This is a genomic window from Curtobacterium sp. MCBA15_009 (assembly GCF_001864895.1).
Taxonomy (GTDB): domain Bacteria; phylum Actinomycetota; class Actinomycetes; order Actinomycetales; family Microbacteriaceae; genus Curtobacterium.
In genome coordinates this window covers 31,880-89,550 of the sequence record NZ_MJGO01000037.1, presented here as the reverse complement: position 1 = coordinate 89,550, position 57,671 = coordinate 31,880, and the positions used below count along the sequence as shown (strand labels likewise).

Here is a 57,671-nt window from a genome sequence, read left to right as displayed (position 1 = left end):
AGACCATCGGGCTGCCGGCGATCCCGGTCTACATGGTGGTGGGACTCATCGCGAGCCCGCACACCCCGTGGATCGGGCTGAACGTCGAGTCCCACACCATCGAGCTCATCGCGACCTTCGGGCTCATCCTGCTGCTGTTCAACCTCGGGTTGGAGTTCGACCAAGAGGAGTTCTACGGCAACGCCGGCAAGCTCCTGGTGTCCGGTGGCACGTACGTCGCCATCAACATGGGCGTCGGGTTCGCCTTCGGGTTCTCGCTCGGCTGGGGCACCCGTGAGGCCCTGATCATCGCGGGCATGACGGCGACGTCGTCGAGCGCGATCGTGACGAAGCTCCTCATCGAGCTGCGACGCCTGGCGAACGACGAGACCCCGATGATCCTCGGCGTCACGGTCATCGAGGACGTCTTCATCGCCATCTACCTGGCGATCGTCTCCGTCGTGCTGTCCGGCGACACGAACGCCTGGGCCGTGGTCGGCAAGCTCGCGCTCGCGTTCGGGTTCCTCATCGTGATGTTCACGCTCGCGCGCTTCGCGGGCAAGTGGGTCTCGAAGATCTTCGCCACGCGCGACGACGAGCTGTTCACGGTCCTGTTCTTCGGGCTCGCGGTGATGTTCGGCGGCATCGGGGACCTGCTCGGCGTGACCGACGCCATCGGTGCCTTCGTCATCGGCCTGCTCTGCGGTGCCACCCGGTACCGCGACCGCATCGAGCAGCTCGCCCTGCCGATGCGCGACGTGTTCGCCGCATTCTTCTTCGTCAACTTCGGCCTCGGCCTCGACCTGTCGACCTTCGGCGAGGTGCTCTGGCCGGTCCTCGGCGCCATCGGCATGACGGTCGTCCTGAACGCCGTCGCCGGCCAGCTGGTCGCGCGGATGAACGGCTTCGACGTGCAGCAGGGCATCAACACCGCGGTCATCCTGGTGAACCGCGGCGAGTTCGCGCTCATCCTCGCGACGCTGTCGGCGGCCGCCGGACTGGAGGCGCGGATCACCGCGTTCGCCGGCCTCTACGTCCTCGTCATGGCGATCCTCGGGCCGCTGCTCGCGGTGAACTCGGACCGGATCGGCCGGCTCGTCGTGCGACCGGCGCGCGTCGCGCGGCTCCGTTCGCGGCTGCGCGACCGCCTCGGCCGCCGCACGAGTCCCGCGCTCGACGACGCCGTCGACGCCGCAGCGGCCGCCGGGGTCGCCGACCAGGACGCCGCCGCGGCCGCCCGCCGGGCCGAACGCGACCGCCAGTTCGCCGAGGAGTTCGCCCTCGTGGAGGCCGCTGGCAGGGACGAGCGCGAGAATGAGTCGCCCGACGCGACGTCCGACCCCGTGACGTCGCCGGTCGAGATCCCCGCCGAGCGCCCCGAACGCCCGGTCCGCCAGCGCGATCCGGAGTACTGATACAGATGTGGGCCGTTGCCCGACGACCGAAGTGGATCGCGCTGCTGCTGCTGGCGCTCGTGCTGGCGGCGGTCTTCGCCGGACTCGGCAAGTGGCAGCTCGAACGGAGCATCGCCAACGGCAAGCCCCTGCCGGCGACCACCGAGACGCGCACGACCCTCGACGCCGTCACCACCCCGGAGAAGCCGGTCAGCGAGACCCTCGCCGGGCAGAAGGTGACGGTCTCCGGCACGTTCGTCGCCGGGGACACGACCGTCCTGACGGGCCGCACCGGGGGTGGGACGTACCAGACCGTCGGACACCTGGTGGACTCGGACGGTGGGGCGAGCCTCCCGGTCGTCATCGGGTGGTCCGACCGACGGGCGGACGCCGTCGCCGGGGGTGACCGCCTGGCGGACGGGCAGACGCTGACGATCCAGGGCCGGTACTACCCGGCCGAGTCGCCCGACCAGGACACCTACAAGCGCGCCGAGTACTCGGCGGTCGCCCCGGCACGGTTCGTCAACACCTGGCAGGCTTTCGACGACCGGATGTACCTCGGGTACGTCGTCGCCGACGGCGCGACCGCGCAGGCCGCCGACCTCGGCACCATCGCGGACCGCGCCCCGTCGCGCGAGGTCCAGTTCGACTGGCTCAACCTGTTCTACGCGATCGAGTGGGTCGTCTTCGCCGGGTTCGCGGTGTTCCTCTGGTACCGGTTCGTGAAGGACGCGTGGGAGCGCGAGCAGGAGGACGAGCGCGACGAGGCCCTGGCCGCCGAAGCCGCCGCGCTCCGACGGTAGGATTGCCGACATGGCACTGACCGTCCGGACCCGCGACGTCCCGAAGATCCCGGGTGCGGTGAAGTGGTACCGCGTCTCCGCCTACATCACCGGTGTGCTGCTCCTGGCCCTCGTGATCGAGGTCGTCATCAAGTACACGCCGCTGCAGCTCGAGATGCAGCTCGGCAACGGGCCGTTCTTCGTGCCCAACGGCACCGCCGGCGAAGCACCCGGCACGTTCAACCTGTCGATCGCGATCCTCATCGCGCACGGCTGGCTGTACGTCCTCTACCTCTTCACCGACTTCCGTCTGTGGAGCATCATGCGCTGGAGGCCGTCGCGCTTCCTGCTCATCGCCCTCGGGGGCATCATCCCGTTCATGTCCTTCGTGGTCGAACACCGCATGCAGCAGAAGGCCATGGACACCTACCACGACCTGATCGCTGCCCAGCAGCGTGAGAAGGAGGCCGCTCGGTGAGCGAGACCGAACAGCGTCCCGTCCTCGTCGTCGACTTCGGGGCCCAGTACGCGCAGCTCATCGCGCGTCGGGTCCGTGAAGCGAACGTCTACAGCGAGATCGTCCCGCACTCGATGACCGCGGAGGAGATCCGCGCGAAGGACCCGGCGGCCATCGTGCTGTCCGGCGGCCCGTCGTCCGTGTACGAGGACGGCGCCCCGTCCCTCGACGGCGAGATCCTCGAGCTCGGGGTCCCCGTGCTCGGCATCTGCTACGGCTTCCAGGCCATGGCGACCGCCCTCGGCGGCGAGGTCGCGAACACCGGCCTGCGCGAGTACGGCGCCACCGACGTCGACGTCACCGGCACGGACAGCGTGCTGCTCGGCGACCAGCCGGCGTCGCAGGTCACCTGGATGTCGCACGGCGACTCCGTGGCCAAGGCGCCGGAGGGCTTCGAGGTCCTGGCGTCGAGCGCCTCGACGCCCGTCGCGGCCTTCGCGTCCGACGAGCGCAAGCTCTACGGCGTGCAGTGGCACCCCGAGGTGAAGCACTCCGCGCACGGCCAGGCCGTCCTCGAGAACTTCCTGCACCGTGCCGCCGGGCTGCCCGGCGACTGGAACTCGAGCAACGTCATCGAGGAGCAGGTCGCGCGCATCCGCGAGCAGGTCGGTTCCGCACGGGTCATCGCCGGGCTCTCCGGCGGTGTCGACTCCGCCGTCGCCGCGGCCCTGGTGCACAAGGCCGTCGGCGACCAGCTGACCTGCGTCTTCGTCGACCACGGGCTCCTGCGCGCCGACGAGCGCAAGCAGGTAGAAGAGGACTACGTCGCCTCCACCGGTGTCCGGCTCGTCACGGTGGACGCCGAGCAGCAGTTCCTCGACGCCCTCACCGGTGTGAGCGACCCGGAGCAGAAGCGCAAGATCATCGGGCGCGAGTTCATCCGCACCTTCGAGGGTGCCGCCGAGGCGCTCGTGCTCGAGGCCAAGGCCTCGGACACCGACGCCGAGGTCAAGTTCCTCGTGCAGGGCACGCTCTACCCCGACGTCGTCGAGTCCGGCGGCGGAGCGGGCACGGCGAACATCAAGTCGCACCACAACGTGGGCGGCCTGCCCGAGGACATGACGTTCGAGCTCGTCGAGCCGCTGCGCACCCTGTTCAAGGACGAGGTCCGTGCCGTCGGCCGCGAGCTCGGCCTGCCCGAGGTCATCGTCGGCCGCCAGCCGTTCCCCGGCCCGGGTCTCGGCATCCGCATCGTCGGCGAGGTCACGAAGGACCGCCTCGAGCTGCTCCGCGCGGCCGACAAGATCGCCCGCGAGGAACTCACCGCGGCCGGCCTCGACGAGGAGATCTGGCAGTGCCCGGTCGTGCTGCTCGCCGACGTCCGCTCCGTGGGCGTGCAGGGCGACGGTCGGACCTACGGGCACCCGATCGTGCTCCGTCCGGTCTCCTCCGAGGACGCCATGACCGCCGACTGGACGCGTCTGCCGTACGACACCCTCGCGAAGATCTCGAACCGGATCACGAACGAGGTCCCCGACGTCAACCGCGTCGTGCTCGACGTCACGTCGAAGCCGCCGGGAACGATCGAGTGGGAGTAGTCCTCCCCTGACCGTCCGGAGGCCCGGCACGCGCTGCGTGCCGGGCCTCCGTGCGTCCGGGGCCCGTGCGTCCGGGGCCCGTGCGTCCGGGGCCCGTGCGTCCGGGCCCCGGGCGCCCGGGGCCCGGGGCGCCGGCCGGGCGGCAGGCGGCAGGCGGGCGGGCGTCGAGGTCGCACGAACTGCCGCCTGCCGGGTCGTCGGGCGGCGGTTCGTGCGACCTCGACGGCGCACGTGCGGCACGTCGCGCGACCTCGGCGGACCCCAGACCTCGGAGGACCCACACCTCGGCGGACCTCACGGGAACGACGGAGGGCCCCGGCGTGTGCCGGGGCCCTCCGTGTGGTGCGGGGTGGATCAGTTGCGCGAGCTGCTCGCCACGATCGCGAGGATGCGCAGGATCTCGAGGTACAGCCAGACGAGCGTCACGATGAGGCCGAACGCCGCCGTCCAGGCGTAGACGCGAGGGGCACCGCGCTCGACGCCGGTCTTGATCTGGTCGAAGTCGAGGATGAGCGAGTACGCCGCCATGACGACGACGAAGATGCCGATGAGCACACCGAGCGGGATGCCGAACAGGGTCACGCCGAGCAGGCCGAAGGCGCTCTGCGTGACGCCGGTGAGCATCAGGACGACGTTGACGAGCGAGAACGCCATGTAGCCGACGATCGCGATGAGGAAGAAGCGCGTGGCCTTCGGCGTCGCGCGGACCTTGCCGGACCGGAAGAGCAGCAGCGTCACGAAGAACACACCGAGCGTGCCGAACACGGCCTGCGGCACGATGCCGTCGAACGCGGTGTCGTAGTACCCGGAGATCCCGCCGACGAACAGCCCCTCGAAGAACGCGTACGCCAGGACGAGGCCCGCCGACGGCTTCTTCTTGAAGGTGTTGACCAGCGCGAGCACGAAGCCCACGATCGCGCCGACGATCCAGACCGCGGGCGGCAGGTTCCAGCCGGCGACCGCACCGACGATGAGCACGCCGAAGGCGAGCAGCGTCTTGACGATGGTGTCCTCGTACGACATGCGGTCCGTGTCGACCGTGGAGGCCGCCGGGCGGTCGTACATGTACTGCAGCTGGTCGGGGGTCATCCCGCCCTTCGCCTGCTGCGGGGTCTGTCCCCAGCCGGCCTGCTGCTGACCGGTCGCGCCGCCCCAGGCGTTGCGTCCCTGGTCGTTGAAGGCGGGGGACTGGTCGAAACCGGGCTTGAAGGCCATGGTGTCCTCTTCCTTGGAGATTCGAGTCCTCTCAGCCTAGGTGCGCTCGGCCGCGGAAGGCTGAGGATTCGCGGCGAGCGGACGCGGCCCCGTGGGGCCCTGACGCGAGCAGCCTATGGGGATGCGCTGCACGCGTGCCGCGAACTGCTCGGGAGTCTGCTGCGGGGGTGGAGCCAGCGGGGTGGAGCCAGGTGACGAGGGCGATCGAGATCGTCATGAGCAGGAACCACGCGACGATCTTCGTCGGCGACACCGGCTGCCACGCCGCCGCCTGCGCCGGGTAGCTCCAGGCGCCCGCCCAGGTCGCGACGTCCTCGGCGGCCCAGACGACGACGGCGACGAGGCCCATCGCGACGAGCACGGGTATCCGCAGCGTCGAGCGGTGCACTCGCACGTGCATGGTCGTGCGGGCGAAGAGCAGCAGCACGAGCACGAGCAGGACGTACCGGGCGTCGGCCACGAAGTGGTGGCCGAAGAAGTTCAGGTAGACCGCCCCGGCGACGACCGCGAGCACCCACTGCCGGGGGTACCGGTCGAAGCGCAGGTCGAACAGGCGGTGCACGCGCACCAGGTACGACCCGACCGCGCCGTACATGAAGCCGGAGAACAGCGGTACCCCGGCGACGACGAGCAGGCCGCCGGAGCCGTACGACCACGACCCCATGTGGGTCTTGAAGACCTCCATGACGGTGCCGACGACGTGGAAGAGCAGCACCACGCGGAGCTCCCGCACGGTCTCGAGCCCGAACACGAGCATGCCGACCTGCAGCAGCACGGCGGCGACGGTCAGCACGTCGTTCCGCACCGCCGCCGGCACGGTGAGGTGCACGACGGCCATCGTCGCGAGCAGGAGGGCACCGAAGGTGCACGCCCAGGCCTGCTTCGCGCCGAACACCAGGAACTCGGTGACGAACCGGCGGGCGGGTCGGCGCGGCTGGTGCCCGGCGTCGAGCAGGCGGCGGGCGGCGCGGTCGATCCGGGCCTCGACGGCGGTGGACAGCGATCGGACGGTCATGCGGCGATGCTCGGTCGGCGGGCTGGGAACGGCGGCCCCCGGCGGCTCGCGTGTGTCCCGTGACCCACGCCGTCCCCACGGTCACCCGCGGCCAGTAGGGTCGCGCCATGACCCTCGTCATCGCCCACCGCGGCGCGTCCGGCTACCGCCCCGAGCACTCGCGGAGCGCCTACGAGCTCGCGATCGAGCTCGGCGCCGACGCGATCGAGCCGGACCTCGTGCCGACGAGGGACGGCGTGCTCGTGCTCCGCCACGAGAACGAGGTGTCCGGCACCACCGACGTCGCCGACCGACCGGAGTTCCGGCACCTGCGCACGACGAAGACCGTCGACGGGCAGACGCTGTCGGGGTGGTTCACCGAGGACTTCACGTGGGCGGAGCTGCAGACGCTCCGCACACGGGAGCGACTGCCCGCGCTGCGACCCGGGTCGGCCGAGCACGACGGCGAGGAACCGGTCCTGCGCCTCGAGGACCTCCTCGCGATCCTCGACGCCGCGCCCCGTCCGGTCGGCCTCGTCGCCGAGGTGAAGCACGCGGCCTTCTTCGACCGCGCGGGCTTCCCGATGGACGAGCTCGTCGACCGCGCGCTCGGTGACGCCGGGTGGCGCCACGACGAGCGGCTCACGGTCGAGAGCTTCGAGAAGGGCGTGCTCCGCGACCTGCGCGAGCGGCACACGGGTGGTCGGCTGGTGTACCTGCAGGAGGCCCGTGGCAGCGCCGCCGACGAGGTCGCGTCCCACGGGTCGCTGGCTCCCACCTACGCCGCGGAGCGTTCCGAGGACGCCCTCGCGTCCTTCGCGACGGAGTTCCACGGCATCAGCGTCGACCTCGGCACGCTCATGGCCGGGGTGGACAGCGTCGCGCTCGACGACCCGACGCCGGTGCGGAGCGCGATCGTCGACCGTGCCCACGCCGCCGGGCTCGCCGTCTACACGTGGACGCTCCGGCCGGAGAACCGGTTCCTGCCCGGGCCGTTGCGCCGGGGCGGGGACGTCGCGGCCTTCGGGGACTGGGAGCGCTGGTACACCTCGGTGGTCCGGACCGGTCTCGACGGGGTGTTCGCCGACCACACCGACCTGGCCGTCCTGGCACGGTCGGCTGTCGGGGGTCCCGCCTAGACTGTCCCGGACATGACGATCGTGCTCGACCCCTTCGAATCGACGCCCGAGCCGGGCGCCGGTGCCCGTGCGTACGAGGACCCGTTCACCGCGGGTCTGAACCCCCAGCAGAAGGAAGCCGTCGAGTACCGCGGCGAGTCCCTGCTGATCGTGGCCGGAGCCGGTTCCGGCAAGACGAGCGTGCTCACGCGCCGGATCGCGCTGCTGCTCGCCAACCGCGAGGCCTGGCCGTCGCAGATCCTGGCGATCACGTTCACGAACAAGGCCGCCGCCGAGATGCGCGAGCGCGTCCGTGCGCTGGTCGGCGGCGAGGCCGAGGGGATGTGGATCTCGACGTTCCACTCGGCCTGCGTGCGGATCCTCCGGCGCGAGGCCGAGCGGTTCGGGTTCCCGCAGTCGTTCACGATCTACGACTCCGCCGACTCGCGGGCACTGCTCAAGCGGATCATCAAGGAGCTCGAGGCCGACTCGCTCGGGCTGACGGTCGGTGCCGCGGCGTCGAAGATCTCGAAGCTCAAGAACGAGCTGCGGGACATCGACACGTACGCGCGCAACATCAACGCGAACGACCCGCAAGAGGTCATGTTCACCGAGGTGTTCCGGCGCTACACGAACGAGCTCCGTCGGGCGAACGCGTTCGACTTCGACGACCTCATCGGCCAGACGGTGTTCCTCTTCCGGGCCTTCCCGGACGTCGCGGCCCTGTACCAGCGCCGCTTCCGGTTCATCCTGGTCGACGAGTACCAGGACACCAACCACGCCCAGTACGCCCTGATCCGTGAACTCACCCGTCCGGTGCCCGTCGAGCAGGTCGACAAGCTCGAGGATGCCGGCCAGCACGTCGCCCGCATGCGCGAGACCGACGGTTCGATCGCCCCCGCGTCCCTGACGGTGGTCGGCGACTCGGACCAGTCGATCTACGCGTTCCGCGGGGCCGACATCCGGAACATCGTCGAGTTCGAGCGCGACTTCCCGAACTCGAAGACGATCCTGCTCGAGCAGAACTACCGCTCGACGCAGAACATCCTCGACGCCGCGAACGCCGTCATCGCGAACAACTTCGACCGGCAGGCGAAGAGCCTGTTCACCGACGTCGGCGCCGGCGAGAAGATCGTCGGCTTCACCGGGTACACCGGCCACGACGAGGCCCAGTTCGTCGCCGACGAGATCCAGCGCCTGCGCGAGGACGGCATGGACTACCGCGACATGGCGGTGTTCTACCGGACGAACTCGCAGACCCGTGCGCTCGAGGAGATCTTCATCCGTGCGGCGATCCCCTACCGGGTGCTCGGCGGCACGAAGTTCTACGAGCGCGCCGAGATCAAGGACGCCATGGCGTACCTGATCACGGTCGCGAACCCCGCCGACCCGATGGCGTTGCGGCGCATCCTCAACGTGCCGAAGCGGGGCATCGGTGCCGTCACCGAGACGACCCTGCAGCGCTACGCCGACGAGCACGAGACGACGATGCGCGACGCGCTGCGGCACGCCGGCGAACTCGGCTTCGGCCCGAAGGTGCGGAACGCCATCACGGAGTTCGCGGGGCTGCTCGACACCGTCTCCGAGAAGGCGCCGACGCAGCCGGTCGTCGACACGCTGACGCAGCTCCTCGACGGCTCCGGTCTGCTCGAGAACCTGCGGAAGTCGCCCGACGCGCAGGACGCCGCCCGCGCCGACAACATCGACGAACTCGTCGCCGTCACGCGCGAGTTCCAGAAGAACAACCCCGAGGGCACCCTCTCCGACTTCCTGACCGAGGTCTCGCTCGTCGCCGCGGCGGACGAGCTCGACGACTCGTCCGGGACCGTCTCGCTGATGACCCTGCACACGGCGAAGGGCCTGGAGTACGACGCGGTGTTCCTGACCGGTGTCGAGGAAGACCTGCTGCCGCACCGGATGTCCGCCGCCGAGCCGGGCGGCCCGTCCGAGGAACGCCGGCTGTTCTACGTCGGGATCACGCGCGCGAAGAAGGTCCTGTTCCTGTCCCTCGCGATGACCCGCGCGCAGTTCGGCGACGTCAACGTGGCCATGCCGTCGCGCTTCCTGCAGGAGATCCCCGAGGGGCTCATCGAGTGGAAGCAGTCGCCGGGCATGGCGAACAGCCGTGGCGGCACGCAGCCCCGTGCGCTGAACGCCAAGCGTGACGGCGGCACGGGCGGTGGTGGCGGTGGCTACCGCGGTGGTGGCGGTTGGGGCGGCGGCTCGTACGACCGTGCCGCCGCGGCGTCGAAGACCCGTCCGAAGACCGAGTGGGCGAACCGGGTCTCCGGTCAGGTCCGGGACAACGGCGACATGGAGCTGGCAGCCGGTGACCGCATCTCGCACGTCGACTTCGGCGAGGGGACCGTCTCGGCGGTGACCGGCCAGGGCGCCAAGCGGATCGCCGAGATCGCCTTCGACTCCGCCGGACGCAAGAAGCTGCTCATCAAGATCGCTCCGATCGAGAAGCTCTAGTCCGAGGTCGCCGACGGACGACTGAACGTCCGTTCACCCGCCGCTCGCCCGTCGGGGCGCCTCCGTCGCGCCCGGACGGCGACGCGGCACGCCCGAGACCTGGGAGTCCACCCCTGTTCGGGTGGCAGTGCAGCAGAGGTGAGGTTAGCCTTACCTAACGTGACACCCATCGAACTGCTGACCTCTGCCACTGCCGAGCGGTACCGCTCCAGCGTCACGTCGACGGTCGACCGCCTGGCCGACCGCTTCGCCGCCGCTGACCGCCCGACGACCGACACCGCTCCGCAGGTCCTCCGGGCCCGGGTGCAGGCGGTCGACCTCGACGCCGAACCCCTCGGGACGGACCGCGCGCTCGCCGAACTCGACGCCCTGTTCGTCCGCGAGGCCGTCTGGTTCCACGACCCGGCGTACCTCGCGCACCTGAACTGCCCGGTGGCGCTGCCCGCGGTCGCCGCCGAGGCCGTGCTCGCCGCCGTGAACCCGTCGGTCGACACCTGGGACCAGTCCCGGATCGGCACCGAGATCGAGCGGCACGTCGTCGCCTGGCTCGCCGGTCGGATCGGGTTCGCCGCGGGTGACGGCATCTTCACCTCGGGCGGCTCGCAGTCGAACCTGCAGGCCCTCCTGCTGGCACGAGAGGCCCTCGGGACCAGCGGCACCGTGTTCACCACGGCGGAGACCCACTTCAGCATCGCGAAGTCCGCCCGGCTGCTCGGGCTCGAGGCCGTCGTCGCCGTCGCCACCGACGACGCCGGCCGGATGGTGCCCGCCGCCCTCGCCGAGGCGATCGCCGCCGCCCGCGCGGCCGGGCAGACGCCGATGGCCGTCGTCGCGACCGCCGGCACCACCGACCGCGGGGTGATCGACCCGGTCGAGCCGATCGCCGACGTCTGCGACCTGGAGGGCGTCTGGCTGCACGTCGACGCCGCGTACGGCTGCGGGCTGCTCGTGTCCCCGACCCGTCGGCACCTGCTCGCCGGCATCGAGCGGGCGCGGAGCGTGACGACCGACCTGCACAAGTCGTTCTTCCAGCCGGTGTCCTCGAGCGCCCTGCTCGTGCAGCACCCGGAGGACCTGCGCCGCACCGCCTGGTACGCCGACTACCTGAACCCCGAGGACGCCGCCGAGCCGAACCAGGTCGACAAGTCGCTGCAGACCACCCGCCGGTTCGACGCCCTGAAGCTGTGGGCCACCCTGCGCGCGTCCGGGGCGGACGCCATCGGAGCGGCGTTCGACGCCGTCATCGACCTCGCCGCGGCCACGCACCGGATCGTCGACGAGCACCCCGACCTGGTGCTCGTCGCGCCGACGCAGCTCAGCACGGTGCTGTTCCGGTGGCAGCCCGCCGGGGTCACCGACGACCAGGCCGACGCGCTCGTCGCCCCGATCCGCGCGGCCCTGCTCGCCGAGGGCCGGGTGCTCATCGCGAAGACCGTGATCGACGGCCGCCCGTGCAACAAGCTCACCCTGCTCAACCCCGAGACCACCCCGGCGCAGATGCGCGCCGCGCTCGACCACGTCGCCGCGACGGCAGCACGCGTCCGCGCGACCGCCACCGCCCCGGAAGGAGCAACGCGATGACCGCCGCTGACGGCCGCCAGGCCGCCGACCGCCCCGTGCACGACGTCGTCGGCATCGGCATCGGTCCGTTCAACCTCGGCCTCGCCTGCCTGACCGACCCGCTCGACGACCTCGACGCGGTGTTCCTCGACGCCGCCGACGGCTTCGCCTGGCACCACGGCATGATGCTCGACGACGCCACGATCCAGGTGCCGTTCCTCGCCGACCTGGTGACGATGGCCGACCCGACCTCGCCGTTCTCGTTCCTCGCCTGGCTCAAGGAGACCGGGCGCCTGTACCCGTTCTACATCCGCGAGGACTTCCACCCCCTGCGCAGCGAGTACGACGCCTACTGCCGCTGGGCCGCCGACCGGCTCGACACCCTCCGCTGGGGCCGCCGGGTGACGGCCGTCGAGCACGACCCGGTCACCGACACGTTCACGGTGCACGCCGAGACCGACCAGGGCCCCGAGACGTACCGCGCACGGCACGTCGTCGTGGGCATCGGCACCGAGCCGTCCGTCCCCGCCCCGCTGCGCGGCATCGACGGCCCGGCGATCCACTCGGCCGACTTCCTGCCGAACCGCGACGCGCTCCGCGGTGCCGGCTCGATCGCGGTGATCGGCAGTGGGCAGTCCGCCGCCGAGGTCTACCGCGACCTGCTCGAGGACATCCGCCAGGACGGCTACCGCCTCGACTGGATCACCCGGTCGCCGCGGTTCTTCCCGATGGAGGACACCAAGCTCACCCTCGAGATGACGAGCCCGGAGTACACGGACCACTTCCACGGGCTGCCCGAAGCCGTCCGCGACCGTCTCGGGCGGGAGCAGCGTGGCCTGTACAAGGGCATCAGCGCCGACCTGGTCGATGAGCTCTACGACCAGCTGTACCGGATCAGCGCGCGGGGACCGGTCCCGACGACGCTCCGGACCGAGACGAGCGTCGTCGACGCCGCCTGGCTCGCCGACCGCGGCACGTACCGGCTGACGCTCCGCCACGAGCAGCTCGACCAGACGTACGAGCACGAGGTCGAGCAGCTCGTGCTCGCCACCGGGTACACCCCGCGTGTCCCGCGGTTCCTCGACCCGGTCGAGCACCTCGTCGCCCGCGACTCCCGCGGTCGCCTGGCCGTCGCCCGCGACCACCACGTCGACACCCTGGGCGGACGCATCTGGGTGCAGAACGCCGAGGAGCACACGCACGGCCTGACCGCGCCCGACCTCGGCATGGGTGCGTGGCGGAACGCGTCGATCATCCGGTCCGTCACGGGTCGCCCCGTGTACGGCCTGGAGGCCCGGATCGCCTTCCAGGAGTTCGGCCTGCCCGCCTCGGGGCAGCCGACAGCAGCGCCGTCCACGGCCCCGCCCGCCAGCGCGCACAGCGCACCGGCCGGGTGCACGACCGAGCGTGCGGAGGTGTCCGCATGAGCGCCGTTGTCGACAGCACCGGCGCGGCGGGCGCCGGTGTGGAGGGCACTGTGGTGGGCGCCGGTGTTGAGGACACTGTGGAGGGCACCGGTGTGGGAGACCCTGTCGAGGGCACTGCGACCGTCGACGCACACGGGGCGACTGCGCCTGTGGGAGCCGAGCCGGGCCTCCTGACCGTCGAACCCGTGGACCCGGAACGCGACGCCGCCGTCGTGCAGTCGTGGCTCGCCCACCCGGCCTCGTCGTGGTGGGGGATGGGCGACCTCGACGTGGACGGCGTCCGGGACTACCTGGCCGGCGTGCAGTCGGACCCCGCACAGGCCGCGTGGCTCGGCCGCCGGAACGGCGAACCGTGCTTCCTGGCGGAGACCTACGACCCCGCCGCCGTCCTGCTCACCGACGTGTGGGCGGCGGAGCCGGGCGACGTCGGCATGCACCTGCTCGTCGCGCCGGCGCCCGCGGACCGTCGTGTGCGCGGCCTGACCAGCGCGGTGATGCGTGCCGTCGTCGAGCACTGCCGGGACGCCCTCGGTGCGCGTCGGGTCGTCGTCGAACCGGACGTGCGGAACACCGCCGTGCAGGCGAAGAACGCCGAGGTCGGGTTCCGTGCGCTGCGACAGGTGGACGTCGACGGCAAGCGGGCCCTGCTGTCGGTGCTCGACACCGACCGCATCGGCGTCCCCGACGGCGACGGGCCGGCCGCGCACCTGCGGCCCGAGCACCTGGAACCCGCCGAACGGCACCTCGTCGCGAAGGCGATCGCGGAGTTCACCCACGAACGGCTGATCGCACCCGTGCCGGACGGGGACGGGTGGCAGCTCGACGCGGGGGAGTCGACCTACCGGTTCCGGGCGCGGCAGCACGTGCTCGAGCACTGGTCGATGGACGAGGCCTCGCTGACGCGGACCCGTGCGGGGGCGCCGGCGCCGCTCCGTGCGCAGGAGCTCGTGCTCGAGCTGCGCGACGTGCTCGGGATCCCCGACGAGTTGCTGGGGACGTACCTGGAGGAGATCGCCTCGACCCTGGCGAGTGCGGCGGCGAAGCACCGGCGGGGTGGGCCGTCGGCGGCGCAGCTCGCGCGCGGGCGGGCCGGGGGATCCGTCGACGCCGCTGTCGCCTCCTTCCAGGACGTCGAATCGGCGATGACCGAGGGGCACCCGGCCTTCGTCGCCGCGAACGGACGGATCGGGTTCGGGCTCGACGAGTACCGGGCCTTCGCGCCCGAGTCCGGCGGCCGGTTCCGGTACCGGTGGCTCGCCGCCCGACGCGAGCACACGCACCTGGCGCTCGCCGCGGACCGCACCGAGCAGGCGCACTGGGAGTCGGAGCTGTCGGCGGACGTCGTGGCCGGGTTCCGGGCCACGCTGGAGCGTCGCGGGCTCGACCCCGACGACTACGTGTGGCTGCCCGTGCACCCGTGGCAGTGGCAGCACCGGATCGCCGTGACCTTCGCGCCCGACCTGGGTCGGCAGGACCTCGTCGACCTGGGCGAGGGGCCGGACGAGTACCAGCCGCAGCAGTCGATCCGCACCGCGTTCAACCGCACCGAGCCGGCACGCTCGTACGTCAAGACGGCGCTCGCCGTGCAGAACATGGGGTTCCTGCGGGGGATGTCCCCCGCGTACATGCGGAACACCCCGGCGGTGAACGACTGGGTCGCCGGGATCGTCGCCGCCGACCCCACGCTCGCCGCCGCCGGCTTCTCGGTCCTGCGGGAGCACGCGTCCATCGGGTACACCGGCGACGCGTACCACCGGGTCGACGTGTCCTCGCCGCAGCGGAAGATGCTCGCGGCGCTGTGGCGGGAGAGCCCGGTCCCGCACCTGGCCGGGGGCGAGCAGCTGCTCACCATGGCGGCGCTGCTGCACCGGGACGCCTCGGGGGCAGCCGTGGTCTCGGCGCTGATCGCGGCCTCCGGGCTGCCCGCCGACGAGTGGGTGCGGCGCTGGCTCGACGCCTACCTGCTGCCCGTCGTGCACTGCCTGACCGTGCACGAGCTGGCCTTCATGCCGCACGGCGAGAACCTGGTGCTCGTCGTGCGGGACGGCGTCGTGGTCCGTGCCGTCATGAAGGACATCGGCGAAGAGGTCGTGGTGCTCGGGCGCGACGCCGACCGGCCGGTCCCCGCGGACGTCGAGCGGATCGTGCACCCGGTGTCCGACGACGAAGCGGCGCTCGCCGTGTTCACCGACGTGTTCGACGGGGTGCTGCGGTTCGTCGCCGCGATCCTGGACGACGACGGGGTGCTGCCCGAGGCCCGCTTCTGGCAGGTCGTCGGGGAGTGCGTCGACGCCCACGCCGCCGCGCACCCGGACCGCCGGCGTCCCCTGGACCTGCGGGTGCCGACGTTCGAGCACTCGTGCCTGAACCGGCTGCAGCTGCGGAACACCCTGTCGATGGTCGACCTGGCGGACCAGTCGGCGTCGCTCATCCGGGCGGGGGCGATGGCGAACCCCATCGGGCGGTAGGGCGGTTCCGTTCCGTTCCGCGCTCGCTCTGCGTCGGCGTCACGTCGGCCGGTTCCGCTCCCACTTGCACAACCGAAGTGCGCTCGCGCCGCGGAATTCCGCGGTTCGAGTGCACTTTGGTTGTGCGGCGGTGCGGGGCGCGCGGGCGCCGCACGACGCCGTCGTGGGGGCAGCGGGAGCGAGGCCGTCTACGGCTGCAGACGCGTGGCCGACCAGGCGCCGTCGGCGAGCGCGTACTGCAGGCGGCGGTGCATCCGGTCGCGGCTGCCGTGCCAGAACTCGACGAGCTCGGGCTCGAGGCGCCAGGCGACCCACCCCGCGGGGCGCGGCACGTCGTCGTCGGACTCGTCGAGCAGCACGTTGGCGTCGTCGATGAGGTCCTGCAGCGTCCGGGGCTCGAGCACGGCGGACTGGTCGGCGATCGCCGTGGCGGCGCGCGACTTCGGCGACCGGTCGGCGAACAGCGCGTCGGACTCGTCGTCGGACAGCTGCACGGCCCGGCCCTCGAACCGGAGCTGTTGCATGGTCTCGCGCCAGTAGACCTGCAGTGCGGCGTGCGGGTTCTCGGCGAGCTGTCGGCCCTTCGGGCTGAGCGTCGAGGTGCCGAAGACCAGTCCCCGGTCGTCGAGCCGCTTCACGTCGACGGTGCGGGCGGACACCCGGCCGTCGGCGCCGGCGGTGGCGAGCGTCATCGACTTCGGCTCGGAGACGTCGCGCTCGTCCGCGGCGTCGAGCCACTGCTGGGCGAGGTCGAGCGGTGCGGCGGGGGGAGCGTCGAACTCGGGCAGGTGCAGGGAGTCGTCACCGGACAGCGAAGAGGACATGCCCCCACCCAACCGTGCTCAGACGGTCCACGTCCAGGCTGCCGGGGGACGCCCGCCGCGGGGACCGGCCGCCGGGGCCGCGTCGACCCGGGCGACGGCCGGGTTGGTGCGGAGCATCCGGTTGAGGTTGCCCGGATCCGGGGTGCTCCCGGTGAGCGCCGCGCGGAGGCGACCGGCGTCCGAGGTGGTGAAGCGCTCCCCGAGCAGCGCGCGCGTGAGCGGGACGTCCGACCACAGGCGCACGCGGGCGTGCTCGAGCGCCGCGTCGACGATGCGGTCGTGGTCGAACGGCAGGCCGAACGGGCGTTCGCCGACGTCGTGCCAGGTCGCGTCCGGGGCGGCCTGCGGGTCGACGACCGCCAGGAACGCGATGCTGATCGCGGTGCTCCGCGGATCGCGGTCCGGCCCGTCGAACGCGCCGACCTGCGCCAGATGGCGCACCGCCGCCGGGCCGACGCCCGCCTTCGTGCGCAGGGCGCGCAGCGCAGCGTCGGCCAGGATCTCGGAACCGTCCAGGAGCACGCCGGGAAGGGCCTCCCGTCCGGCGAACGGGTCGTACAGCCGACGGGCGGAGGCGACCCGCAGGCCAGCCGCCCCCGCGAACGACGTCGGGACGACGTCGATCGCGATGAGCGGCTGGTCGCGGACCGCCGGAGCGGTCTCCGTCACGCGGAGGCGGCCCGGCGTGCGGTGCGGGCCGCACGCTCGTCGCGGAGCGTCTCTCGCACGTCGGCGAAGGACTGGAGGCGCGTGAAGCGTCCGTCGACCCACACCGGCTGGAGCAGGCTGGTCGCCTCGTCCTCGGCCGTGGCCTGGTCCGTCTGCCGGATCTCGCCGGTCTCGTCACGGTGCAGGGCGATGCGGCCCTTCGCGCTCTTCTTGCCGCTGCCGGTCTTCGGGTCCTTCTGGATGTCGACGGGCTGGCCGTCGACGAGCGCCCAGGTGGCCTTGACCGCGCTGCCGAGGTTGTCGCGGGTCATGTACTGGTACGTGTACGAGCCGATGCCGAGCACGATGTTGTCGCTCGAGTACCCCTTGGCGGCGAGCCGCTCGTAGATGCGGCGGGCCCGGTCGAGCGTGATGCTGTCGCCGTAGATGACGCCGATGTGCTGGTCGAGGACCTTGTAGCCCTGCTCGTTCACCGTGTGGCCGAAGATCTCGTCGAGCAGTTCGACGACGCCCTTCTGCTCGTCGCTGCGGTCGGCGGCGAACAGCTCGGCCTCGTCGACGTCGTGCACGGTGCCGGTGACGATGTCGACCGGGTCGCCCGAGTCGGGACGGATGACGAGCTTGCCGTCGCGGCCGGTGATGCGGTCCTTGAGCTGCGGCAGCGTCTCGGTGATGACCTTGAACAGGTCGAAGCCGTCGCTGACCGCGGAGACGATGCCCGTCGGGTAGACGTCGAGGATCTGCTGGAACGTCTCGAGCTCGCCGTCGGCGCCGCGGACGCACATGACGCTGTGCTCGGTGGCGGGCACGCTCGCGGCCACCCAGCCGTTGTCGCCCGGGTAGTAGCGGTCGATGAAGTCGAGCGACGGCATCGAGTCGGTGCCGAGGAACGAGAGCAGGTGCCCGGCGCCACCCGCTGCCGCCGACTCGATGCTCGACTGGCCGCGGAACGAGAAGTCGTGCGCGGCGAAGTCGATGCCCTCGGGGACGGCGCCGGTGCGGGCCGCCCAGTCCTCCATGAGGTCGCGGTACTCGAGCGCCTTCGTCGCGACGGTCGACGGGTGCCAGATCGATGCGGACAGGGCGGTCTCGATGTAGTTCGGCAGCCAGTAGAACTCGTCGATCGTGTTCTCGACGGTCAGGGTCGCGACGCCGATCGGTGCGAGCGTGCCCTCGGGCAGCGCACGGATCTCGAGGGGCAGGTAGCCGAGGCGGTGCAGCGCCCGGACGTGGTCGGTGCCGATGTGGTTCGGGCCGAAGTAGCCCTGCAGGGCTTCGTCGAACAGGCGGACGACCTCGTCCTCGTCGGCGGCGAAGAACGGCGCCCAGGCCTCGACGAGCGAGCGCTGGACGAACGCCTGCAGGCCGAAGACCACGGCGTGGGTCGACTCGGGCATGTGCGCGTTCGAGCGGTTCGTCCAGTTGATGAGGATCCGGGTGGTCCCGGCCGGGTAGACCTGCCGGTGCGAGTGCTTGTAGCCGTCGACGGCCAACAGGGGCGCGATCGGGCTCGCGGTGGTGATGCGGGGCTCGAGGCCCGTCGTGGTGGTGGTCATCGGATCTCCTTCGTGAGGTACGGGCTGAGCGGGACGGTGCGCAAGCCCGGCACGTCGTTCTGCGCCGGGTAGCTGTCGGTCGTGACGATCTCGCCGAAGTGCTCGGCGAGCTGCGGGGCCCGGCCGGAGAAGACGCCGTGCGAGACCCAGAGGCCGAGGCGCTCCTTCGGCAGGCCGGTCGAGCTCGCGAGGCCCATGAACGTGCCGCCGCCGTCGCAGATGTCGTCGACGACGAGGAACCGGCCGTCCGCGGGGAGGGGCTCGCACGAGAACCCGTCGAGCTTGCCGGTGTCGGGGTTGCGGTGCTTCTCGGCCCGGTACAGCGGCAGGCCGCACGACTCGGCGACCGCCGTGGCCCGGGCGACCGCGCCCTTGTCCGGCGCGATGATGCCGGTGTACGCGTCGCCCTCGACGTCGAGCACGGCGTCGCGGACGACCTGCTCGCTCGTGACCACCGTGAGGTGGTCGACCAGCCCGACGACCACGGGGGAGTGCGGGTCGAAGGCGATCATCTGGTCGATGTGGAACCCGTTGAGGACGTCCGCGTAGACCTTCGCCCCGAAGGGCAGGCCGCGGTCCTGCCGGGCGCCGGGCAGGTACGGGACGAGGGCGACGGACCGCGATCCGCGCTGCCGGACGGCGTCCGCCCACATGCCGAGCATGAGGAGGTCGTCGCCGTTCGTGCCGCGCAGGGTCGCGATCTCGGTGGTGCCCCCCGGCTCGGCGGTGTCGTTCGCCACCTTGACGTGCGCTTCACCGGCGGGGAACCGCATGGTGGAGAACGTCGGTGTCGTCTGGTTGCCCTGGGCGTCCCAGGTGCTGAGTTCGACTGCCATGGTCCGACCGTACCACGGTATTTGTCAGTGTGACAAGAATTCCGTCTCCCTGGTGATCCGGACGTGCCCGGCACCGCTCACGAGCACCGTGTACATCGCCTGGTCCGCGAGACCGGAGAAGGTCGTGTTCGCCCCCTGGTCGTCGTCGCGCCCGGTCGGGACGCGGCCGCGGTCGAGCCAGAACATGGCGTCGACCGCTGGTGCCGGCACCAGGGCGAGGCCGTCGACGTACCGATGCAACGCGTCGACCTGTCGTTGCGCGGAGAGCGCTGCCAGGTCGGTCGGTCGGAACTCCGTCGGTGGCTGCCCCTGTGCGCGGGTGTCGAGGAGCACCTCCACGTGCGCACGGGTCCGACCGACGTACCGGCGACGGAAGCGTCGGACCCGCACCGTGCCGGAGCCGTCGACCCCGATGTCGACGAGGTCGGACCACCGCACACCGTCCTCGTCCGCACCGATCGTCGTGACGAGCCGCACGTCGTCGGGGCCGTCGGACAGTGCCTCGGCCTCGTCCCACTCGCCCGGCTGCAGCGCGTCCCCGGCCAGCGATCGCACGATCTGCCATCGCTCGTCGCCGTGGCGTCGGCCGCCGGACAGCGCTGCGCGGAGGCGGCCTCGCAGGCTCCGATCGACGACGAGTTGCTCGCACGGTCCGGTGACCGAGACCACCTCGTCGACGTCGTCGTACGGTGCGGCAGCGCGGGGAGTGCGCAGCGCGGCTCCCGCAGCAGCCCGCTGCTCGGCGACCGTGGCGAGGCGCTCGGCAGTCGGAGCGAACACGTCGACCAGGTCCGCCGGCCCAGGGGAGCGTCCCTGTCGGAGTCGGTAGGCGCGGAGGCCCCCGCCCTGGTCGCGCGCCGCGCCGCTCGGCCAGACGTCGATCCGCGCGCCCTCGACGCCGAGCAGCCAACCCTCGTGCTCGAGCTCCAGGCGTACCCTGCACAGCGCCTCGAAGGCATCGTGCTCGACAGCGACGTGCTCGACACCGTCGATGACGACCGTCACGGAGCAGCGGGACCGTCCGCCTGTGCCGGACCGTTCGACGTCCACCGTGAGCGTGACCGGGGTCGTCTCGCTCCCGCGGTGCGCCGTGCGTGCCCACTCGGTCATCCGGGTGTCGATCCCAGCAGGTGGCGGGCGGCCCTGCGCCAACGACGAGCGACGGCATCGGGTGAGTCAACGACGGCGATTTCCGGGTGCGGGCGCCGACCGAGGGCCTCGACCGCTCGCGTCCGCCAACCGTCCGGGTCCGTGTCGATGACGACGGAGCAGCTCGAACCGCCCGTGGAAGCTTCGAAGAGCCTCCACGCTGAGTGCGGTCGAGCCAGTTTGCTGACGATGTCTCCCCAGATCCCGTCGGCGGCGGACAGCTCGAGGGCGCGGACGCCGGACGGTGCGAGCGGGACCAGACCTGGACGACGTGGCTGTTGCGCCGTGATCGGGACGCCGTCCCCGTGTCCCTCGGCGACGTCGACCTGCACGATGAAGCGGCCGCCCCGCTCGTCCTCGAGCAGGGACTGCCGCGTCACCTCTCGTGTCGTGACTCCCCTCGTCGCCGGACGGTCCTCGGCGATCGAGTACGCGAACTCGACGCCGACCCCGCGGTCGTACGGTTCGGTTGCCGGTCGACCCGCACCGTCGACTGCGAGGTGGAGCGCGTCGGGAACCGGGACGGCCGTGATCGTCGCCCGGCGTGCAGGTGCGAGCCTGGTCACCGTCACGACAGAGTGCTGTCGGGTTGCCCGAGCACCCACGCCTGCTCCGGCGCGGACCTGCGTGCGACCGCGAAGACGGGCATCGGGACGAGCGATGCGACCAGGACCCGGACGCGTTCGAGTTCATCGGCGTCTTCGGAGTCGACGAGGACGACGATCCGCTCGGACACCCGCTCGACGATGACACCGACCGTGCTGATCTGTGCACCGTCGTACTGCGCGCGGAAGGCGGTCACCGCCGGGTGCTGCTCCGGATCCGGGGCGCCGACGACGATGTCGAACCCCCTCGGGAACGGACTCGCTGCCCGGACGAGTGCCGCTGCTGTCCAGGCGTCGAGTCCGAACGGCATCGACGGCCCTGCAGCCAGGGTCAGTCGGTCAGCGGAGCGGTCGGACTGGTCGAGGAGCACGCCGACGGGTTGACCGTCCGGCTCGGGGATCACGGTCTCGTCCACGATTGCTGCGGGGATCACCGACGTGATCGCCAGGTCGCGGGGAGAGAGCGTCGGCGCGCGGTCTCGCGGGCCACCGATGATCCGGTCGATGTCGTCGGGGAGCAGGACCTGCTCGTCGGCCTGACCGGGCTGGAGCAGGACGGCCACGTCGATCGGAGTCGCACGGAGCGCTGACCACAGCGTCGTGTGCAGGAGTACCGCGTCGTCCGGGGCGGCTGCTCGAGCCTGGTCATGGGCGAGGAATGCGAGCGTGACGGCGGGGGAGGACTCGTCACCGGGGGCGATGACCGCCGGCATGCCGTCCTCGGTCGCGAGCATCCACAGGTCGAGGTCGACCGCCCGTCGCCAGACCGAGAGCTCGACCGCGTCGCTCAGGTCCACGGGCCTTCTCGCCGTCGCTGCTCGTCGGTCGCCCGACGTGACCAGTGCGTTTCTGCTCGTTCCCAGAGCCGGCGGTACTTCTTGACGAGCCGATCTGCTCGGGGATCGCTGGCGAACGAGAGCACTTGGTCGAAGTAGTCGCGCCTGCCATTCCGGTACCACGATGCTCCGGGTCCGAGCTGTTCGACGAACCGTCCCGTGGTCGGGTGACGGAAGTACACGTCGTCGAAGGCGGGGTGGTCCGATCGACGGGTGTGGACGAGACGCGCGCGTGCCGCGAGGAGCTGCATGTCGATCGGGTAGTCGACGAGGGTGCCGTACGCCCACCGGGAGATCGGGGAGCGGCCGCCGCGCATGTCACCGCGCTCGTCCTCGCGCGAGTTGAGGAGGAAACGGTGCTCAGCTCCGACCCGTTCGTCGACCTCGGGGTCGAGGACGTCGAGCATCAGGGCGAGCGCGGCCGCGGGCGCGACGTACTGCGCCATGGCGGTGCCGTTCCAACTCCCGTCCTCGACGCCGTCTCGCTCGATGACGAGGCGTCCGTCGTCGGCGAACCGTCTGTCGGCCACGGGACCGACCCTGATGAAGGTCGGCAGGTCCGCGGGACTGATCGGCTCACTCACTCGAGGCCAACGGGGCGGTGTACGCGGTGGCGCGCCACGGGGCATGGAGGAGATTGCGCATCGCGACCGATTCTCCGACCGTCCGTACTGAACTGTCCATGGGAGACCAAGCGTGCGCAGATCCGCCGTGTGCCGGGAACGGAGCGGGGTTGTGCCCGGTCATGTCCGCGCGGAACATCTGCGTACCACCCCCGCCGCCGAACTGCGGATTGGCTCCTGCGTGGCCGATCGCGTAGGTCGCATCCGGGCTGATGTGGGTCTCCGAGACGAACTCACGGTACGGGGTCGCGTAGCCGGTGCTCGCGCCGACCTGCGCCGATTCGTGGAAGGTCGCGGAGTCGACCACGGGGCGGTCCGGTACCGCGTAGGACGCACCGAACCCGTCGAAGTTCGGAGTGGAGGCGAACCCGTCGACACCCTTCGAGCCGGCTACGACGTTCGTCATGTCGTCGACGCCGTAGTACCCGTCGCCGCCCTGCCACAGTTGACTCGCTCGCGCTGGATCGGTACGGGCGATCTCCGACACGTGGGCGTTGTAGCCGGAGTTCACCGTTCGTGTGAACGCCGAGTCGGACTTCTGGATCCCCTCGAGGAGCCTGCCGGTGATGCCCGTACCTCGGCCACCGGCCGTGTAACCGCTCGCAAATCCCTTCGCTGCGTCGACGGTGCTGTGCAGCATGTTCGCCGGTGTCAGGTAGCGCACCTGCAGTGCCATGCGCTCGATCCGGCGAGCGGGGTTCGACGCGAACTGCTGCACCGCGAGCGGGAGCTCCTTGAGGGCCATCACGCCGTACCGGCCGGCACCGCTGAACGTCCGCGCGGCCAGCGAGCCGAGGGAACCGGTCGAACGGGCGAGCGAGAACGCCTTGCGTGCGTCGCCGGCGGCCGACAGGAGTCGACCGGCGGTGGTGATGCCCTTCATCCCTGGGATGCAGTCGAGCAGGGCGAAGGCGAGGTCCCACCCGTCGGCGGTGCCCTTCGACATCTTGTACAGGGTGTCGGCGAGCACGAGCAGGGCTGCGCCGAGCACGATCCAGGCGAGTGGCCCGCCGATGATCATGACGATGATGCCGCCCACGGCGACGACGACCTTCGCGATGGAGACGATGGTCTCCCACGCCTCGGACCCGAAGATCTTGTCCCACGTCGACTGCTTGCCGAGGCCCGCGTCGGCGGCTTCGCCGATCTTCGTCGCGGTGCGCCGTTCGCCGTCCTCCCAGTCGCCCTTCGCGTCGGCGACGAGCCGCTTCGCCGCATCGATCCGGGACTGCGCCGCAGCGATGTCGCCCTGCGCACTCGACACGGACCCCTGCGCGACGGAGGCGTTGTCGGACGCCGCCCGCAACTGCGCCGGCGACGGCACGTCCACCCCGTCGGGGACGTCGGAGCCCGCCGGGTACTTCTCAGCGACCTTCGACAGGTCCTTCGACGCCGACTGGTAGTGCGACAGGGTCGACTGCGCGTCCGCGAGGCGGGTCTGCGCTGCGGCGAGGTCGCCGGAGGCGTCCTTCGCGTCCGCCAACGCACCGTCAGCCCGGTACTGGGTGTCGTCGACGACGTCGGCCCACCCCGACAACGCGGTCGCTGCTGCTTCGTAGGAGGCGACGAGCTTGGTCAGGTCCGACGGGGTGTCCTCGATCGCGTCGACGAACACGTCCGCCGCCTCACCCTGCCAGTCGGTGAGCCACCCGGACCCCTGCACAGAGTTCAACCGGGTCGAGGCGTCATCGGCGGCGTCGGAGATGCGCTGGTACTCCCGCGCCATCATCCGAACCGACGACGGATCCCCCTTGACCGGGTCGTCCCCCTGGTCGACGACGTCCCACCCCGACGGTCGCGCCACGACTACTGCGCCCTCGAGGCGGCGGGGCCGCCGCCACCGTTGTCGTCGTTGACCTGGAGTGCCTGCGCGAGCTGCTCGTCGGTCTCGGTGTACGTCTCGATCGACGAGTCGAGCATGTCCGCCAGGGCCTTCGCCGAGTCGCTGATCTTCTGCCGCTTGTCACCCCAGCGGTGGTCGAAGTCGTGCAGCGCCTTCTGCACGGTGCCGGACCCGATCTCGTCGTCGGACGCGTCGACGCGCTTGTGCGCCTGCTCGAGCGTGCTGTGCACGGTCGTCAGGTCGCTCTGGAGCTCCCCGAGCCCCATCAGGTCGACCAGCAGCTTGTCTGCCACGGAACTGTCCCTCCCCGATCACGAACCGTGGGGCCGGTCCCGGACCGCCCCCCAGTGGAACCGCGACGACCCCGTGCCCCGCGCGATCGCGGGACACGGGGTCGACGACGGTGTCAGCCCTTGAGGCCGGAAGCCAGCGACTCGTCCGTCTCGGACAGGGTCTGCGAGGCCTTGGAGAGGAAGGTCGACAGACCGTCGAGGCCCTGGACGGTCTGGCTCACGCCACGGTTGAACTCGTCGTAGGACTCGCCGAACGCGACCGACGACTTGTCGGTGACGTAGCCGTCGGAGACGAGCTGCTGGATCTTCCGCTGCAGTGCGGAGAGACGGTCCTCGATGTCGGCCTGGCCGGCCTTGAGGTCGGAGGCCGCGGCCTCGAGGTCTGCGTACGAGACGTTGATGTTCGCCACGGTGTGACTCCCTTTCCCCGGAGTTTCGTTCTGTCCCCCCAACGGGGCGTGTGCGGCAGACACTACCATCGTGCTCCTACGTGTAGTCAACGCTACGGGGGAACCTGCCATGACCTTCACCTTCACGATGGTCGACCGGGAGAGCGGCCAGACGGCCAACGTCTACGTGGACGGGGACGAGACACGAGCGGTGCGCGAGGTCCTGGCCGAGGCCGAGCGGCTCATCGCCACGGACGTCGTCGCCTCGGGTCGGACGCCGGCGTACTTCGTGGGGGAACGGCCGCTCGACCTGTCGGCGACGGTGGCCGGGTCGGGGGTGCGGGCCGGGGTGGTCGTCAGCCGCAGCCTCGAGCAGGTGCCGCCCCCGCCGCTGCGTCCGCTCGGCGACGCCGAGATCCGCATCGTGTCCGGTCTGCACGCCGGCCGGATCGTCCGGGTGGGGACCGGCACCGTGGTCGTCGGGACGGCGCCGGGCGCCCACGTGCGGATCCCGGTCAGCGCCACCGAAGCGGTCGAGGCCGAGGCCTCCGGCACGCCGACGGTGCCGGACGTCGCCCTGCTCGTCACGGTCACGGCGGACGGGGCGACGGTGCGCCCGGCGAACGGCTTCGCCGGGGCCGTGCTGGACGGCGAACCCGTCACCGGGTCGACCGACTGGCCGGAGACCGCGCAGCTCGCCGTCGGCGGGGTGCTGCTCGGCTTCGGGCGCGCCCCGGACCGCGGCGCGCACCTGTCCCTGGCCGACGACGGCATGGCCCTGGAGTACAACCGGCCGCCGCGCATCCTGCCGCCGGACGAGCACACGCGTTACCAGCTGCCGGCACCGCCCACCGAGCCGCCGGCGCGGGCGCTGCCCGTCCTCATGGCGCTCGCGCCGATGGGCATGGCCGTGATGTTCGTGTCGACCACGGGGCGGTGGATCTACCTGCTCGTCGCCCTGCTGTCGCCGATCCTCATGATCATCACGGGCCTCCAGGGCCGCCGCCAGGGCAAGAAGACGTACCGCCAGCGGGTCGTGGAGTACGAGGAGACCAAGGCGAGGATCGAGGCGGACGCGACCGAGAGCCTCCAATCCGAACGCGCACGCTGGATCGCGAGCGCGCCCGACCCCGCCGCCGTCTACGAGACCGCGGTCACGCCGCTGCCACGCCTGTGGGAGCGACGGCGGACCGACCCCGACCACCTGCTCGTCCGCGTCGGCACCGCGACGCAGCGCTCCGAGGTGACCATCGAGGACCCGGAGCAGCTCTCCCACAAGCGGACCGTCGCCTGGGACGCCACCGACGTGCCGGTGCGCATCCGGCTCGCCGAACGCGGCGTGATCGGCATCGCCGGGCCGGACGACGACGCTCGTCGACTCGCCAACTGGGTCGTCGCGCAGCTCGCGACGCTGCAGAGCCCGAAGGACGTGCGCTTCACGCTGCTCACCGACACGACCCGCACCTCGCTGTGGGAGTGGATGTCCTGGCTGCCGCACGTCCGTCGCGACGGAGCCGACCAGCCGATGACGAGCATCGCCTCGAGCGCCGCGACGACGGCCCGCGCCATCGCGGAGCTCGCCGCGGTCATCGACGCGCGCAAGGAGGCGGGCATCGGGAAGAAGACGCCGCCGGCCGACGAGATCGTCGTCGTGATGGACGGCGCGCGCCGCCTGCGGGCGATGCCGTCGCTCGTGCAGGTCCTCAAGGAGGGGCCGGCGGTCGGGGTGTTCAGCATCTGCCTCGACCTGGACGAGCGGCTGCTGCCCGAGGAGTGCGACGCCGTGGTCGTCGTCCGCGACGACCGGGTGCGCGTCACCCAGCAGCGGACCGAGCGGATCGACGACGCCCGTCCGGACCTCGTCGACCAGGACTGGCTCGAGTGGGTGGCCCGATCGCTGTCGCCCGTCGTCGACGCCAGCCCGGACGCCGAGGACGGCGCGATCCCGTCGTCGGCGCGCCTGCTCGACGTGCTGCAGCTCGAGCCGCCGACCTCCGAGGCGGTGCAGGCCCGCTGGTTGCTCGGCGGACGCAGCACGACCGCCGTCGTCGGCGCGTCGATCGACGGCCCGTTCGCGATCGACCTGCGCAACGACGGGCCGCACGGCCTGGTCGCCGGCACGACCGGTTCCGGCAAGTCCGAGCTGCTGCAGACGATCGTCGCCTCGCTCGCCGTCGCGAACCGGCCCGACGAGATGAACTTCGTGCTCGTCGACTACAAGGGCGGCGCGGCGTTCAAGGACTGCGTGCTCCTGCCGCACACCGTCGGCATGGTCACCGACCTCGACACCCACCAGGTCGAGCGCGCGCTCGAGTCGCTCGGCGCCGAGCTGCGCACCCGCGAGCACGCGCTCGCCGCGGTCGGCGCGAAGGACCTCGAGGACTACCAGGACCTGCAGGCCAAGCGCGCCGCCGCCGGTGGCGAGACCATCGCGAGCATGCCGCGGCTGCTCATCGTCATCGACGAGTTCGCCTCGCTCGCTCGCGAGCTGCCCGACTTCGTCAAGGGGCTCGTGAACATCGCGCAGCGCGGACGCTCGCTCGGCATCCACCTGATCCTCGCCACCCAGCGTCCCGGCGGGGTCGTCTCGCCCGAGATCCGGGCGAACACGAACCTGCGGATCGCGCTGCGGGTCACCGACCAGTCCGAGAGCCAGGACGTGATCGGTGCGAACGACGCCGCGCGGATCGCCAAGACCACACCGGGTCGCGCCTACGTGCGGCTCGGCGCCGCCTCGCTGCTGCCCTTCCAGTCCGGTCGCGTGGGCGGGCGACGGCCCGGCACGGACGACCAGGAGGCCCGGCCCGCGCTGGTCCGCGAGCTCACCTTCGCCTCGTACAGCGACCCGGCCCCGCGACCTGCCGCCGTCGAGGCGGCGGCCAGCGACGTGGAGGTCACCGACCTGAGCGTCCTGGTCGGGTCCATCGGCGACGCGACCCGCGCGCTCGGCACGCCCGCGCAGCGGCAGCCGTGGCTGCCGCCGCTCGGCACGGTCGTCGGGCTCGACGACGTCGAAGCGGCCGGCGACGGCGACCTGCCGGAACTCGCCGTGGCGTGGGGCGTCGAGGACCACCCGTCCGAGCAGCAGCAGCGGCAGACGGTGTTCGACCTCGACGTGGACGGCCACCTGTTCGTCATCGGGTCCCCACGCTCCGGACGCAGCCAGGCCCTGCGGACACTGGCCGGCGCGATGGCGCTGCGGCTCGGGGTGGGGGACGTGCACCTGTACGGCATCGACTGCGGCAACGGCGCGCTGCTCGCCCTCGCCGGCCTGCCGCACTGCGGCGCCGTCGTGCAGCGACACGAACCGGACCGGGTCTCGCGCCTGCTCGGCATCCTGCTGCGCACCGTGCAGGACCGGCAGGCGGCGTTCGCGAGCGGCGGGTACTCGTCGATCGCCGAGCAGCGCTCCGACCCCGGCACGACGCCGCTGCCGCACATCGTCGTCCTGCTGGACCAGTGGGAGAGCTTCATGGCGACCCTGGCCGACGCCGAGAACGGCGCGCTGCACGACGCCGTCCAGACGCTCCTGCGCGAGGGCGTCGGCGTCGGCGTGCACCTCGTCGTCTCCGGCGACCGGACCCTGACCTCCGGCCGGATGTCGAGCCAGGTCGAACGGAAGCTGCTGCTCGCCCTCGCCGACCGCGGCGACTACAACTACGAGGGCATCAACGGCAAGAAGCTGCCCGAGTCGATCCCGCCCGGCCGCGGCTTCCGCAACGGCACCGCGACGGAGACCCAGGTCGCGGTGCTGCCCGGCGGACTCGGCGGCCGCGACCAGGCCGCAGCGCTCCGCGGCATCGGCGACGAGGTCCGCACCCACGTGCCGGACGACGCGCCGAAGCCGTTCCGGATCGACGTGCTGCCCCGCTCCGTCACCCTCAACGACGCGCTCCGCCACCTGCCGGCGTCCGACGCGGTACCGGGCCGGGTCGCCCTCGGTGTCGGCGGCGACGAGCTCCGGCTGTTCACGCACGACTTCCTGCAGGACACCCCCGTGTTCATCGTCGGCGGCAGCCCGCGCTCGGGCAAGAGCACCGCGCTCCTCGCGATGGCACGGCACGTGCTCGGCGCGGGCGGGTGCGTCGTCGCGGTCACGCCCCGCGACTCGGCGCTCCGCACCCTGGACGGCACGCCCGGTGCGACGGTGGTCACCGACGCCGGCATCGGCGCAGAGGGGCTGACCGCCGCGGTCGACGCCGGCGCCGGTCGCTTCACGCTCGTGCTCGTCGACGACGCCGAGGTGCTCAAGGAGACCGCGGCGGAACCCGTGTTCCGCGCGATCCTGGAGTCCGACCGCGGCCGCTCGGTGGGCCTCGTGCTCGGCGGCGACGTCGAGGGCGTCGCGAGCGGGTTCCGCGGGTGGCAGGTCGAGGCGAAGAAGGCCCGGCGGGGCATGCTGCTCGCGCCGCTCAGCACCGTCGACGGCGACCTGATCGGCACGAAGCTCTCGAAGAGCCTGGTCACGCAGGACCGCGTCGCCGGGCGGGCGCTGCTCAACGACGCCGACCAGGCGCTGCGGCTCGTGCAGGTGCCGCTCGACTAGGGTCCGGCGCGCTCGACGTACTGCGGCGGGACGCACAGCGCCAGCGTGACCCGGTCGTGGCCCTCGGCGAACTCGACACCGTCGGCAGCCGCCCGCGCGGCGTCGATGCGGAGCAGGACCGGGTGCGGGGCCTTGCGCCGCCCGGCCTGGAGCGCGAGGTCACGGTCGGTCGTCAGGTGCGCGTACTGCCGGCCCATCGGCAGGAGCCCCTGCTCGAGGATGTGTGCGGCGGCCTCGGGCGACGTCGCGTGCCAGAGCTCGGCAGCGGGTTCGACGCTGCGCTTCAGGATGCGCTCGTCGGTCGAGTGCCCGTACTGCGCGCGGATGCGGTCGTCGTCGATGACGAAGCGTTGCTTGTCGGACTCCGCGACGACCCGTCGGACGTCGTCCACGGTGACGTCGACACCGGCGCCCTGCAGACCGGCGACCAGCGCGGCCACCGGCACGCTGCCGTCCGGTGCGAGGTCGAGGCCGTAGGCGCCGGGCTCGTGACGGAGGGCGTGCGACATCGCCTTGCTGATCGTGGTGTCCCGTCGGGTCATCGTGGGTCCTCGTCCTCGTCCTCGTGCTCGTGCTCGTGCTCTTGCTCGGCGAGCCAGGCTGCTCGGTGCTCCTCCATCTCCTCCCACCAGACGTCGAACGACGTCCACTGGCCCCGGTACTCCGTTCCCGGCGAGGCGAACGCGTGGATGACGAGCACGGGTGGGTCGCCGGTGTGGTCGGTGCCCTCGAAGCAGAACACGTCGTCGGTGTCCTGGTGCTTCGCGAACGGTACGAGAGAACGGCCTGGGTACTGTTCCGCGACCGTGGCCGCCCAGAACGACGAGTCGCCCTCGTACTCGCAGAGCCACGACCAAGGTCGGATGGCAGGCAGGTCCACCTCGACCACGACGTCGGTGAAGCGATCCGGGTACACGAAGCGGTCCGTCGGGATCTGCCGGATGTCGACCAGACGTTCGTCGACCGTCAATCGCCGGATGTCTCTCATCGTGCGACCCCGGTGAGGCGCGGGAGATCGTCTGAGCTGTTCAGGTTCGCGTCTGACCGGCTCTTCCGTCGGCCCGCTGTCCGGACCTTCGCTGCTGCACTCCAGGTCGCTGGTGCCCGCCCGGATTCGTTCTGTCCCATCGCGCACGAGATGGGAAGGTGATCCGCGCGTCGGAAGCCGGAAGAACCTGCTGACCACGCGCGAAACGGCCCACCACGCGCGGAACGTCCTCCTACGCGCGGAACTGCCCCACCGCCTCGGGACCGCACGTCAGCCGAGCGGCCCCTCGTCGACCAGGCCGACGGCGGGCTCCGCACGCAGGGTGTGGCCCCCGAACACGACGGTGTCGCCGGGCTGCACGGTCGTGCGCTGCGACGGCACGAGCGTCGCCGCCTGGTGGCCCGGGCGGTGGAGTTCGACCCCGTTCGCCGAGGCCGCGTCGAGCACCCAGAACGACCCCTCGGCACCGAAGCCGAACTCCAGGTGCGTGCGGCTGAGCAGGCGTTCGGGGTCCTCGAGTGCGATGACGTGCGCGTACCCGCCGTCGGGGTGGGCGCTCGCCGGGTCGCGGCCGACGAGCCCGCCGCCCGAGACGGTCACGCGCTGCTCGTCGTCGAGCACGAGCACGGCGGCTGCCCGCTGCCGCGCGGGGGCGGCCTGGGTCGCGACACCGGAGCCGCCGAGCGGGCGCCCGGGCAGCTGCGCGACGGTGGAGCGGACGCGGTCGGCCGAGGCACGCGGCGCCGGTGGCGGTGTGACCACGGCCCGGGCCAGCTCGCCCTGCTGCGCCATCCGCGCGAGGTCGTCCGCGGTGACCCGTTCGACCACGGGCTCGACGGGCTTCCGCCGCCGCCGGAACGGCCAGAGGCGCATCAGTCGTCCCCGGGGCCGACGGCCGCCGAGTCGAGGAGCTCGAAGGTGTCGGTGACGGTCTCGAACAGTTCGAAGAGCGGTTCGGCCAGGTCGGTCGCGGGCGAGGAAACGCTCACCAGCGCGACCTGCTCGCCGGCCGGCACGAACGTCTGCATGAGCACGACGTCGAACGAGCCCCGCCCGTCCGGGGCCTGCACGGTGGAGACGCCCCAGACGCGCGGGACCCGGCCCACCCGCGGGACCTCGTGCACGTCGACGTGCATGCCGTCCTCGTCGCCGCCGAGGGCTGCGACGTGGTCGGTGAGCGCCCCGAGCGGGTCGCCACCGGCCTCGGGAGCGGGCAGGACCGTGACCGTGAGGGCGCCGGAGACGATGCCGTCCTCGCTCGGCTCGGCGAACGCGGCGCAGTACCGGGCACCGCTGTCCCAGGCGGACCGCGCGAACCGGCGGAGCACCCGGACGATCTCGGTGCGGTGGTCCCAGAGCTCGCGGTGGTCCTCGATGCGTTCCTGCACGAGGGCCGAGATCCGGTCGTCGCGCCGTTCCGGGTCCACCGGCAGCTCGAACCAGGACCGGGGGACCGTGATGGCGAAGTGGTCGACCGACATGCCCGCTACCGTACCGCGGCGTGTCGACGGGTCGTCCGACGCAGCCCACGGAGCAGCAGCGCGGCGGGCAGCCGCAGCAGGGGCCGGGGGACGACGGCGCGCACGGTCGCGACGAGGCGGACCGTGCGGTCGAACCGGCGCTGCTCCCGCGGCCCCCACGCGAAGCCGTACGCGGCGCGGATCCGCTCCGGCAGCATGCCGACGGTGACGATCCGCACGAGCGGCATCGCGGCACGCACCCAGCGCGGGGCGAACCGCGGGTGCAGCAGGTCCCGCACCACGCCGCGGGCGTCGTCGGTGACCCGGAGCCCGTCGAGCGCGCCCTGCCAGTAGCGGTCGAACGCCGCCACCGAGGTCGGCCAGCGGTCGTCGGGCACCCGGAGCGCGGTGGCGAGCGGCGCGTAGGCGGCGAGGACCTGCTCCGCTCGGGCATCCGAGAACGGGGTGCCGAACAGGTCGTGCGCCCGTCGGGCCGAGTCGAACAGGGTCGCCGCGACCCAGAGCTGCCGGTCGACGTCGTCCGCGCCGGCGACCGGCCGGTGGGCGCGGTCGACGAAGCCGACCGCGGTCGCTGAGTCGGACGCCGTCCCGATGACGACGGCGTAGACGAACATCAGCGTGTGCACGAGCCGCTGCTGCGGCCGCCGTGCGAAGTCGGAGTGCCGTCGGACGCCGGCGGCGACGACGGGGTCGGCGATCTGCAGCAGGATGGCGCGGCCGCCCGCGGCCACGGGCGTGCTGTCGGCGATGCATCGCCGCAGGTCCGGGTCCTGGACGCGGCCGTGCCCGAGACGGGAGGCGCGGCGTGTGTCCGACGCGCTGCCGTCCGTCCGTCGTGGGGTCACCGCTCGCCCCGTCGGTGGCGGGTGCGCAGGACCGGCACGACGTCCGCGGTGAGGGCCGCGACGAGCGCGACCGCGCCGACGCCGAGGGCGGCGGCGGTCGCGCCGGGGTCCACGGCGGAGCCGCGGGTCACGGCGAGCACGGTGGCGACGAGCCAGATCGCCGGCAGCGGCCAGCGGTGTCGCGGTGCCCCGGCGACGAGCGCTCCGACGACCGCGACCACGAGCAGGGGCAGCCACCGGCCCGCCGGTTCCGACCGGGCGGCGAGGTGCGCGGCGGCGGCGACGAGTAGGAGCGCCGCGATCGCGACGAGCCGTGCGACCGCAGGCCAGCGGTGCAGACCTTCCCGGACGCGACGGAGCACGACTCGATCGTACCGAGCCGTGCTCCTGGGGTGCCGCGTCAGAGCGGCTTCGTACCGAGGTCGTTGCCGAGGTCCGGACGGTCCTCGTCGCCGTCGTGCTCCCACAGGTCGGGGGAGCCCTCGCGCGGGGCGCCGCCGGTGGGGCCGTCGTCGGAGCCGTCGCCGGGCTGCGGCTCGACGGTCTCGCCGGCGACCGCGTCGTTCGTCACGGTCTCCAGGGACTCCTCGGACTCGTCCACCTCGTACGGGCCGACGTGCTCGCGGTCGATGTCGTCATCGCGTCGCTGCTGGGCGTCGAGGTCGTCGACGGGGCTGATGCCGGGATCGCTCATGGTGGTTCCTCTCCGTTTGCTGGCTTCCTGCCTACCCGTCGGCGCCTGGTGGCCGTCCGGTTTCGTGTCGTGTTCACCCGGGCGTCACCTGCCGGTCACGCCGCCGGGGCAACATCGCGGATGCTCGGGGGAGTGGAGCGCGGTCGCCGACGGGTGGTCGAGCGACCGCGCCTTCCCCCACCGCGCCTTCCCTTCCCCCACCGCGCCTGGAGCCGACGGGACCGTCAGACCCGCTCGAGCAGCCCGCGTTCCTCGACGTCCGCGATCGCGAGCGTGCGGTAGCCCGCCGACTCGAAGAACACCGTGATGCGGTCCTCCTCGGTGCTCATGACCACACCGGTGCCCCACTCGGCGTGCTCCACGTGGGAGTCCGGCGGCCAGGCAGCGTCGTTCGAGCCGTCCGCCACGTGGGCCGCGGCCTCGTGCGCCGAACCGGAGGAGCAGGTGTCGCAGTTGCCGCAGGGTTCCGGCAGCTCGTCGCCGAAGTACCCGAGCAGGAACTGTCGACGGCAGCCGGTGGTCTCGGCCAGCTGGCGCATCATCGCGATCCGGGACTCCTCGACCCGCTCACGCTCCGCCGCACGGTCCGCCGTGGCACGCGCGGCGCGGTCCGCCGTGTCCGGGCCGTCCGGCACCCGGGCGACGCCGTCGACGTCGTCGCGGAGCGCTCCCGCGTCGAGCAGGGCGTTGAGCGCTCGTCCGGCGGTGCGGGCGGACAGGCCCGAGGCCTCGGCGATCGCCGACCGGGCGATCGAACCGGTCGCCGGCACGGCGTCGAAGACGGCGCGGACCGAGGCGGGCCGGGGCGAGCCGGACGCGAAGAACGTGCGCAGGCCGAAGTCCTCGGCCCGGTAGTGCAGGGTGGCGCCGGCGGGCTCGGCGTCCCGCCCGGCCCGGCCGATCTCCTGGTAGTAGGCGTCGACCGACTCCGGCACGTCGGCGTGCACGACGTACCGGACGTCCGGCTTGTCGATGCCCATCCCGAAGGCGCTCGTCGCGACCACGACGTCGACGTCGCCGTCCAGGAAGCCGGTGTGCACCGACTCCCGCTCCGCCACCCGCATGCCCGCGTGGTACGGCTGCGCCCGACGACCGCGGGCCGCCAGGGCGTCGGCGTACTCCGTCGTTTCGGCCCGGGTGGCGACGTAGACGACCGTCGCCCCGTCGAGGTCGGCGACCTGGTCGACCACGGCCGCCCGCTTGTCGGCGTCCTCGGCGTGCCGGACCACCTCGAGCCGGATGCCGGGGCGGTCGAAGCCCGAGGCGAGCACGAACGGGTCGCGCATGCGGAGCCGGTCCACCACGTCGTCGCGGACGGGCGCGGAGCCCGTCGCCGTCAACGCCAGGACCGGCGGGCGGCCGAGGCGCTCGACGACCTCGCCGAGCGCCAGGTAGTCGGGCCGGAAGTCGTGGCCCCACGACGAGATGCAGTGCGCCTCGTCGACGGCGACCAGCGCGACCCCGGCGTCGTGCAGCCGCTCGAGCACGTCGTCCTTGACGAGCTGCTCCGGGGCCAGGAAGACGTACCCGACCTCGCCCGCGGCGACGGCGTGCCAGGCGTCGGCGACGTCGCGGGCCTTCCGCGTGGCGTTCATCGCGACGGCGCGGGGTGCGTGCACGTGGTGCTCGAGTCCGACGACCTGGTCCTCCTGGAGCGCCACGAGGGGTGAGACCACGACGACGATGCCGTCGAGTTCGAGGCCGGCGACCTGGTAGATCGCGGACTTCCCCGAACCGGTCGGCATCACGGCGAGTGCGTCGCGCCCGTCGAGCACGGCGTCGATGACGGATTCCTGGTCGGGGCGGAGGCGCCAGCCGAACACGTCGGCGGCGCGGGTACGGAGAGCTTCGTTCACCGATCCACACTGCCGGGCGCACGCTGGGGGACCGATCCGGGGTGCGTCCAGCGGCTCTTGCGTGGCGGAGGCGACCCGTGCCTCCCGTCCGTCCACGGATCCCGCGACCCGCGCACCGGGCGTCCACCGACCAGCGCTAGGCTGCGTGGCGGCCGTTGTCTCGACATCGAGCGACCCTCGATGGTGAGTGTGGCGACCGGGTAACCGATGCCGATCGCACGGAACGTGCGGGAAGAAGAACAGCGTGGATCTTTTCGAGTACCAGGCCAGGGACCTCTTCGAGTCCTACGGCGTCCCCGTGTTGCAGGGGATCATCGCCGACACCCCGGACGAGGCGAGAGCGGCGGCCGAGCAGATCGGCGGCGTGGTCGTCGTCAAGGCGCAGGTGAAGGTCGGCGGTCGCGGCAAGGCCGGCGGCGTGAAGGTCGCGAAGACCCCCGACGAGGCCTACGAGCACGCGCAGGCCATCCTCGGCCTCGACATCAAGGGCCACACCGTGCAGCGCGTCATGGTCGCCCAGGGCGCGGACATCGCCGAGGAGTTCTACTTCTCGGTCCTGCTCGACCGGGCGAACCGCTCCTACCTGTCGCTCACCAGCGTCGAGGGCGGCATGGAGATCGAGCAGCTCGCGGTCGAGAAGCCCGAGGCGCTCGCCCGCGTCGAGGTGAACCCGCTCACCGGGATCAACAAGGCCGCCGCGCTCGAGATCGCCGCGCAGGCGAACTTCCCGGAGTCGCTCCGCGACCAGGTCGCCGACGTCTTCGTGAAGCTCTACGACGTGTTCGCCGGCGAGGACGCGACCCTGGTCGAGGTGAACCCGCTCGTGCGCACCGGCGACGGGCAGATCCTCGCGCTCGACGGCAAGGTCTCGCTCGACGAGAACGCCGACTTCCGCCACGAGGGCCACGCGCAGCTCGAGGACACCGCCAGCGAGGACCCGCTCGAGGCCAAGGCGAAGGCCCACGGCCTCAACTACGTCAAGCTCGACGGCCAGGTCGGCGTCATCGGCAACGGTGCGGGGCTCGTCATGTCGACCCTCGACGTCGTCGCCTACGCCGGTGAGCGCCACGGCGGCGTGAAGCCCGCCAACTTCCTCGACATCGGCGGCGGCGCCTCGGCCGAGGTCATGGCCAACGGTCTCGACGTCATCCTCGGCGACCCGCAGGTGAAGAGCGTCTTCGTGAACGTCTTCGGCGGCATCACCGCCTGCGACGCCGTCGCGAACGGCATCGTCGCCGCGCTCGGCATCCTGGGCGACGCGGCCACCAAGCCGCTCGTCGTGCGCCTCGACGGCAACAACGTGGAAGAGGGTCGTCGGATCCTGGCGGAGGCGGCGCACCCGCTCGTCACCGTCGCCGCGACCATGGACGATGCGGCCGAGCAGGCCGCCGAACTCGCCGCTGCCGCGGCCTGAAGGGACTGATCATGTCGATCTTCCTCAACAAGGACTCCAAGGTCATCGTCCAGGGCATCACCGGTGGCGAGGGCACGAAGCACACCGCCCTGATGCTCAAGGCCGGCACCCAGGTCGTCGGTGGCGTCAACGCCCGCAAGGCCGGCACCACCGTCACCCACGGCGACGTCGAGCTGCCCGTCTTCGGCTCGGTGCGCGAGGCCATCGACACCACCGGTGCCGACGTCTCCATCGTCTTCGTGCCGCCGGCGTTCGCGAAGGACGCCGTGATGGAGGCCATCGACGCCGAGATCCCGCTCGTCGTCGTCATCACCGAGGGCATCCCGGTGCAGGACTCCGCCGCGTTCTGGGCGCACGCGAAGGCCCTGGGCGAGAAGACCCGGATCATCGGCCCGAACTGCCCCGGCATCATCACCCCCGGGGAGTCGCTCGTCGGCATCACCCCGGCGACGATCACCGGCAAGGGCCCGATCGGCCTCGTGTCGAAGTCGGGCACCCTGACCTACCAGATGATGTACGAGCTGCGTGACCTGGGCTTCTCGACCGCCATCGGCATCGGCGGCGACCCGGTCATCGGCACCACGCACATCGACGCGCTCGCCGCGTTCGAGGCAGACCCCGAGACCGAGGCGATCGTGATGATCGGCGAGATCGGCGGCGACGCCGAGGAACGCGCCGCCGACTACATCAAGGCGCACGTCACCAAGCCGGTCGTCGGCTACGTCGCGGGCTTCACCGCGCCGGAGGGCAAGACGATGGGCCACGCCGGAGCGATCGTGTCCGGTTCCGCCGGCACCGCCGAGGCGAAGAAGCAGGCGCTCGAGGCCGCCGGGGTCAAGGTCGGCAAGACGCCGTCCGAGACCGCCGCGCTGCTGCGCGAGGTGGTCGGCGCGAAGTAGCGGCCACCGCCCGGCAGACGGATCGGGACGAAGCCGGGAGGCTCGGTGCGGGTTCCGCACCGAGCCTCTCGTCGTTGGGGCGGCCGCCCGCCCGCGTGTCGCCCCGAAGTGGGGGCACGTGGAGCCCCCGGAGCGGGGTGGGGACTGCTTTGATGAGCGCGCCCCTCCGACCCGAACGAAGGCCCACTCGTCCCCATGCACAACGCACTGCGCGCACGCACGCTCGCGCTCGGCATCGTGGTCAGCACGTTCGCCGCTGCCGCTGCCGTCGCCACGGCCGTCCCGGCTTCCGCCTCGACCACCGATTCGTCCGTCACCTTCCCGGCCACCGGTGCCGTCCAGACGTGGACCGTCCCGGCGGGCGTCGACCGCGTCTACGTCGACATCGCCGGCGCCCAGGGCGGTGCCGGCTACGACGGCGGTGCCGCCGGAGCCGAGCTCACCGGCACACTGCCGGTGACCCCCGGCCAGCAGCTCAAGATCCTCGTCGGCACGATGGGCGCGAACGGTCGCCAGTACCAGACCGGCGGTGGCGGTGGCGGTGGCTCGTTCATCTACACCACGCCCGACCAGGCCGGCATCCTCGCCGCGGCCGGCGGTGGCGGCGGTACCGGCTCGAACCGCTACGGCTACCCGGCGACCACCACGACGACCGCGAACCCCGGCGACAACGGCGGCGGCGCCGGTGGCACGGCCGGTGGCGGCGGTGGCGGCGGCTCGAACGCCGGCGGCGGTGGCGGTCTCCTCGGCAACGGCGCCGGCAGCGGTGCGGGACTCTCGGTGGCGGCCGGCGGCGCCGGCGGCAGCGCCGCGCGCAGCGGTGGCTTCGGCGGCGGTGGCGGTTCCAACGGGAACTCGGCCGGTGGCGGCGGTGGCTACAGCGGCGGTGGCGCCGGTGCGTTCGTCAACGGCGGTGCCGGTGGCGGCGGTGGCGGCAGCTCCTACTTCGCCGGCGAGCTCTCCGGCGCGATCGCGAACCACGGCGGCAACGGCTCCGTCACCATCGCGTGGCCGTCGAAGCTCACGCTCGTGTCGCCGGCCAACGGCTTCGCGGGCGACCGGATCGTCATCACCGGCTCCGGTCTCGCCGGCTCGACCGTCCGCGTCGCGGGCGTCGCGGCACCCGTGCGCTCCTCCACGGACACCGAGATCGTGGCCACCGTCCCGGTGCAGCAGAACCTGCCCGGCGGGCCGCAGCGCGTCGAGGTCACCACGATCAGCGGCGTGACCTACCCCGTCGTCGGGGCCTTCACGTACACCCCGGCACCGAACGTCTCCGCCGTCTCGCCGGGCACCGTCCAACGCGGCGCGCAGCGGACGGTCACGATCACCGGCTCCGGCTTCACAGGGGCGACCGCCGTCCGCTTCGGCACCACGCCCGCCGCGTCGTTCGTGGTCGCGTCCGACACGAGGGTCACCGCGGTCGTCCCGGCCGACATCCCGGTGGGCACGGTCGACACGACCGTCACGAACCCGAGCGGTACGAGCGCGACCGGCGACGCGGACCGGCTCGTCGTCACCGCGGCGACCGTCGTGGTCGCACCCGCCACGCTCCCGGCACCCCAGGTCGGTGCGGCCTACTCGCAGCAGCTCAGCGCCTCGGGCGGCAACGCGCCGTACCGGTTCGCGGTCACGGCCGGGGTGCTCCCCGCAGGCCTGACGCTGAGCGCCGGTGGTGTGCTGAGCGGCACCCCGACCGAGGCCACGACGACGGTGTTCACCGTCACGGCCACCGACGCCAACGGCGACACGGGCTCCCGCGCCTACAGCTCCGCGGTGCGCGTGGCCGTCCCGACGGTCTCCGAGGTCTCGCCCGCGTCGGGCGTGGTCTACGGCGGCACGACGGCGACGATCCGCGGCACCGGGTTCACCGGCGCCACCGCCGTCTCGTTCGGTGACGCAGCGGCCGCGTCGTACACGGTCGACTCCGACACCGAGATCACCGCCGTCACCCCGGCGTCCTCGGAGGGCGTCGTCGACGTGACCGTCACCACGTCCGGCGGCACCAGTGCGACGAGCGAGGCGGGCCGCTTCCGCTTCACCGCACCCGTCGTCACGGTCAGCCCGACCGAGCTGCCCGACGGCAAGCAGGGGGTCCCGTACTCGCAGGCCCTCACGGCCTCGGGCGACCGGAGCGACACGTACACCTTCGCGGTGACCGACGGCGCCCTGCCGGCGGGCATCGAGCTCGAGGCCGACGGCACGCTCACCGGCATCCCGACCGTGTCCGGCTCGTCCGCGTTCACCGTCACGGCGACCGGCGGCGACGGCTTCACGGGCAGCGTCGACCACACCCTGGTCGTCGCGTCCTCCGTGCCGACCATCACCGCCGTGTCCCCGGCGACGGGCGACGCCGGCGACGCCGTGACCGTCTCGGGCACCGACCTCGACCGTGCCACCGTCACCATCGGCGGCGTCGAGGCCCGGGTCGACACGACGGCGACGAACACGTCGACCTCGCTCACCGTGCTCGCGCCGGAGTCGGAGCCGCGGGCCGCGGACGACGCCGTCGACGTCGTCGTGACGAACCCCTGGGGTGCGGCACGGGCCACCGGCGCCTTCACCTACGCCACGACGCCGGCCCTGACGATCGACGCCGGCTTCCGCGTCGGTGACGCGGTGGACGGCGCCCGGTTCGCGATCCACGCCTCGGGCTTCGCCGCCGGGCAGGACGTCGAGGCCGTCGTGCACTCCACGCCGACCACGGTCTACACCGGCACGACGTCGGACGCGGGTGCGCTCGACGCGACCGCCGCGCTCCCGGCGCTCGAGGCCGGCAGCCACGAGCTCGTCGTCACCGCCGGTGCGCGGACGGCGCGGCTCTGGTTCGCGGTGGACGCCGACGGCACGGTGACCGGCGTCTCCGCATCGGGTCCGGTCGCCCCGGTCGCCACCGAGGAGCCCTCCGAGGAGCCCACCGCCGAGCCGACCGACCCGGCGGCACCCGGCACCCCGGCGCCCTCGGCGACGCCCGGTGCGGTCCCGGCACGGGGCGACGACGACGGTTCGCTCGCCTGGACGGGTGCCGAGGTCCGGGGTCCGCTCCTGGCCGCCGGGCTGCTGGTCCTCGCCGGCCTCGGGACGGCGCTCGTCGCCCGTCGCCGCCGCGCGGTGCGCTGACGGTCGTCACCCGGCACGGACGGGAGGCCCCCCACCAGCAGGTGGGGGGCCTTCCGTCGTCCGCGGTGCCACCGCGCCACCTGCGAGGGCGTGTCGCAGGAACACCGGCGTTTTGCCGGAGCGGCCGCGCGCCGGGGCCGGACGGACGAGCGACGGCCGTATCCTCGCTGCGATGAACCGCCTGGGAACCGCTCTGCTCGCCGCGATCGAGGCGGTCGTGACGGTCGGCGTCGGCATCGGGATCGCCCTCGTCCCGCTCACGCTCCTGTGGGGCTTCGAGTACGGCCTGCAGGTCGACTGGGACGTGTTCTGGAAGGCCACCGGCAGCGTCTGGCTCGTCGGCCACGGCGTCGACGTGACGTTCCTGCTCGGTGCCGCCGCCGCGAAGAGCACCGGGATCCCCGGCGCCGGCGACCCCGTCCACGTGACGATCGCCGCGCTCGGCTTCGCGGTCGTCACCGCGTGGCTCGGCGGCCGCGCCGGACGGCGCTTCGCGGAGACCGAGCACCGCACCACCGGGCTGCTCGTCGGCACCGCCGCCGTCGCCCTGCTCGGCCTCGCCGTCGCGGCGACCTCGACCTCGGCGGCCACCCGGCCGACGATCTGGCAGGCGGTGGTGCTGCCGGCGCTCTGGTTTGGCATCCCGGCGCTCTGGACCTCCGAGGTCTGCCGCCGCCGACGCGGGCTGCCCGCCGACGCCGGTACCCAACGGCTGCTCCACCTGCTCGACCGGGTCCCCGCCGTGTGGCGCGCCGTGATCGGCTTCGGGCTGCGCGCGGGCACCGCCGCCACCGCGGTCGTCGTCGCGGTCGCCGGGCTCGTCGTCGGCCTGCTGCTCTTCACCTCGTTCGCCGAGGTCATCACCCTGTACGAGCAGTCCCACGCCGGCGTCGTCGGCGGCGTGGCCATCACGGTCGGACAACTCGCCTTCCTGCCGGACCTGGTCGGTTGGGCCACGTCGTGGCTCGTCGGTCCGGGCTTCGCCATCGGCACGGGGTCGAGCGTGTCGCCGATCGCGACGACGCTCGGGCCGATCCCGGGGCTGCCGGTGTTCGGCGCACTGCCGACCTCAGGCCACACCTTCGGGCTGGTCTGGGTGCTCGTGCCCGTCGTCGCCGGGTTCGCCGTCGGCGGGGCGATGCGGCCGCGGCTCGTCCGGGCACTCGGCGCTGCCGACTCGGCGCTGCACCGCGCCCTGGGCGGCGTCGTCACGGGGCTCGTCGCCGGCGTCGCGACCGGCCTGGTCGCCTGGCTGTCGTCGGGGTCCCTCGGCCCCGGCCGGCTGGCCGACGTCGGTCCGCACGCCCTCACCGTCGGTGCGTTCGCCGCGCTCGAGGTCGGGGTGCCGGCGATCCTCGCGCTCGCCGCCGGCAGCGACCTGGTGCGGTTCCCGGAGCGGGGCCGCGAGCGCTGGACCGAGGCCGACCACGACGACGAGCACGCCGCTGCGGCCGACGCCCACGCCGGCTCGCTGCTGGCAGCCCTCGACCGGGCGGGCGCCGGACGGACCACCGACGTGCACCGCTTCGTGGTCGAGGAGCCGCACGACGGTGCCACCGTCGCGGCAGCGGACCGGGCGGGCGCGGCCCTGCCGACCGAGCCCGTGTCCGACGACCACGTCGTCCGCGACACCGACCACGACGTCGAACTGCCGGCCTGGGCGGCGACCGACACCGTCGCCGCCGACCGCGTCACCGAGGCGCCCTCGGACGGACGTCGGAGCGGCGGCGGCGCCGGTCTGGCCGGCCTGCGCGACCGGCTGTCCGACGCCGCCGGCTCGGTCCGGCAGCGCGCCGGCGGCCTGCGCGGGCGTGCTGCCGGACTGCGCGACCGCGTGGCCGGGCAGCGGAGCGACGCCGGGCACGCGGCGGCCGAGCGGCCGGCGGCCGCGCCGGAGCGGGACCGCACCGACGCCCAGCCCGCGTTCCCCTGGAGCACCGAGGAGTTCGTCGCCGGACGGGACGACGTCGACGACGCGGAACCGGTCGTGGAGGTGCACGGCGACCGGCCGGGGCGGAGCGCGCAGCCGGCCCGCCAGACGACCTGGGACGCCACCGACCAGATTCCTGATGAGGAGCTGCCTTGGTGGCGCCGTCCGAAGGACGATCACTGACGGAGGTGTTCGTCAGCGCTGACCATGTCGGCGGATGAGGGCCGCTCCGGTACAGAGGATCGCCGCGAACAAGCACACCGCCGCGGCTGCTGGACGGAACCACGAACCACTTGACGAAGCAGTTGCCCCGACGACAGACCCGAGCACGACCAGCCCGAGGCTCACGGTGACGGCTAACGGGACACCGCCGACGATCCTGCGCACTGCTCTCCCGTTCACTACGCGCATCGCGGCTTGACCCGACCGCCGGCAAAGGGGTACACGCGGAGCGCCTTCGTCCCGCAGCGGATGGCGCCGTTGCCGGTGATCGCAACGGTCGCCATGGTGATGATCGCACCGGTGATCACGCAGAAGGCCGGACCTCCGACAGCGCACAGTCCGGCGCCGAGGCCGAAGGCTGCTCCATTGATGATCATGTTCTGGTCGGTCGCGTTGAACGAGACGTAGGCGCCCCTGGTGTCCTTCCCGACGCCGATCCGCTGGTCATCGCTCTGCTGGACGAGCTCGAACTCGAACCCTTCCCCGAGGTCGATGGTGGTGGTGACCGTGCCGTTCGGGGCGCTCGTCTGCTTCTTCACGAGGCCGGCTTCGTCCGCTTCAGCGATGGCCTGAGCAATCTCGGTCGGTGAGACCTCCGCCAGGCGCTCGTAGGCATTCGCCGGGACGGTCTGTTCGACCGCGGTCGCTGGTGACGCGAACGTCAGACCTCCGGCGATCAGGACAGTCGAGAGTGCGATCCCGGTGAGGGAAGCGCGGAAATTCGTCATTGTTCCCCTTGATCAGGGGCTGCCGCCTTGCAGCCCGTGGCGCAAAGGTAGCGTTCCAGCAGTTAGACGGCAACATGTGACGTTCTTCAATCGTTGCCGCGACTGTCCCCGCGACCGCCGGTCCCGCTAGGGTTGGTGCCGTGCTCGAACTGGTCGTCCTGATCTCCGGTACCGGGTCGAACCTCCGAGCCCTGCTCGAAGCGACCTTCGACGCCGAGTACCCCGCCCGTGTCGTCGCCATCGGAGCCGACCGCGACGCCGAGGGCCTCGGGCTGGGCGAGGAGTTCTCGATCCCGACGTTCACGGTGCCGTTCTCCCGCTACGCGACCCGTGCCGAGTGGGGTGAGGCGCTCGCGGAGCAGATCCGTCCGTGGTCGCCCGACCTGCTCGTCCTGTCCGGTCTCATGCGACTGCTGCCGCCCGCGGTGGTGTCCGAGTTCGCCCCGGCGATCATCAACACGCACCCCGCGTACCTGCCCGAGTTCCCCGGCGCCCACGGCGTTCGCGACGCGCTGGCGGCGGGCGTCACCGAGACCGGCGCGAGCGTCATCACCGTCGACGACGGGGTGGACAGCGGCCCGATCCTCGCGCAGGAACGCGTCCCGGTGCTGCCGGGCGACACCGAGTCGACGCTGCACGACCGCATCAAGCCGGTCGAGCGTCGCCTGCTCATCCAGACCATCCTCGACATCGCCAACGGCACCACCGACCTGAAGGACACCCCGAGCGCATGAGCGTGCACGCAGCCGACCCCAGCCTCTACCGCGACCGCGACGTCGTCCCGGTGCGCCGGGCCCTCATCTCGGTGAGCGACAAGTCCGGCCTGCTCGAGCTCGCCGGCGCCCTGGCCGAGTCCGGCGTCGAGATCGTGTCGACGGGCTCCACCGCCCAGGCCATCCGCGACGCCGGGTTCCCGGTCACCCGGGTCGAGGACGTCACCGGCTTCCCGGAGTCGCTCGACGGGCGCGTGAAGACCCTGCACCCCTCGGTGCACGCGGGCCTGCTCGCCGACCTGCGGCTCGAGTCGCACGAGCAGCAGCTCGCCGACCTCGGCATCGCGCCCTTCGAGCTCGTCGTCGTGAACCTGTACCCGTTCGTCGAGACGGTCGCCTCGGGCGCCGACACCGCCACGGTGGTCGAGAACGTCGACATCGGCGGCCCGGCGATGGTCCGTGCATCGGCGAAGAACCACCCGAACGTCGCGATCGTCGTGTCCCCGGCGTCCTACGCCGAGGTCGTCGAGGCCGTCCGTGCCGGCGGCACCCCGCTCGAGCTCCGCAAGCGCCTCGCCGCCCAGGCCTTCGCGCACACCGCGGCCTACGACACCGCCGTCGCGAGCTACTTCGCGAGCGACGTCGTCGCGGCCGCCGCCGCCCCGACGACCGGCACCGACCTCGAGACGCCGGGCACCTTCGACGAGCAGCTGTCGCTCACGGCCGAGCTGACCGCCACGCTCCGCTACGGCGAGAACGCCCACCAGGCCGCCGCGCTGTACACGCTGCCCGACGGCACCGGCATCGCGCAGGCGACGCAGCTGCACGGCAAGGAGATGTCGTACAACAACTACGTCGACGCCGACGCCGCCGTGCGGGCCGCGTTCGACTTCGACGAGCCGGCGGTGGCGATCATCAAGCACGCCAACCCGTGCGGCATCGCGATCGCCCCGGCCGACGCCGCCGACCCGATCGCCTCCGCGCACGCGGCCGCGCACGCCTGCGACCCGCTCTCGGCGTTCGGCGGGGTCATCGCCGCGAACCGCACCGTGACGAAGCAGATGGCCGAGACGGTGCAGGACATCTTCACCGAGGTCGTCGTCGCCCCGGCGTTCGACCCCGAGGCCCTCGAGATCCTGTCCCGGAAGAAGAACATCCGCCTGCTCACCCTGCCGTCGGGCTTCGCGCTCGCCGACCGCGAGGTCAAGCAGGTCTCCGGCGGCTTCCTCGTGCAGGACGCCGACCGCTTCACCGGCTTCGACCAGTCCACGTGGACCCTGGTCGCCGGCGAGCCGGCCGACGAGCAGACCCTCGTCGACCTGGCGTTCGCGTGGAAGGCGAGCCGCTCGGTGAAGTCGAACGCGATCCTGCTGGCGAACCAGGGCGCGAGCGTCGGCGTCGGCATGGGCCAGGTCAACCGGGTCGACTCCTGCCACCTCGCGGTGGACCGTGCGGGGGACCGTGCGGCCGGCAGCGTCGCGGCGTCGGACGCGTTCTTCCCGTTCGCCGACGGCCTGCAGGTCCTGCTCGACGCCGGCGTGCGCGCGGTCGCCCAGCCCGGTGGCAGTGTCCGTGACGACGAGGTCGTCGCCGCGGCGCAGGCCGCCGGCGTGACGATGTACTTCACGGGCGAGCGGCACTTCTTCCACTGAGCGACACTTCTTCCACTGAGCTGCACTTCTTCCACTGATCGGACGAATTCGTGGCGCACCATTGCGCAGGGCGTCCTCCTGTGAATAGTCTGTAAGGCTCCGCGGCAGGCAGTCGACGGTCCATCGGGACCGGCGGCACCGCGGACACCACGGAGACGAAGACGACGACTGGAGTGACGATGGACGACACGACCGGAACTGTGGCGATGGCTGCCCGTGCGGGTCTGGAGTCCGTCGTGGGGACCGCTCCCGCACGACGATCCCTGATCGCCCCGCGACCCCGCGTCGCGGCCGCCGCCTAGTCGGGCCGTTCCCACGGCCTCGCGGCGCCGGTCGACGGCGTCGCGGACCACCCGCCTGAACCCGGGGGACGACCATCCCCCGGTGCCCTCCGGCCCGGCCGACGTCACGGACGTGACGGCGGCGGCGTGACCACGCGCCCGGCCGATGATCACCACGCAACGCCACACCGAGCCTCCAGGTCGAGGCCGCGCACACGACGCACGCAGGCAACACGCGAGCACCGCACGCGCAGCGCGACCCGGGGACCCGGCAGACGCATGAGGACGCAACCCATGTCCAAGTCGCCCACCACGGCGCGCCCGTCCACCTCCCGCCCGACGACCCTGCGTGCGATCGCGCGGATCCTCCCCTACGTGAAGCCCCACCAGGGCCGCCTCATCGCCGGCATGGCCGCGGCGATGGGTGCCTCCCTGGTGGCGCTCGCCATCCCCTACGTGCTGCAGTGGCTCGTCGACGGTCCGCTGTCGTCGCGCGACTCGGCGCAGATCTGGCCGGCCGGCCTCGCGGTGCTCGCGCTCGGCCTGCTCGAGGCGTTCTTCATCGCCTCGCGTCGCCGCCTGGTGATGCGGCCGTCGACGCGCATCGAGTCGAGCATGCGCAACGCCCTGTACGCGAAGCTGCAGGACCTGCCCGTGTCCTTCCACGACCGGTGGGAGTCGGGGCAGCTGTTGTCCCGTTCGGTGTCGGACCTGTCGCTGATCCGCCGCTGGCTGGCGTTCGGCGTCGTCCTGCTCGTGGTGAACATCATCACGATCGCGGTGGGCTTCGTCGTGCTGTTCACCTTCGGGTGGCTGCTCGCCCTGATCTTCCTGGTCGCGTCGATCCCCTTGTGGATCAACGGGCTGCTGTTCGAGCGCCGGTACTCCGTCGTGGCACGCCGCAGCCAGGACCAGGTCGGCGACCTCGCCACGAGCGTGGAGCAGTCGGTGCACGGCATCCGCGTGCTCAAGGCGTTCGGCCGCGGCGGCGCGAAGCTCGACGAGTTCAGCGAGCAGGCCGAGGCGCTCCGCGGCACCGAGATCAAGAAGGCGAAGGCCATCGCGAGCATCTGGCTGTGGCTGCTGCTCGTGCCGGACGTCGCCTTCGCGCTCTGCCTGCTGGCCGGCATCTGGCTGGCGTCGCAGGGCGAGATGACCGTCGGGCAGCTCTTCGCGTTCTTCGCGACCGCCACGGTGCTGCGGTTCCCGATCGAGTCGATCGGCTTCTTCCTGTCGATGACGTTCGACACCAGGACGGCGGTCGACCGCTTCTTCGAGGTCATGGACTCCGAGAACACCATCACCGACCCGGCCGAGCCGAAGACGATCCCCGAGCCGCACGGCGCGCTCGCGTTCAACGCGGTGCACTTCCGCTACCAGGACTCCGCACCGCAGTACCCGGACCTGGTGAACGGCGTCGAGCTGCGGCTGGAGCCGGGCGAGACGATGGCGCTCGTCGGGCTCACCGGGTCCGGCAAGACGACGCTGCTCGCGCTCGTCCCGCGGCTGTACGACGTCACCGGCGGGTCCGTGACGATCGACGGCGTCGACGTCCGCGACCTCACCCGAGCGGAGCTGCGTCGCCACGTCGCGGTCGCCTTCGAGGACGCCACCCTGTTCTCGACGACGGTGCGCGAGAACGTGCTGCTCGGCCGCCCGGACGTCACGGGCGACGAGGCCGAGGCGCTGATGCGCGAGGCCCTCGACATCGCGCAGGCGTCCTTCGTGGACGACCTGCCCGACGGCGTCGACACCCGCGTCGGCGAAGAGGGCCTGTCGCTCTCCGGCGGACAGCGACAGCGTCTGGCGTTGGCGCGGGCGATCGCCGCGCGGCCGTCGGTGCTCGTGCTCGACGACCCGCTGTCGGCGCTCGACGTCGACACCGAGGCGCGGGTCGAGGCCGGCCTGCGCCGGGTGCTGGCCGACACGACGTCGCTCATCGTGGCGCACCGACCGTCGACCGTCACCCTGGCCGACCGCGTCGCGCTCATGGAGAACGGCACGGTCACCGCCGTCGGCACCCACTCGGAGCTGATGGCCACCAACGAGCACTACCGGTACGTCATCTCGTCGCTCGACGACGACGATGCGGACGCCCGCGAGGAGGCGATGGCATGAGTCAGCAGGAACAGAACCTGCCCGTGGGGACGTCGGCCGGCTCGGGAGGCGCGGATCCGGTCATCGACGACGTCGCCGACGCGCAGGCTGCCGCACCGATCACCGCCTCGATCACCACCCTGGGGGTGCGCGGCGAGGAGCGTGGCGACTTCACCAAGGCGGAGAGCAAGCGCCTGCGGCGCCGCTCCCTCGCCCTGCTCGGGTCGCTCGCGGCGCCGCTGAAGGCGCGGCTCGTGCTGCTCGGCGTCGTCGTGGTCGTCTCGACCGCCGGCACCGTCGCCGGGCCGGCACTCATCGCGTGGGGCATCGACGAGGCGCTGCCCCGGGTGATCGACCAGGACGACTGGGCACCGGCGTTCGGTGTCGTGTCGGCGTACGTCGTCATCGCGGTGCTCGGTGCGGTCCTCGCCGCCTGGTACACGGTGCTCGCGGCCCGGATCAGCCAGGCGATCCTCATCGACCTGCGCAAGCGGGTGTTCCTGCACACGCAGCGGCTGTCGCTCGAGTTCCACGAGACGTACACGTCGGGCCGGATCATTTCGCGCCAGACGAGCGACCTCGACTCGATCCGCGAGCTGCTCGACTCCGGGCTGAACCAGCTCATCCAGGGCGTGCTCTACATGGTGTTCACCGCCGTGGCGCTCGTCCTGCTCGACCCAGTCTCCGGCCTCGTGCTGGCGATCTCGCTCGTGCCGCTCTGGTTCCTCATCCGCTGGTTCCAGACGAACTCGCAGACGCTGTTCCGGTCCACCCGCACCACCTCGGCGCGGGTCATCGTGCACTTCGTCGAGACGATGACGGGCATCCGCGCGGTGCAGGCGTTCCGCAAGGAGTCCCGCAACCGCGACGAGTACGGCGGCTTCGTCGAGGCGTACCGCGTGGCGAACACGAAGGTGTTCAACCTGTTCGGCACGTTCGACCCGATCCTCGTGCTCATCGGGAACGTCACGCTCGCCGCGGTCGTCATCGTCGGCGGCTTCCGCATCGTCGGTGGCTCGCTCGAGGTCGGCGTGCTGCTCGCCGTCGCCCTGTACGCCAAGCGGTTCTTCGACCCGGCGCAGGAGCTCGCGATGTTCTACAACGGGTACCAGTCGGCCTCGGCCGCGATGGAGAAGATCTCCGGCGTGCTCGAGGAACGGCCGAGCGTGCCGGACCCGGTGCAGCCCGTCCGGTTGCCGGACGCGCACGGGAAGATGGACTTCGACGGCGTCGAGTTCGCGTACAACGCGGGCAAGGTCGTGCTGCCGGAGTTCGACCTGCACATCCCGGCCGGGCAGACCATCGCGCTCGTCGGGTCGACCGGCGCGGGCAAGTCGACGCTCGCCAAGCTCATGGCGCGCTTCTACGATCCGTCCCGCGGCTCGGTGCAGCTCGACGGCGTCGACCTGCGCGACCTCGAGCCGAAGGACATGCGCCGCGCCATCGTCATGGTGACGCAGGAGGCGTACCTGTTCTCCGGCACCGTCGCGGACAACATCGCGCTCGGCAAGCCCGGGGCCACCCGGGCCGAGATCGAGGCGTCGGCGAAGGCCGTCGGCGCGCACGAGTTCATCATGGCGCTGCCCGACGGGTACGACACCGACGTGAACAAGCGCGGCGGGCGCGTCTCCGCCGGCCAGCGGCAGCTGCTCTCGTTCGCCCGCGCGTTCATCGCCGACCCGAAGGTGCTCATCCTCGACGAGGCGACCGCGTCGCTCGACATCCCGTCGGAGCGGCTCGTGCAGGAGGGGTTGGAGACCCTGCTCGCCGACCGCACCGCGGTGATCATCGCGCACCGGTTGTCGACCGTCGCGATCGCGCACCGCGTGCTCGTCATGGAGCACGGCCGCGTCGTCGAGGACGGCACCCCCGCCGACCTCATCGCCGGCACCGGGCGCTTCGCCCAGCTGCACGCCGCCTGGCGCGACTCGCTCGTGTGAGCCGCACCCGCTGACGGTCGACGCGCCCCGGTGATCCGGGGCGCGTCGCCCGTTCCGGGGTGCGTCGCTCCGGGCGGGGGACACGGCCGCTCGGGGACGACGTGGTTGGCTGGACCGATGAGCAACGAGAGCGTGCAGCCCGGCGGCGTCGCCCTGAGCGAGCCGTTCGTCGGCGCCCCCTTCGCCGAGGCCGTCCGTCGGTTCTGGCGCAAGTACACCGTCTTCACCGGCCGGGCCTCGCGCTCCGAGTTCTGGTGGTGGTGGCTGACGTCGCTCGCGATCGGTCTCGTGCTGCAGCTCGCCCCGCAGGCCTTCACGCCGGACACCCCGCTGCTCGAGAACCCGGTCGGGTCCTACCTGTTCGTGCTCTGGGGGCTGGTGACGCTGATCGGCTCCCTCGCCCTCGGCGCCCGCCGGCTGCACGACGCGGACCGGTCCGGGTTCTGGCAGTTCCTGCACGTGCTGCCCGGCATCGGCTCGCTCGTGCTCCTCGTGCTGTTCCTGCTGCCGTCGAACCCGAAGGGCGTGCGCTTCGACCGCTGAGCGCAGCACACGCACCGGTTCCTCCGGCAGGATGGACCGCAGCAGCGCGGCACGACGCCGCCGCACGACACCACCTGGGGGAGCACATGTTCGGGTTCGGCAAGAAGACCACCACGCCGGCACAGGAGCCGGCCGCGACCACCGCGCCGCAGCAGCCGACCGAGGCGCCCGCGCCGGCGTCCGACCTCGGCCTGGCGAAGGGGCGCATCAACCTCGAGAAGCGACAGGTCGTCTCGCTCACCAAGACGCAGACGATCACCGCGACGATCTCGTGGCCGAACGCCACCGACTACGACGTCTACGCCCTCGTGCAGTACCGCGACGGGCACGTCGAGACCGTCGCGCAGTTCGGCACGAAGGCCGAGCGCTCCTTCAGCCCCCGCACCGCCGACGGCGCCGTCGTGCACCGCGGTGACGAGCGACGCGGCACCGGCCAGACGACCATGGCGCAGGAGACCGTGGCGATCACGCTGAACCCCGAGATCGCCCGGATCGTGCCCGTCGTGTACTCCGCGCAGTCGAACGGCACCGGGTCCTTCCGCAAGTACCAGGTCGGCATGGCGATCGACAACGGTGCCGGTGACGTCGTCGAGATCGACGCGCGGGACGCCGACACGAACAACAAGGTCTACACGTGCGTGCCCGGCGTCATCACGAACGGCGACCAGGTCCGCATCGAGAAGCTCGAGTTCTACTCGGCACCGCGCTCCGAGAAGCGGCCCGTCATCGCGGACGACGGCTCCGTGGTGATGGACGCGGGCGCGGTCAACGCGTTCAAGTAGGCCGACCCCGTCGGCGCCCGTTCAGAACGGGTCGTCCGCGTCCGTGGTCGGCGACCAGCGCGCCCGACGCATGTCGAGCCTCCAGGTCGACGCCCCCTGCCGGACGGGCGTGCCCTCGGCGCGGTAGTGGCCGAGCGCCCGCTCCTCGTGGTGGAGCGGCGGGAGCCCGCCCGCGCGGACGACCCGCCACCACGGCAGGTCGGCGCCCTCGTGCGCCATGACCTTGCCGACGGCGCGGGACGCCCGTGAACCGAGCACGGCGGCGACGTCGCCGTAGGTCATGACGTGACCGGGCGGGATGCTCCGGACGACCTCGGCGACGGCGGCGCCGAAGTCCTCGTGCGCCCCGGTGGCGGCAGGCACTACAGCGGCAGGACCGCGAAGTGGTCGCCGTACCGGGTCTCGCGCACGACCTCGAAGCCGAGGGCGCGGAAGAACGCCTCGGGGCTGTCGTCGCCGCCGGGCTCGTACACCACGGTCAGCCGCTCGAACCCGCGGCTGCGGGCCTCGTCCGCCAGGCCGTGCACGGCGAAGCGGCCGACGCCGCGACCCTGCGCGCTCGCCGCGACGTTGACGCGCCAGATGCAGCTGCGGAGTTCCTCGTGCGTGCTGTCCGGGTCGAACGAGCCGATGATGATCCCGAGGACCTCGTCGCCGTCGAGGACCACGCGTGTCCACGCCGAACTCGGCTTGACGTCGGACTCGGCGACGCCGTACGTGGTCGGCTGCACGAACTGTTCCTGGCCCGGCTTGAGCGTCAGGGAGTTCGCCGCCGCAGCGGTCTTCGCGGAGAGTTCTTCGAGACGCAGGTCGGACATGCGGCCAGGGTAGTGGTGCGACCCGTCCGGGGGCCAGCGCCCGCGGCGGACCGAGACCGCACCGTTGCACCGCGGTATGGTCGCGGGATGGCAGAGCATCGGCGCGGGGCGAACCTGCCGTCGATCGGCGGGTTCAACCGCACGGTCGTGCTCGACGCGGTCCGCCGCTCACCGGACGGCCTGAGCCGGGTCGAGCTCGCGTCGCGCACGGGCCTCAGCGCGCAGACCGTGTCGAACGTCACCCGGTTCCTCATCGAGGCCGGCATGATCGTCGAGTCCGGCACCGTCGTCTCCGGCCGCGGCAAGCCCCGCACCATCCTGCGGCTGGAACCCGGCAGCCGCTACGCCGTCGGCGTGCACGTCGACCCCGCCGTCGTCACCTACGTGCTGCTCGACCTGGCCGGGGCGGTGGTGGCGTCGACCACCACGTCCACCCCGACCGCGGACGACCCGTCCGAGGTGGTGCGCACCGTCGCCTCGGCGGTGCGCGGCCTGGTCGCCGAGGCCGGCATCGACGTCGACGCCGTGCTCGGCATCGGCATCGCGAGCCCGGGCCCGATCGACGTCGACGCCGGCATCGTGGTCGACCCGCCCTTCCTGCCGCGGTGGCGGGACGTGCCGCTGCGCGAGGCACTCGCCGAGGCCACCGGTCACCCGGTGCTGCTCGAGAAGGACGTGACCGCGGCGGCCGTCGGTGAGATGTTCCTGGCGGGGGAGTCCGCGGCGCGGAACTTCGCCTTCGTGTACTTCGGCACCGGGTTCGGCGTCGGACTCGTGCTCGACCACGAGCCGGTGCGCGGGGTCGGGTCGAACGCGGGCGACGCCGGGCACATCATGGTCGACCAGGGCGCCCTCGCCGGGACCCCGGACAGCGCGGGCACGCGGGGCGAGGTCGGCGCCGCCGTCGCGCCGGACCGACTCGTGCGGATCGCGCGGGAGCGCGGCGTCCGCTTCACCGGCGGCACGGTCGGCGGCACCGCCCCCGTCGCGGCCGACGCGGTGAACGCTGCGTGGGACGAGCTCGCCGCAGCCATCGACGACGGGGACGCCGCCGCCGTGACGCTCGCCGCGCAGGCCGGCGCCGTGATGGGGCAGGCCGTCGTGCTCATCGTGAACCTGCTCGACGTCGACCGGGTGGTCTTCGGCGGCCCGTTCTGGTCGCGGATCGCGAGCGCGGCGCTGCCCGCCGCCCGAGCGGCGATCGTCGACTCGCCGTTGCTCGTGCCGAAGCACCCGGTCGCCGTCGTCGAGAGCGACCGGGGCGCCGACGTCGCCGCGGTCGGGGCCGCGTGCCTGGTGCTCGACGCGGCCCTGTCGCCCCGGGCCAGCGCCCTGCTCATCGGGCGCTGACCCACCGGTCGCCGCTACGCTTGCGGACCGACGCACCCGTCGGCGGTGCGGGGGACCTGGGGGGACCATGACGGACACGCTGGACGACGGCACGATCGATCCGCGCTGGGCAAGGGTCCGCCCGCTCGTGTTCCGCACGATCATCGGGGCGGTCGTCGCCGCCGGACTCGTCGGCATCGTGGCGGTGCTGCTCGGGGACTTCGGCCGGGTCGCGGTGCAGCTGCTCCTGACGATCGTCGTGGTCGTCGTCTTCGCCCTGCTGTCCTGGTACGACGCCGACGTCTCCTCGCAGCGGTCGGGGACCTTCGCGTTCGCGAGCGTCCTGACGTCGCTGTACCTGCTCGTCGCCGGGTTGGTGAAGGTCTGGATCGTCCCGACCGACCCGTACGGCGGCGACGGGATCTGGCTCGTCGGCGAACGGTTCTGGCAGTGGATCGGGCTCGTCGCCGTCGCGCGGGTGGCGCTGCTGCACGTGCACCTGCTGCTCGTCATCCACCGGCGGTTCCCGACGCCGGTGCTGCAGGTCGTCGCCAAGTCGACCGTCGGGGTCATCGCGTTGCTCGCGCTGCTCGTGTCGATCCCGTTGCTCGCCCCCGGCCTCGACCTGCGCCCGGGATACTGGCGACTCGTCTGGGTGGTCGTCATCCTCGACCTGCTCGGCACCGTCGTGGTGCCGCTGAGCAACGCGCTCTTCCGCCCGCGGGACCACCACGACGCGTCGGTGGGGTCGTGGGGGCCGTTGCCGTTCGCCGACCCCTCGCCCGGGCCGGGACCCGCTGCCTCTGCCTGGGGTGCGACGCCGGGCTCCGGTGCGGTGTCGGCGTCCGCCCCGCCGACGGCCTGGGAGCCGAGTGCGCCACCGGCGCCCATGTCCACGCCCGCTGCGTCCGCTCCCGCCGCTCCGACTCCCGCTGCCGCGGTGCCGGTCGCGTCACCGGACACCGACACGGTGACCGGTCCGGACGGGTTCCGGTACGCGACCCGACCGACGGCGTCGCGCGCGCTCGCCTGGCCGCGGTACGTCGACGGATCGCCGCTGCCGGCGCTCGCCGACGGGACGCCGGACTTCTCCGGGGTCGCCCGGGGCTGACCGGCGACGAGGTCTGGGTCGCCCGGGACGGTCGCGACCACGGTCCACGACACCCGTCGTTCACCCGACGGCCACCGGCGGGACGCCCGGATGCTGAACAGTCGTGCAGGTCTCCCCGACCTCCCCGAGAAGGACCCTGCATGCGCGCTCCTGCCCTGCGCCCGCCGACCCTGCGCCCGTCGACGCTGCGCCCGTCGACCTTGCGCGCCACCGCGGCACTCGCGGCCGCGCTCATCGCCGCCGCCGGCATCGGCGTCGCCAGCCCAGCCGTCGCGGTCGTCGGTGCGGACGACCCCTCGGTCGGTGCCGCCGCCGCGAACGGCCTGGTGGTCAACGAGGTCGAGTCGAACGGCGACGACACCGACTGGGTCGAGCTGGCGAACACCTCCGCCGCGGCCATCGACCTGTCCGGCTACGCGTTCCTCGACGACGACGGCCAGCACGAGGCGTACGTGCTGCCGAGCGGGTCGACCATCGCGGCCGGCGGGTACTTCGTCATCGACGGGCTGTCGGCCACCGCGCCGGGGTTCGACTTCGGCCTGGGCGGCAAGGACACCGTCCGCGTGTACGACACCGCCGGCGACCTGGTGCTCCGGTACTCCTGGACCGCGCACGCTGCCGTCACCTGGGGGCGCTGCCCGGACGGCACCGGGCCGCTCGTCGACACGACGGCCTCGACGAAGAGTGCGCTCAACGACTGCTCGTCGCCGGTCCGCATCAACGAGGTCGAGTCGCAGGGCGGCACCCCGGGAGACTGGGTGGAGCTGACGAACGTCGGCACCACGACCGTCGACCTCGGCGGGTACGTGCTGCGTGACAGCGAGGACGACCACACCTACCCGATCCCCGCCGGCACGACGGTCGCGCCGGGCGGGTTCACGGTGCTCGACGAGGCCGACTTCGTGTTCGGCCTCGGCAAGGCGGACGCGGTGCGGCTCGCCGACCCCGCGGGGGCGATCGCCGACGAGTACCGCTGGTCGGAGCACGCCGCGACGACGTACGGCCGCAACCCGGACGGCACCGGCGAGTTCGCCGTCACCGCCGAGCCGACGAAGGGCGCGGCGAACCGGTTCGCCGGCGTCGTCACCGCCGAGGCCTGGCCCGGCGGCCCGGACGAGACGGTGCTCGACGACGAGGACACGTTCTCGGGCGACCTGAGCGGTCTCGACTGGACGACCTCGAGCACCTCGGGCGACGGGCAGCTCTGGGCCGTGCAGAACGGCGACGGACTGCTCTACCACCTGGCCTCGGACGGCGAGGGCGGCTGGGTGCCGACCAACGCCGCGGGCACCGACCTGCGCTACGCCGACGGCACCGGGACCCCGGACGCCGAGGGCGTCACGGTCACCGCCGACGACCCGGGTGCCGTGTACGTCTCGACCGAGCGCGACAACGACGTGTCGTCGACGAGCCGACCGGCCGTGCTCCGCTACGCCACGACGGACGGGTCCGCAGCCGTGCTGCGCGCCACCGACGAGTGGGACCTGGCCGCGGACTTCCCCGGGCTCGGCGCGAACGCCGGCCTGGAAGGCGTGACCTGGATCCCGGACGCGTGGCTGACCGAGCACGCGTTCGCCGACGAGCACACCGGCGCCGCCTACACCCCGGCGACCTACCCGGGACACGGCGAGGGGCTCTTCCTCGTCGGGGTCGAGGGGACGGCGAGCGTGTACGCGTACGCCCTGATGGAGGACGGCGCCTTCCAGCGTGTGGCCACGATCGCGACGCCGTTCGCGGTCGTCGCGGACGTGCAGTTCGACCCGACGCTCGACGCCCTGTGGGTGGTCTGCGACGAGGTCTGCTCCGGCCGCACGGCACTGTTCGCGGTCACCGACGGCGCCTTCGCCGCGACCACCCTGTACGAGGCCCCGGCGGACGCGGACCGGACGCTCGCGAACGAGGGCTTCGCGATCTCGGGGGTCTGCACGGACGGCGAGCGGGCGACCTTCTACGCCGACGACAACGACACGGACGGCTTCTCGCTCCGCACCGGGACGTACCCGTGCGAGGGCGGCACGGACCCGACGCCGACGCCGACGCCGACGCCGGGGCCCACGCCCGGCCCGGGTACGGACCCGACGCCGGGTCCGACGCCGGAGCCGACGCCGGTGCCGACCCCTGGTCCGGGTGTGGACCCGACGCCGGTGCCGCCGGTGGACGGGATCACGCCGCCGGTGGTCCCGGTGGCGCCGTCGGAGGGGTCGTTGACGGGGGCGAACCGTGGTGGTGTGTCCGCTCCGGCGTCGGCTCGTGCGGGGGAGACGATCACGGTGACGGTCGGCGCGCAGTACGCCGGTGCGACGGTGCACGTGTGGCTGTACTCGACCCCGTCGCTGATCGGCACCGTCGTGGTCGCGGCGGACGGCACCGTGCGGGTGACGATCCCGGCGGACACCGCGCCGGGTGCGCACCGTCTCGCGGTGACCGCGGCGGATGGCAGCTTGGTCGGGTGGACCACGATCACGGTGGTCACGGGTGACGGGGAGCTCGCGTTCACCGGTGCGGACGGCCTCGGTGCGGGTGCGTTGCTGGCGCTGCTGCTCCTCGCCGCAGGTGCCGGGGTACTCGTGCACCGCCGCCGCCGCCGCCGCC

The 57,671-nt window shown here is 72.3% G+C and carries 46 protein-coding genes (1 of these 46 cut by a window edge); 23 read left to right on the top strand and 23 right to left on the bottom strand.

The genetic code is table 11. From position 1 onward, the window contains the following. The 4 genes in view from BIU97_RS08665 to guaA are tightly spaced (at most 10 nt apart) and all read left to right on the top strand, a layout consistent with a single transcriptional unit that may run on beyond the window. A protein-coding gene (locus tag BIU97_RS08665) for a cation:proton antiporter (RefSeq protein WP_071260113.1) crosses the window boundary here: on the top strand, window positions 1-1,394 show its 3' portion. The gene continues 73 nt to the left of window position 1, outside the view; only the last 1,394 of its 1,467 coding nucleotides appear in the window; its start codon lies beyond the left edge, outside the window; it ends in the stop codon at window positions 1,392-1,394. Between the two features lie 5 nt (window positions 1,395-1,399). Then, window positions 1,400-2,176, top strand: coding sequence for an SURF1 family cytochrome oxidase biogenesis protein (locus tag BIU97_RS08660; RefSeq protein ID WP_071297477.1), 777 nt, complete (start codon window positions 1,400-1,402; stop codon window positions 2,174-2,176). Window positions 2,177-2,186: 10 nt separating this feature from the next. Continuing rightward, window positions 2,187-2,633: a DUF3817 domain-containing protein gene (locus BIU97_RS08655; RefSeq protein ID WP_071260119.1), complete on the top strand. Its 447-nt coding sequence runs from the start codon at window positions 2,187-2,189 to the stop codon at window positions 2,631-2,633. Continuing rightward, window positions 2,630-4,210, top strand: a complete 1,581-nt coding sequence (gene guaA / locus BIU97_RS08650) for a glutamine-hydrolyzing GMP synthase (protein ID WP_071260122.1) — start codon at window positions 2,630-2,632, stop codon at window positions 4,208-4,210. The genes BIU97_RS08655 and guaA overlap by 4 nt, the downstream gene beginning before the upstream one ends. Window positions 4,211-4,564: 354 nt before the next feature. Here the strand turns inward: guaA and BIU97_RS08645 are convergent, their stop codons facing one another. Both BIU97_RS08645 and BIU97_RS08640 read right to left on the bottom strand, forming a co-directional pair. Continuing rightward, window positions 4,565-5,425: a Bax inhibitor-1/YccA family protein gene (locus tag BIU97_RS08645; protein WP_071260129.1), complete on the bottom strand. Its 861-nt coding sequence runs from the start codon at window positions 5,423-5,425 to the stop codon at window positions 4,565-4,567. 31 nt (window positions 5,426-5,456) lie between these two features. Continuing rightward, a complete protein-coding gene (locus tag BIU97_RS08640) occupies window positions 5,457-6,440 on the bottom strand; it encodes a DUF817 domain-containing protein (RefSeq protein ID WP_071260132.1) in 984 nt (327 codons plus the stop codon). A gap of 107 nt (window positions 6,441-6,547) precedes the next feature. On the opposite strand from BIU97_RS08640, the gene BIU97_RS08635 reads away from it, so the two are divergent. The 5 genes from BIU97_RS08635 to BIU97_RS08615 all read left to right on the top strand — a co-directional run bounded on the left by BIU97_RS08635 (window position 6,548) and on the right by BIU97_RS08615 (window position 15,467). After that, window positions 6,548-7,558, top strand: a complete 1,011-nt coding sequence (locus BIU97_RS08635; protein WP_071260136.1) for a glycerophosphodiester phosphodiesterase family protein — start codon at window positions 6,548-6,550, stop codon at window positions 7,556-7,558. Between the two features lie 12 nt (window positions 7,559-7,570). Then, window positions 7,571-10,012 carry an ATP-dependent helicase gene (locus BIU97_RS08630; protein WP_071297476.1) on the top strand — a complete coding sequence of 814 codons (2,442 nt, stop codon included), beginning with the start codon at window positions 7,571-7,573 and terminating at the stop codon, window positions 10,010-10,012. Window positions 10,013-10,171: 159 nt separating this feature from the next. Continuing rightward, window positions 10,172-11,593 carry a pyridoxal phosphate-dependent decarboxylase family protein gene (locus BIU97_RS08625; protein WP_071297475.1) on the top strand — a complete coding sequence of 474 codons (1,422 nt, stop codon included), beginning with the start codon at window positions 10,172-10,174 and terminating at the stop codon, window positions 11,591-11,593. Then, entirely contained in the window at window positions 11,590-12,999 is a 1,410-nt protein-coding gene (locus tag BIU97_RS08620) for a lysine N(6)-hydroxylase/L-ornithine N(5)-oxygenase family protein (protein ID WP_071297474.1), read from the top strand. The genes BIU97_RS08625 and BIU97_RS08620 overlap by 4 nt, the downstream gene beginning before the upstream one ends. A 185-nt stretch (window positions 13,000-13,184) precedes the next feature. After that, window positions 13,185-15,467 (top strand): GNAT family N-acetyltransferase, encoded by a 2,283-nt coding sequence (locus BIU97_RS08615; RefSeq protein WP_254782949.1) that lies wholly within the window; start codon window positions 13,185-13,187, stop codon window positions 15,465-15,467. Window positions 15,468-15,655: 188 nt separating this feature from the next. On the opposite strand, the gene BIU97_RS08610 is transcribed toward BIU97_RS08615, so the two are convergent. From BIU97_RS08610 to BIU97_RS08560, 10 genes are all read right to left on the bottom strand, one after another. Beyond that, window positions 15,656-16,291, bottom strand: a complete 636-nt coding sequence (locus tag BIU97_RS08610) for a pyridoxine/pyridoxamine 5'-phosphate oxidase (protein WP_071297472.1) — start codon at window positions 16,289-16,291, stop codon at window positions 15,656-15,658. Window positions 16,292-16,309: 18 nt separating this feature from the next. After that, window positions 16,310-16,960, bottom strand: a complete 651-nt coding sequence (locus BIU97_RS08605; RefSeq protein ID WP_071297471.1) for an NUDIX domain-containing protein — start codon at window positions 16,958-16,960, stop codon at window positions 16,310-16,312. Further along, window positions 16,957-18,516: a nicotinate phosphoribosyltransferase gene (locus tag BIU97_RS08600; RefSeq protein WP_071260159.1), complete on the bottom strand. Its 1,560-nt coding sequence runs from the start codon at window positions 18,514-18,516 to the stop codon at window positions 16,957-16,959. The genes BIU97_RS08605 and BIU97_RS08600 overlap by 4 nt, the downstream gene beginning before the upstream one ends. Further along, window positions 18,513-19,352 carry a phosphoribosyltransferase family protein gene (locus BIU97_RS08595; protein WP_071297470.1) on the bottom strand — a complete coding sequence of 280 codons (840 nt, stop codon included), beginning with the start codon at window positions 19,350-19,352 and terminating at the stop codon, window positions 18,513-18,515. The genes BIU97_RS08600 and BIU97_RS08595 overlap by 4 nt, the downstream gene beginning before the upstream one ends. Before the next feature lie 24 nt (window positions 19,353-19,376). Further along, window positions 19,377-20,462, bottom strand: coding sequence for a hypothetical protein (locus BIU97_RS08590; protein WP_071297469.1), 1,086 nt, complete (start codon window positions 20,460-20,462; stop codon window positions 19,377-19,379). Window positions 20,463-21,069: 607 nt separating this feature from the next. After that, window positions 21,070-21,903, bottom strand: a complete 834-nt coding sequence (locus BIU97_RS08580; protein WP_071297467.1) for a hypothetical protein — start codon at window positions 21,901-21,903, stop codon at window positions 21,070-21,072. Then, window positions 21,894-22,472, bottom strand: a complete 579-nt coding sequence (locus BIU97_RS08575; protein ID WP_071260177.1) for a hypothetical protein — start codon at window positions 22,470-22,472, stop codon at window positions 21,894-21,896. Before BIU97_RS08575 ends, BIU97_RS08580 begins: the two co-directional genes overlap by 10 nt. A gap of 46 nt (window positions 22,473-22,518) precedes the next feature. After that, entirely contained in the window at window positions 22,519-24,369 is a 1,851-nt protein-coding gene (locus BIU97_RS08570; protein WP_071297465.1) for a WXG100 family type VII secretion target, read from the bottom strand. A gap of 2 nt (window positions 24,370-24,371) precedes the next feature. Further along, entirely contained in the window at window positions 24,372-24,701 is a 330-nt protein-coding gene (locus tag BIU97_RS08565; RefSeq protein ID WP_071253949.1) for a DUF6507 family protein, read from the bottom strand. 113 nt (window positions 24,702-24,814) lie between these two features. Then, window positions 24,815-25,111, bottom strand: coding sequence for a WXG100 family type VII secretion target (locus BIU97_RS08560; protein ID WP_071253951.1), 297 nt, complete (start codon window positions 25,109-25,111; stop codon window positions 24,815-24,817). Window positions 25,112-25,220: 109 nt separating this feature from the next. Between BIU97_RS08560 and BIU97_RS08555 the strand changes: the two genes are divergently transcribed. Then, window positions 25,221-29,636, top strand: coding sequence for an FtsK/SpoIIIE domain-containing protein (locus BIU97_RS08555; protein WP_071297464.1), 4,416 nt, complete (start codon window positions 25,221-25,223; stop codon window positions 29,634-29,636). Here the strand turns inward: BIU97_RS08555 and BIU97_RS08550 are convergent. The 8 genes from BIU97_RS08550 to BIU97_RS08515 all read right to left on the bottom strand — a co-directional run bounded on the left by BIU97_RS08550 (window position 29,633) and on the right by BIU97_RS08515 (window position 35,500). Then, complete coding sequence (locus BIU97_RS08550; RefSeq protein WP_071297463.1) at window positions 29,633-30,178, bottom strand: RNA 2'-phosphotransferase; 546 nt, start codon at window positions 30,176-30,178, stop codon at window positions 29,633-29,635. The two genes, BIU97_RS08555 and BIU97_RS08550, sit on opposite strands and share 4 nt — an antisense overlap. Then, window positions 30,175-30,624 (bottom strand): SMI1/KNR4 family protein, encoded by a 450-nt coding sequence (locus BIU97_RS08545; protein WP_139195974.1) that lies wholly within the window; start codon window positions 30,622-30,624, stop codon window positions 30,175-30,177. Before BIU97_RS08545 ends, BIU97_RS08550 begins: the two co-directional genes overlap by 4 nt. A 270-nt stretch (window positions 30,625-30,894) precedes the next feature. Next, entirely contained in the window at window positions 30,895-31,497 is a 603-nt protein-coding gene (locus BIU97_RS08540; RefSeq protein WP_071297462.1) for an FHA domain-containing protein, read from the bottom strand. Continuing rightward, window positions 31,497-32,105, bottom strand: coding sequence for a hypothetical protein (locus BIU97_RS08535; protein ID WP_071297461.1), 609 nt, complete (start codon window positions 32,103-32,105; stop codon window positions 31,497-31,499). Before BIU97_RS08535 ends, BIU97_RS08540 begins: the two co-directional genes overlap by 1 nt. A 5-nt stretch (window positions 32,106-32,110) precedes the next feature. Further along, window positions 32,111-32,950: an oxygenase MpaB family protein gene (locus tag BIU97_RS17285; RefSeq protein ID WP_139195973.1), complete on the bottom strand. Its 840-nt coding sequence runs from the start codon at window positions 32,948-32,950 to the stop codon at window positions 32,111-32,113. Beyond that, window positions 32,947-33,312 (bottom strand): hypothetical protein, encoded by a 366-nt coding sequence (locus BIU97_RS17665; RefSeq protein ID WP_071297460.1) that lies wholly within the window; start codon window positions 33,310-33,312, stop codon window positions 32,947-32,949. Before BIU97_RS17665 ends, BIU97_RS17285 begins: the two co-directional genes overlap by 4 nt. A 38-nt stretch (window positions 33,313-33,350) precedes the next feature. After that, entirely contained in the window at window positions 33,351-33,644 is a 294-nt protein-coding gene (locus BIU97_RS08520; RefSeq protein WP_071253965.1) for a hypothetical protein, read from the bottom strand. A 224-nt stretch (window positions 33,645-33,868) separates the two neighbouring features. Then, a complete protein-coding gene (locus BIU97_RS08515) occupies window positions 33,869-35,500 on the bottom strand; it encodes a RecQ family ATP-dependent DNA helicase (protein ID WP_071297459.1) in 1,632 nt (543 codons plus the stop codon). 244 nt (window positions 35,501-35,744) lie between these two features. On the opposite strand from BIU97_RS08515, the gene sucC reads away from it, so the two are divergent. The 4 genes from sucC (at window position 35,745) to BIU97_RS18060 (ending at window position 43,046) form a co-directional block, all read left to right on the top strand. After that, window positions 35,745-36,914: an ADP-forming succinate--CoA ligase subunit beta gene (gene sucC, locus BIU97_RS08510; RefSeq protein WP_071297458.1), complete on the top strand. Its 1,170-nt coding sequence runs from the start codon at window positions 35,745-35,747 to the stop codon at window positions 36,912-36,914. 11 nt (window positions 36,915-36,925) lie between these two features. Then, entirely contained in the window at window positions 36,926-37,813 is an 888-nt protein-coding gene (sucD, locus tag BIU97_RS08505) for a succinate--CoA ligase subunit alpha (RefSeq protein ID WP_071297457.1), read from the top strand. Between the two features lie 195 nt (window positions 37,814-38,008). Beyond that, window positions 38,009-40,933: an IPT/TIG domain-containing protein gene (locus tag BIU97_RS18065; protein WP_071297456.1), complete on the top strand. Its 2,925-nt coding sequence runs from the start codon at window positions 38,009-38,011 to the stop codon at window positions 40,931-40,933. Window positions 40,934-41,105: 172 nt separating this feature from the next. Beyond that, window positions 41,106-43,046, top strand: coding sequence for a cell division protein PerM (locus BIU97_RS18060; protein WP_071297455.1), 1,941 nt, complete (start codon window positions 41,106-41,108; stop codon window positions 43,044-43,046). Between the two features lie 218 nt (window positions 43,047-43,264). Here the strand turns inward: BIU97_RS18060 and BIU97_RS08490 are convergent, their stop codons facing one another. After that, window positions 43,265-43,813 carry a hypothetical protein gene (locus tag BIU97_RS08490; RefSeq protein WP_071297454.1) on the bottom strand — a complete coding sequence of 183 codons (549 nt, stop codon included), beginning with the start codon at window positions 43,811-43,813 and terminating at the stop codon, window positions 43,265-43,267. Window positions 43,814-43,953: 140 nt separating this feature from the next. Here BIU97_RS08490 and purN point away from each other — a divergent pair, with 140 nt between their 5' ends. The 6 genes from purN to BIU97_RS08460 all read left to right on the top strand — a co-directional run bounded on the left by purN (window position 43,954) and on the right by BIU97_RS08460 (window position 51,821). Beyond that, window positions 43,954-44,547 carry a phosphoribosylglycinamide formyltransferase gene (gene purN / locus BIU97_RS08485; RefSeq protein ID WP_071253981.1) on the top strand — a complete coding sequence of 198 codons (594 nt, stop codon included), beginning with the start codon at window positions 43,954-43,956 and terminating at the stop codon, window positions 44,545-44,547. Further along, entirely contained in the window at window positions 44,544-46,178 is a 1,635-nt protein-coding gene (purH, locus tag BIU97_RS08480; RefSeq protein WP_071297453.1) for a bifunctional phosphoribosylaminoimidazolecarboxamide formyltransferase/IMP cyclohydrolase, read from the top strand. The genes purN and purH overlap by 4 nt, the downstream gene beginning before the upstream one ends. 575 nt (window positions 46,179-46,753) lie before the next feature. Next, a complete protein-coding gene (locus tag BIU97_RS08475) occupies window positions 46,754-48,577 on the top strand; it encodes an ABC transporter ATP-binding protein (RefSeq protein ID WP_071253985.1) in 1,824 nt (607 codons plus the stop codon). Continuing rightward, the gene (locus tag BIU97_RS08470; protein ID WP_254782948.1) at window positions 48,574-50,496 is read left to right on the top strand and encodes an ABC transporter ATP-binding protein; all 1,923 of its coding nucleotides are present in this window, start codon (window positions 48,574-48,576) and stop codon (window positions 50,494-50,496) included. Before BIU97_RS08475 ends, BIU97_RS08470 begins: the two co-directional genes overlap by 4 nt. 117 nt (window positions 50,497-50,613) lie before the next feature. Next, complete coding sequence (locus BIU97_RS08465; RefSeq protein ID WP_071253987.1) at window positions 50,614-51,039, top strand: DUF805 domain-containing protein; 426 nt, start codon at window positions 50,614-50,616, stop codon at window positions 51,037-51,039. 86 nt (window positions 51,040-51,125) lie between these two features. Further along, on the top strand, window positions 51,126-51,821 hold the full coding sequence (locus BIU97_RS08460; protein WP_071253989.1) for a TerD family protein: 696 nt from the start codon (window positions 51,126-51,128) through the stop codon (window positions 51,819-51,821). A gap of 21 nt (window positions 51,822-51,842) precedes the next feature. Here the strand turns inward: BIU97_RS08460 and BIU97_RS08455 are convergent, their stop codons facing one another. Both BIU97_RS08455 and BIU97_RS08450 read right to left on the bottom strand, forming a co-directional pair. Next, the gene (locus tag BIU97_RS08455) at window positions 51,843-52,184 is read right to left on the bottom strand and encodes an MGMT family protein (protein WP_071253991.1); all 342 of its coding nucleotides are present in this window, start codon (window positions 52,182-52,184) and stop codon (window positions 51,843-51,845) included. Then, window positions 52,184-52,639 (bottom strand): GNAT family N-acetyltransferase, encoded by a 456-nt coding sequence (locus tag BIU97_RS08450; protein WP_071253993.1) that lies wholly within the window; start codon window positions 52,637-52,639, stop codon window positions 52,184-52,186. Before BIU97_RS08450 ends, BIU97_RS08455 begins: the two co-directional genes overlap by 1 nt. A gap of 87 nt (window positions 52,640-52,726) precedes the next feature. Here BIU97_RS08450 and BIU97_RS08445 point away from each other — a divergent pair, with 87 nt between their 5' ends. The 3 genes from BIU97_RS08445 to BIU97_RS18055 all read left to right on the top strand — a co-directional run. Next, a complete protein-coding gene (locus BIU97_RS08445) occupies window positions 52,727-53,989 on the top strand; it encodes an ROK family transcriptional regulator (protein ID WP_071253995.1) in 1,263 nt (420 codons plus the stop codon). 67 nt (window positions 53,990-54,056) lie between these two features. Beyond that, entirely contained in the window at window positions 54,057-55,079 is a 1,023-nt protein-coding gene (locus tag BIU97_RS08440; RefSeq protein ID WP_071253996.1) for a hypothetical protein, read from the top strand. Window positions 55,080-55,219: 140 nt separating this feature from the next. Further along, on the top strand, window positions 55,220-57,671 hold a 2,452-nt coding region (locus BIU97_RS18055; protein ID WP_071297452.1), incomplete at its 3' end, for a lamin tail domain-containing protein.

Excerpts from the sequence above, each read along its gene's own strand:
- BIU97_RS08660 (WP_071297477.1), top strand. The coding sequence starts at position 1,400 with ATGTGGGCCGTTGCCCGACGACCGAAGTGGATCGCGCTGCTGCTGCTG.
- BIU97_RS08655 (WP_071260119.1), top strand. The coding sequence starts at position 2,187 with ATGGCACTGACCGTCCGGACCCGCGACGTCCCGAAGATCCCGGGTGCG.
- BIU97_RS08645 (WP_071260129.1), bottom strand. The coding sequence starts at position 5,425 with ATGGCCTTCAAGCCCGGTTTCGACCAGTCCCCCGCCTTCAACGACCAG.
- BIU97_RS08640 (WP_071260132.1), bottom strand. The coding sequence starts at position 6,440 with ATGACCGTCCGATCGCTGTCCACCGCCGTCGAGGCCCGGATCGACCGC.
- BIU97_RS08635 (WP_071260136.1), top strand. The coding sequence starts at position 6,548 with ATGACCCTCGTCATCGCCCACCGCGGCGCGTCCGGCTACCGCCCCGAG.
- BIU97_RS08630 (WP_071297476.1), top strand. The coding sequence starts at position 7,571 with ATGACGATCGTGCTCGACCCCTTCGAATCGACGCCCGAGCCGGGCGCC.
- BIU97_RS08620 (WP_071297474.1), top strand. The coding sequence starts at position 11,590 with ATGACCGCCGCTGACGGCCGCCAGGCCGCCGACCGCCCCGTGCACGAC.
- BIU97_RS08610 (WP_071297472.1), bottom strand. The coding sequence starts at position 16,291 with ATGTCCTCTTCGCTGTCCGGTGACGACTCCCTGCACCTGCCCGAGTTC.
- BIU97_RS08600 (WP_071260159.1), bottom strand. The coding sequence starts at position 18,516 with ATGACCACCACCACGACGGGCCTCGAGCCCCGCATCACCACCGCGAGC.
- BIU97_RS08595 (WP_071297470.1), bottom strand. The coding sequence starts at position 19,352 with ATGGCAGTCGAACTCAGCACCTGGGACGCCCAGGGCAACCAGACGACA.
- BIU97_RS08590 (WP_071297469.1), bottom strand. The coding sequence starts at position 20,462 with ATGACCGAGTGGGCACGCACGGCGCACCGCGGGAGCGAGACGACCCCG.
- BIU97_RS08555 (WP_071297464.1), top strand. The coding sequence starts at position 25,221 with ATGACCTTCACCTTCACGATGGTCGACCGGGAGAGCGGCCAGACGGCC.
- BIU97_RS08550 (WP_071297463.1), bottom strand. The coding sequence starts at position 30,178 with ATGACCCGACGGGACACCACGATCAGCAAGGCGATGTCGCACGCCCTC.
- BIU97_RS08545 (WP_139195974.1), bottom strand. The coding sequence starts at position 30,624 with ATGAGAGACATCCGGCGATTGACGGTCGACGAACGTCTGGTCGACATC.
- BIU97_RS08540 (WP_071297462.1), bottom strand. The coding sequence starts at position 31,497 with ATGCGCCTCTGGCCGTTCCGGCGGCGGCGGAAGCCCGTCGAGCCCGTG.
- BIU97_RS08535 (WP_071297461.1), bottom strand. The coding sequence starts at position 32,105 with ATGTCGGTCGACCACTTCGCCATCACGGTCCCCCGGTCCTGGTTCGAG.
- BIU97_RS08520 (WP_071253965.1), bottom strand. The coding sequence starts at position 33,644 with ATGAGCGATCCCGGCATCAGCCCCGTCGACGACCTCGACGCCCAGCAG.
- sucD (WP_071297457.1), top strand. The coding sequence starts at position 36,926 with ATGTCGATCTTCCTCAACAAGGACTCCAAGGTCATCGTCCAGGGCATC.
- BIU97_RS18065 (WP_071297456.1), top strand. The coding sequence starts at position 38,009 with ATGCACAACGCACTGCGCGCACGCACGCTCGCGCTCGGCATCGTGGTC.
- BIU97_RS18060 (WP_071297455.1), top strand. The coding sequence starts at position 41,106 with ATGAACCGCCTGGGAACCGCTCTGCTCGCCGCGATCGAGGCGGTCGTG.
- BIU97_RS08490 (WP_071297454.1), bottom strand. The coding sequence starts at position 43,813 with ATGACGAATTTCCGCGCTTCCCTCACCGGGATCGCACTCTCGACTGTC.
- purH (WP_071297453.1), top strand. The coding sequence starts at position 44,544 with ATGAGCGTGCACGCAGCCGACCCCAGCCTCTACCGCGACCGCGACGTC.
- BIU97_RS08475 (WP_071253985.1), top strand. The coding sequence starts at position 46,754 with ATGTCCAAGTCGCCCACCACGGCGCGCCCGTCCACCTCCCGCCCGACG.
- BIU97_RS08470 (WP_254782948.1), top strand. The coding sequence starts at position 48,574 with ATGAGTCAGCAGGAACAGAACCTGCCCGTGGGGACGTCGGCCGGCTCG.
- BIU97_RS08465 (WP_071253987.1), top strand. The coding sequence starts at position 50,614 with ATGAGCAACGAGAGCGTGCAGCCCGGCGGCGTCGCCCTGAGCGAGCCG.
- BIU97_RS08460 (WP_071253989.1), top strand. The coding sequence starts at position 51,126 with ATGTTCGGGTTCGGCAAGAAGACCACCACGCCGGCACAGGAGCCGGCC.
- BIU97_RS08450 (WP_071253993.1), bottom strand. The coding sequence starts at position 52,639 with ATGTCCGACCTGCGTCTCGAAGAACTCTCCGCGAAGACCGCTGCGGCG.
- BIU97_RS08445 (WP_071253995.1), top strand. The coding sequence starts at position 52,727 with ATGGCAGAGCATCGGCGCGGGGCGAACCTGCCGTCGATCGGCGGGTTC.
- BIU97_RS08440 (WP_071253996.1), top strand. The coding sequence starts at position 54,057 with ATGACGGACACGCTGGACGACGGCACGATCGATCCGCGCTGGGCAAGG.